Source organism: Chryseobacterium sp. 2P (assembly GCF_059579425.1).
On sequence record NZ_CM184194.1, the window covers coordinates 1,441,783 to 1,499,453 of the forward strand.

Here is a 57,671-nt window from a genome sequence, read left to right on the forward strand (position 1 = left end):
TCCAAAAGCGTGGTATGAGGCAATTTCAGGCTCTATAAGTGGAATCTGGGATGATTTAACAAACTGGAAAGGATTCTCAGAAGATCCCGTAGGAATGATTCTTCAAAAAGCCGCCGGAATAGCCAATAAAGTACTGGTCATAGCTGGCGTAATTACAGGAATACTAGGAATATTAACAGTAGCTGCTGCCGTAGGATCTTTCTTCACTCTTGGTGGTTTGGCGCCGTTAGCTGCCTGGTTGGGAGGAGCTACCATAACAATGGGAACTATAACATTCTGGGTTGGAGCGATTGCATTAGGATTGAATATATTAAACGGAATTAAAAACATTTATGACGTACATACGGCAAAAACGGCTGATGTTTTATTCAAAAATTCTGGCGAATTAAAAAGTGATATTACTAATTCAGGTATGGCTATTTTGGCAATGATAGGTGGAAAAGCCTCGAAAAAAGGAGGAGCTTCCATAAAAGATCTGGCAAAAAGAAACCCGAAAACTTTTGGTAAGCGAATGTTTATTAACTTAAAAAATGGTCTTAAAGCACAAATTGTTTCTATACCTAGAAGAATAACATCTGTTTTCAAAAAAGAAACATGGATTAAATCCTTCCAAAGTTTCAAAGCAGCTTATAAGAAGGCGAAAGATTGGGTGGTTGAACCTTTTAAGAAAAAGAATACAACTACACTGCAAAACCGTAATTTAAATCAGCTTCCTTTCGAAGAACAGACCGTTCCGGATAGAATGCATGAGCAGCCTATTAGCAATGAAAGAGGTAATAGTAAATCCAACATTAAGGAAGAGGATGTAAAGCCAATTCAAACGCAGGAAAATGTATATGAAGAAAGCATATTCAGACAGGATGACAGACCATATTCTCCCGTGGGTAAAACAGAGGATAGAATAAAATCTCATATTAATGAGGAAGGTAATTTAGCTCCTGCAAATAAAAATGGAAGCGCTACAGTCTCTGATCATGTAAGAGGAAGCGAACCTAATAAAAGCAAAAGTCCTTATACCTCTTTTTCTGAAGAGGGACCAGGTATAGGTAAAACTTATGGAGATCATGTGATTGAAGTTGATATTAAAAGGTTGGAAGCAGACATTGCTGCAGGTAAAATAAATGAAGTAGAAGTTTTAAGACCGGAAAAGGTACAAGCAGAATTACAAGCCAAAGTAGATGAGGCGATGAATAGATTTGAAAAATATCCATCATCAGATAATCAAAAAAGGGTGAATAATGCTGTAAGAGATCTTAATAATAGTGTAAGAGACAAAGAGATTTTAATTAAAGGGGAAATTCCTTCTGAGTATTTTAACGTGAAATCTACTAAAAATAATATATTTGAGAAAACTTTACCTGAAAATGAAAATATTAGAAAAAGTACAAGTAAATTTGTTGATGAGACTAGTGAGCAGGGTTTAGTTAAAGATGAAAAGATTACTATTAATACCTCTAATTCTAAAAATCGAGATTATTCGCTAAAACCAATAAGTTCTTTAACAAAAAGACAGCTATCTATTTTGGAGAAATTACCTAACTCTGGAGATTACGTATTTTTACCAAAGAAAAGTGTTTCGATGAAAGATTTGTTAAAGATTACAAATGTAACAGGTGATGAGTTCAATATGTTTACTAAAGGTTCAGAAAGATTAATTATTAGAGGAGAGGGAAATATTATAAATGTTCCTAATCAGCAATTTTTAGATGAATTAACTCAAGGAAAATATGGAAAGTTTTCCGGTCACACTCATCCACCAGGAAGTAGTATTACTCCTGGTTCAAAAGATAGACCTTTTTTAGATATGATGAAGCAAAAGAGAAGTGCGATTTGGGGAAATATTGTTGATGAGCCTTATATTTTTGGTAGCTTACCAATACAGGATGAAATATTTAGACAAGAAATTGCCAAAGAAAAATGGCTTAAATACTATGAAAACAATTAAATATTATGGATAATAACGAAATAGACAAAATGATCAGCGATGCTAAAAATTTTCAAATTGAAAAGTTTAAAGTATTTGTCGAAGACAATAATTTTAAAGAAATATATAAATATTGTTTTTCTGTTTTTTCTGTTAATACTAAAAAAAGAAAATTTACTTACACTGTTACTGTTAATTTTGATATTGAATTAAATGAAAATTTTTACTGGGAAGAAACAACAAATGGTAAAAAACTAATTAAAGTCAATGAAAAAACGGGAGCTAAAGAAATTGTAATTAGTTATTCTTATAAGGGAGAGCTAATTTATAAATCATATTCAGATTTTTCAAAAAATGATTGTGTACTCTCAGATTATGAGATTGATACAGATGATTTAAAATATATTTTAAAAAATAAATCATTGGTTATAAATGAAAATTGGATTTCAGAATTTAAGTTTAAAGAGAATAACATTTAAAGAAGTAACCGTTCCCATGCTAATTTGTTTTAAATAATTAATAATAAAATGAACAACCAAATAAACGAAATCCTTTACCACTACAACGAAGAAGGATATGAAGGATACGATTTAAGCGAAGTACAGCTTCTTAGAAACAAAGATATAGACAGAATTGAAAAATTAAAATCGCTTCTTGATAATGACAATCAATATATTGCTTACCAAGCCATGCTTATTTTATTGGCGTGGGCAATTCCGGAAGGGTTTCAACAGCTTGACAGGTTTATTTCCGAAAAATGGGATGAAAAAGAAAGTTTTGAATCCCATAGAATACACAGCGAAGATAATGTATATGATGTAATTACAGACGCTCTATATATTTCGACAATGAACGGAAAGACCGAAGAAGAACTTTATCCATATATAAAACATTTTTTGAGTATTTATGGAAATAAGCTTTTTGAATCTAATCTAAAAGATTTTCTTCTAAAGAAAAATTGCAGACCGCTTTTAAAAGAAATAGAACAGGCAATTCAAGACGCTTTACAAAGCAAAAGATATTATCAGGCAAGTCAACTTTTTCCTGTGCTTGTTAATTATGACAAAAATTCTTTTAATCAATATGTAGATATTTTTAATTCTCTAATAAACGAAGATGACAGAATTTCATACAATATAGATGAAGCTCAAGCAATTAAAACAAAAAAATCAATCTAATTTTATAAAAAATTAGAAATATTATTTAAAAGCCAATATAAACTCCCCGCTGCCGCACGAATCCTTTCGTGTGGCATTTTTATTATCCAATAATTTCTTAAAAGTTTTTACCTTTATAAAACATAATTGATAAGTCGTAATTAAGTTCTACAATCCTGAAGGATTATATTTTATAAGTTTTGCTGTTCTAGGTTGGCTAGATGTTTTTATTAGAAATGAATACAAAGAAATTTTTTTAGAAAGTTTAAGATTTTGCCAAAAGAATAAAGGAGTGGAAATTCATGAATATATCATGTCAAGTCATGTACATTTAGTTTTCAGGAGTATAAATGGGCAGAAACCAGAACTTTTGATTGGTGATTTAAAAAGATTTACAAGTAAATCAATTGTGACAGAAATCAAGGAAAATCCTAAAGAAAGCAGAAAAGAATTTTTATTAAATTTCTTTCTTAAAGAAGGTTTAAAATCATCAAATGTAACCCCATATCAATTTTGGAGAAATGATAATAAGCCTATTGAATGTTGGAGTAACAAAGTGAGATGGCAGAAAATTAATTATATACATCAAAATCCGGTAGAAGCAGGTTTAGTTTTCCGTGCGGAGGATTATAGATACAGCAGTGCAATAGATTATTCTGATGAAAAAGGACTTTTAGATCATATTGTTATTTTTAGAATGTTTGATTTATAAATAATTTTAAACCACACGATGAAATCGTGCGGTAGCGAGTTGGTAAAGAAGTTGTTGTTAATGATGTTACAGAGTTTGCGGAGCAAGGTTCTATCAACTATTTAGAGAAAACCCTTGAAGATATGGCTGGATCTAAAAATTTTAAAAAACAAGAAATTGCAGAAGATTTGCAACAAGCATTATTGAGAGGGAAAGTTAAATATATGGTGGTACAACAAAGGTTTACAAAAGCGGATGATATAGGAGAATTTACAATTAAAGAATTTGATATAACAAGATAGTAAACATGGAAAAAATTAATTTGCATAAGGTTGATTTACCTGACGTAATAAAAGAAAATTATGATTGGTTAGATAAAAAATTATACAAATCTATCAATAAGTCAAAAGAAGCATTTCGGTTCTTATTTTATGTCTACAAAGATTCTTCAGAACTCTTACAAATGTCAGTTTTGGAGAAACCAGAATTATCCCAACAGAAATATTGGTTTACCTATGGACTCAACTGTATTAGCGAATTTTGTCGTTTGGCTCACTTTCCGAATGAAGTAAAAGAAGCTCAAATAGACGAGAGTGGTGTTTTCTCTATTAAAGTAGAAGAAACAAACCAACACATTAATATTTTGAAAGCGCTTTCTATGGCAACAATAGCGAGAGATAAAGAAAAGCAAAAAATTATTGCCGATAGCCCTCTTTACTTGTGGGAAATGAAAGACGAAAATCTTAATAATGGTAATTTTGTAACCTGTTTTTTATTATTAATGAAAGAGTATTACTCAAATAAAACATTTAATGAAGAGCTTTTTGAAAAATCACAACAATATGTAATATTAAATAAATCTGAAATAGGACCAGATATCAAACAAAAATTTTGGATCTATTATATGAATGAATTTTTAATAGCTTTAAAATCTTTAGTTGCTGATAATGAAGCAGAGTTCAATCAGAATTTAATTAAAACGATAAAAGCACACCAAGAAGTCTGGAGTCAAAAGAAAGCATTAAATCGTGGCGGAACTCCTTTATGCAGATCAAATGAAGGATTTTTATCATGGGAATGTACAGCTTTAGCAGCGATGGCATATGATAAAGGCTGGAAGCTGGAAGTTGAATCAGATTATATACCAGGCTTTATGGTTGATGGCAGTATAAATAAGTAAACATAATTTTTCTGTAATAAGCATCTCGTTATCGGGATGCTTTTTTTGTTAAATTATATGTCATTTGAAGTTTTTAATTAAATTCGGCTTTAAGAAGATTGTGAGTAATAAACAAGTTGAAATGTAAGGAGACTCTCCGACTGATTAGAGCTGCGAATAAGAAAATGTTTGATAAATCAACAACAGATAAAAAAGTACAGATCGGATTTGAAGACTATACATGGCATCACCATCATGACCGGAAAAAAATGATACTGGTAGCAACTGACCTTCATGAAGCAGCAAGACATTATGGAGGAGATTCGCTTACACGGGCAAAACTTGGATTAGAAGAATAAAAAATAACAATTATGAATTCAAAAGAGAACTATCCCAAATTACAAGAGTTTCAAATTGAGCAATGGGAAATGAAAAATAATATTAAAATACCTTCGAGCTACAGAAAGTATTTATTAGAAAATAATGCGGGATATTTTATTTCTGAACCTAACGTTTTTGATGTTCCTAAAATGGGAGGTTTTGCTCTAGCAAATTTTTTAGGATTATCAGATGATATTTACGGATTAGAACATGCCTTAAAAGTTTATAAAGATAGGTTTCCAGATAAGTATTTCCCAATAGCTTATGATGTTGTAGGCAACTTAACCCCTGAAGAGGAATCTTATGGTGAGTTAATTGATATTTTTGATGGTGATGATGAGGGAATTAGAAAGTTATTAGATTCGGGCTGGGATATTGATACGCCATGTGAATTTAATCAGACTTTAATTCAAAGAGCAGCTTTGGCAAATAGAGTCTGGCTAGTTGAAGAATTAATAAAAAGAGGAGCTAAACTAGACGGAGCGATTCAACAATCTATGACTTTGAATAGTTTTGAGTCTCTTGAATTATTATTGGCAGGAGGAGCAAATCTTGAAAAATTAGATAAACAGGGTTACACTCCTTTGCAAAAAGCAGTAATGGGTAATAAACCGAAAGCTGTTCAACTTCTTTTAAAATACGGTGCAAATAAAGATGTAATAGATGAATTTGGAGACACCCCGCTAGAAACGGCGTTATTTAAAAAAGGAAAAGGAGTTGATATGGACGAAATAATAGCAATGCTACAAAATCCTTAATTTTCATATCATGAAAACATATCTATTGAAGAATAAAAAATTATTTCCCAAATGAAAAATAAAATAATAGAAGAATTTAAGGGATCTGTATCACTAGACAGTATTCGAACACAGTTTATTCAGGTTGAGTTGGATGAAGATTTATTTAATTGTGTAACATTCCGCGTATTAAAAAATAATGAAGAAAGGAATTATAGTTTTAAATATGTATTAGAATATAATCAGCAAAAAACAAATATTCCTAATGGGCTATATCTAAATGCAGCTAATGACTGGTATAATGAATACAAAAAAAACAATACAGAAGGAAGACAGATAACAACGATACCGGATGGAACGAGAACTAGACATCAACTTGATGCAAAACACTTTGTGTTTGTTATTGATGGTTATTGTTTCAATATATTAGCTGAGAAATATATAATAAGTGAAAAACGTTTTTTTGAAACCTACAGAGAAGATAGTGAAAAAATAAAAAGAATAGTATCATGACATTGACGCCATTATTTATACAACATACCCAAAAAATGCACCGAGGCAAGAATATTGAATATTATGCAAATTCTAAAACAGCTTTTTTTGATGCTACATTATATACCCGTCAAAAAGAAGATGGTAAATGGGAATCTGTTCAGGGAGGTTTCTTATTTAATAATGTAGAAGAAGTTGGTCAAAAATCTATTAATGAGATAACAGCAAAAGAGTTAGGTGTTGATTTTAATGATTACAGCAACTTGTATTACATACATGCAATTTCCTCAACATTAAACAATGATCTTGTTACTTATTTAATAGATCTGGGAGATAATGTTTTTATCATAAAAGCTAAAGAGGTAATTCTTATCGATGAGGATATATATGTTTTATGATTTCAGGCACTATCCTTCTCTCCGGCTAATTAAAATTTAGCTCCTGCCTTTATAGCAATATAGAAAACCGATTCGTAACAAATTTGAATCGGTTTTCTATTTGTACATTTTTTATTTAATTTCCGTTATCGAACTTCTTTTTTTGGTTAAACTGAAAATTATTCAAAGTAAAGTTTAAAAGTAATTTCGCTAAATTTTTCACACGATTCATCATTTTTAAATCCTTCCTGTCTTCGTTTACTGCAACTACAGAATCCCCCACTCCAAAAAAGGCTTATTCTCCTTAAAAATTCTGAATTTTGAATCTGGAATTTCAGCCGGATCAAAAGAAAAAAGCACAGCACTTCCGATTTCTCATCATAACGCTGTGTACACCTTACAGGCAGTAAAATCTTAAAAAAATACGTTACCGGGTCTGATTTTTCAGTTTCCATCAGGTACGGTAAAGCGCAGCTTACATTGTTGTGCTTTACGTGCCTTTTAAACAAAATATAATTAAAAAACACCAAGTCAATGAAAGCAGCAAAACCTGTAGAAAAAGACAACAAAAACCATCATAGCCAGAGCAAAAAGCAGAAGGCTAAAAAGCCGGTGGTGGTACCTCTGCCCGTGGCGGAAGTTGCTCCTTTACAAACACAAAAGCCTGAAGAATCTGCAACTCTCGCAGGATTCGCAACCCCGAATATCAATAAGACAAATGCAAACGGAATTATCGCTCCGGTTCACGGTTCACAGACCATTTACGATCAGGGTTCCGGGATCATGTTTAAGAAGCATCAGGAAAGTATGGCAGAAACCGGGGATATCAATCATCCGGATACCCAAAAAGCGGAAAAAAATTATACTTCCACGCTGAATATCAGTCAGGTTAAAGATTATCATGATCTGAAATCCGGAACTTCTCTGCCGAAGACGTTGGAGGAACAGGCAGCAGCTCATCAGCAAAATAAAAAATCTCTGGAAACAAATGCCGAAACTAAATCTCCGGGGAAAAAGCAGATATCAGATAAAGGTGATATTGTTTCGACAGACCAGCTTCAACCTGTTAACCCAGATAAAGCACCTGTTGAAGAGGTAGATCCGGCTCCTTCTGCAAATGCCCACAGTAATCCAGGATTTACAGAGCTTAGCGGAAAAATAAGCAGTACTGCTAAATTACAGAAGCAGCATGAACCATCCCATAAAGCTACAAATGATGCACAGGCTGCAGCGCCATCTCCTGCCAACGAACGTCAGAGTATGGCACAGGCAAGCCAGATAAATGTAATGGGTGCGAAGGAAGCCGGAATGTTCAAGAAAGAAGATTTCAAAGCTTTGCTGAGTGCAAAAATACATAGTATACAACTTCCTAAAAATGAAGAGCAGGCTGATGAGTTTGAGAAACATAACAATATAAATGAAGTCAATCAAAAAGCAGTGGGCGATGTTAAAAGAGAAAAGAATGCAGCAGCAAATGATATTGCTTCTGCAACTGCAGCAAAACCGGATATTGCAGCACAGCCTCATCGTCCGGTTGCAAAAATGCCGACACAAAATGTAGGTAAGGCTCCTTCTACGCCGAATGTCGCTAAGGCAATGCCTGTGAAAAGAACTGCAGCCAACGTAGAACAACCTATAAAGCAACAAACGGCAAGTATCGACAGTGAAATGAAAGCGAATGGAGTAACCGATAAGATGTTGGCAAACTCCAATGAACCATCATTTACGGATGCTTTAGATCAAAAGAATAATGCGAAAGCCCAAAGTGTTGAAGCAACTCATCAGTTCAGAGACAATGAAGCTAAGGAGTTGTCAAAAACCCGTAGTGATGCACAGGCACAGGCGGTAAATCATATAAGCGGTATGCATGGCGCAAGAAAAGGCGGGTTAGGCAATGTACACGGCGATCAACAGCAAACTTCAGCGAAAGACAGCCAGAAACGAAAAGAAATTGCCGATCATATTAACGGCATTTACGTCAGCTCCAAAGCAGATGTAGATGTTATATTAAACAATCTGGATACAACGGTAGCGAAGAAATTTGATGAGGGCAGCAGAGAAGCTAAAAAAGCATTTGAAGCCCATGTCGATAAAGAGATGAAGGCTTATAAAAAGAAACGTTATGGTGATGCGTATGCAGACTACGGTGCTTTAGCTGCGGCTGGAAAATGGATATGGGACAAACTTACCGGCTTACCTGAAGAAGTTAATAAATTCTTTGACAGTGGTAAGGATTTATACATTAAAGTGATGGATAAATTCATCGACCAAATCGCATCTCATGTTACCACCCAGCTAAATGCAGCCAAAACCAGAATTGCCAAAGGCAAAAAAGATGTACAGACTTATGTCGACAGTTTATCGCCAAGCTTAAGGAAAATCGGGAAAGAAGCTATTGCAGAGATCCAAAGCAAATTCAATGCACTGGAAGAAAGCGTAAACAGTAAAAAAGATGCATTAATTGATGTATTGGCTAAAAAATACGCCGATAATATCGCAAGTATCGATACCCGGATTGCAGATCTTAAAGCGCAAAACAGCGGATTGATCAACAAAGCTCTTGATGTGCTTAAAACCAGCGTATTTGCTATTATTATTGAAATTAAAAATACACTGACCAATTTATTATCCGGTGTAATTAGTGCCATTCAGGCGATTATTATGGATCCGATAGGATTCTTTAAAAACCTTATTGCGGGTGTTTCCCAAGGATTTACCAATTTCGGAACCAATATCTGGACTCACCTTAAGACCGGTTTCTTCGGATGGTTAACCGGAGCGATGAAAGGTATTTCTTTCACCATGCCTGAAGATATATTCTCTTTGAAAGGTATTTTCTCCATTACCACGCAGGTGCTAGGTTTAACGTGGGACGGTATCAGAAGCATTGGCGCAAGAGTAATAGGCGAACCTGTCATGAAAGTTCTGGAAACCGCTTCTGAAAAAGGTCTTGAAATAATTCCGATTGTCCGCAAAGACGGTGCTGCCGGATTATGGGAATACCTGAAAGACCAGTTTGCCGATCTTAAAGCTACCGTAATGGATGCTATGATGGACATTATCCAGACACAGGTGATCCAGGCGGGAATTAAGTGGGTGATGGGATTGATGACTCCGGTAGGAGCCTTTATAAAAGCCGCAATGGCGATTATCGATATGGTTAAATTCTTCATCCAGCGAGCTGCGCAAATCATGGAACTGGTAAAAGCATTTACAGACAGCATTAAAGCCATTGCGAGCGGAAACGTAAGTGCCGTCGCAAAATCGATAGAAAATGCATTGGGAAGAGCGGTTCCTGTACTCATTGGTTTCTTAGCTTCCTTATTAGGAATTGGCGGATTGGCAGATAAAATACTGGGCGTTATCCGAAAAATACGTCAGCGTATTGAGAATGCGATTGTGAAGTTCTGGAATTTTATCAAAGGGAAGGCTAAAGGATTGCTTGGGAAATTTATGGGTAAAAGTAAAAAAGATAATATTCATGAGCCTGAAAAGCAGAAGAAAATTGATGCCGGATTTATGTATTTGAAAGAAGAAGAGAAAAAAGCAGATGAAAACCACAATAACAAGCTTACCCTTGAACAAGCCAATAAAGCAGCAAAAAAAACTAAGGCAAAATATCCTGTTTTCAGTTCTTTGAAAGCTGAAAGTAAAGATGATAAAATTATTTACCGATATACAGCGAGTCCAGAGAATGTACATGAAACAGGAACTGAATTAGAAAATACCGAAAAAATCGATGGACATTTGTTAAATAGCAATAGTGCCGATAAAAAAACTGATTTAACGATAACTGAGGAAAGACAAGGTAAACAGCGTATTGGTTACAAAGCTATATTGCCAAATAGTAAGAATAATGATGCTGATGGAATTATTGTTGGAGATACAGAGAATGCTTATGTTAAAAAACGAAAAGAGAAAAATGATTTTGATAAAAAGTATAAAGAATTATTACCTTTAACACCTGAAGCAAGAAGGAAAAAGATAAGTGCAGGAGGTGATGAGCATGATAAGTTTAAACCTATTATTAGAGAAACTATAATAAATGGAGATAAAACCACTATAGTATATGGTTATGAAGGAGGTTCTGAAACCTTCACCGTTACCTATGATAATAAAACTAACGAGACCGAAAAAGTTATTGCAGACAATGTATCTTTTCATAACTTTGGAAGGGGTAAAACACAAGGTGAAACGGTTGAAGGCTTGAACAGAGCGCACATTGTAAGTAATGAAGTAAGAGGAACAGGATATGTTGAAGGACACAATTTAATGCTCACCAGTGATACCTTTAATCAGGTAACGATGAGGAAACAGGAAATTGCTATTGGGGAATATGTAGTACGTATAGGTAATGCAAACAAAGATAGTGGTGGTTTAAAATCTTTCAATATGACTGTCGATGTTACACGTTTTGAAAATGACGAAAACTCTTCCGGATCACTTGTAAGAAGAGAGCTTTTAAGACGAAAAAATCAATTAGAAAGGAAAATAGATGATATACCTGATGAGAAAAAAGCAACATCAGAAAAATATAAGGAATACAATACTTTAGATGCTTTATTAAAATTAAATGATGCACAATTATTAGAAGCAATTGGAGCTGGTGCAAAGAAAAAAGGAGTACGTAGAGTGAAAAATGTTGTATATACAATAACTAAAATTATATTAGGAAATAATTCAGAAATACCTGATCAGAAAAAATTCTTTACAGGACCGGATTATTTTTTAGGAACTAAATAAATTAAAAAATCATGAATTACACTTTAGAAGACGTTAAAAATTTTATTTTAGAATTTACGGAATTGGAATATCAATTTGGATTAGGTCAATTTGATAGTTCAATAACAGATGAAGAATGGGAAAATTTGGTAGCAAAACTTGAAAATTGCTATAGTAGTGAATTTGGTTATTATGAGGCTATTACTGTGTACAGAGATGAATCCTTGATGACTCAGGAGATTTATGATAATAACAAAAATGATTTAAAAAAGAGAAGATTGTTCTTAATTAGAAAATACGAAAATCCTAAATTTGGAAAAGGAATATATGATACGGATTCTGATGTAGTTTTTTCTTGTTTTTTAGGTTCAAATACTCAAAAGGTACTAGAAATTTATTATACAAACACAAGTGTTGGTATCGTTAACGGTGAGCTAAAGGTTATTTCAGAGAGAACCCTAAATCATGATAAGGGCTTGGACGAAATCGAATGGATTTATAACAAAAGATCTAATGTATATACAGAAGACATCACGATAAAAAAAGATGGTATTTTAGTAGAGACATTACGAGTTTTTGAGCCAGAGCATCCTACTTGGATAGCAGATTACAACGAAGGATAATTAAAAAAAACAAAACTTCTATTCTTTAGAAGTTTTTGTTTTTTAACGACTTAAAACTAAAAAAAATCATGAATTATACATTAAAAGATGTTGAAAAATTTATTTTAGAATTTATAGAATTGGAATATCAATTTGGGATAGGTTTTTATGATATTTCAATAACAGATGAAGAATGGGAAGCTTTAGTGATAAAACTTAAAAATTGTTATAGTATAAGTTTTGGTTATTATTCAATTATTAATACCATTAGAGATGAGTCGAGAATGACCCTAAAAAGATTTAATAATAATAAAAATAATCTTAAAAAAAGAAGATTATTTTTAATTAGAAAATATGAAAATCCTAAATTCGGTGAAGGAATATATAAAACAGATTCTAATTTTATTTTTTCTTGTTTTTTAGGTTCTGATGTTGAAATGGGAGCAGAAGTGTATCCCACTAATGTAAGTGTAGGAATTGTCAATGGTGACTTAAAAATTATATCCTCAAGAGAACTTGACTTTGAAAAAAGAAGAAATGAAGAAGTTATCGAATGGGTTTACAACAAAAGATCTAATGTATATACGGAAGACATCACCATAAAAAAAGATGGTATTTTAGTAGAGACATTACGAGTTTTTGAACCAGAGCATCCTACTTGGATAGCAGATTACAACGAAGGATAATTTTGATAATTTAAAAAAACAACACTTCTATTCTTTAGAAGTGTTGTTTTTTAATACTTAAAACTAGAAAAAAATATGAATTATACATTAGACGATGTTAAAAAGTTTATTTTAGAATTTACTGAGTTGGAATATCAATATGGGTTAGGAGTATATGATAACTCAATAGATACTGATAGATGGAATTTTTTAGTTGAAAAATTTGAAAGTTATTATGGTAATCGTTATGGCTATTTTTCAACAATTAGCAAGTATAGAAATGAGTCTTTAATGAATGAAGAAGAATTATTTATTAAAAAAAGAAATTTACGAAAAAGAAAATTATTTCTAATACGTAAGTATAAAGAACCTTCATTTGGAAAAGGAATACTTAATACGGATTCTGATATAGTTTTTTCTTGTTTTTTAGGTGCAAATTTAGATATGGGAGTTGATGTATATCCAAACAATATAAGCGTTGGAATCGTTAATGACGAACTAAAAATAATAACAGAAAGAAAACTAAATTCTGAAAGAAGACGAAATGAAGAAGTTATTGAATGGATTTATAATGAAAGATCTAATGTATATATAGAAGACATTATAATAAAAAATGATGGTACATTAGTAGAAACATTAAGAATTGTCGAACCAGAGCATCCTACTTGGATAGCTGATTATAACAAAGGATAAACATAAACATTATTAATTTGATAAGTTAACAAGCGAAATTTCCAACCAGAAATTTCGCTTGTTTATTTAAAGTAAACGATTTTCAGCGGAAACGTAAGTGCTCATGCTGCCGCACGAATCCTTTCTTGTGGCATTTTTATAATCCAATAATTTCTTAAAAAGTTTTTATCTTTATAAAAACATAATTCATGAGTCGTCATTACAAATTCTACAATCCTGAAGGATTATATTTCATAAGTTTAGCGAGATTTTTAAAAGATTATAATTATTAAACCACACGATGCAATTCTGCGGTAGCGAAGGGATAGAAGATGATAAAAATAACATTTTAAAACTCATTTTATGAAAATATTAGAAAAATTAGAAGGGCTAATTGTTGAAATATGTAATAATGGTAAAATAACAATAAATAAAAACAATATAGAAGAAGTAAAAAAAAGTGTTGATTTTTTTAGTGAAAGAATGCTTACTCGTGCAAAAGAACGAATGCAAATTATTATACCTGAAGAAGATTATAAATTTCATATTGTTCGTTCCTTAACTTTGGATTGGGATGCTACTACCAACGAATCTGACGAAGAATATCTTTGGGGAGGGTTCCAATTGCTAAGCTTAATAGAGTCTTTAGGAATGCATTCCCATTTTTGGAATAATTACAACAACGACAGTCGTTTTTGGAAAAACAATCCACAACCCGAAGCTGAAGCCATCTGGGAGGAATTTTTACCTAAACTTAATTATTTTCAGAAGTCTGGGCATGGAGATGATGGTACTTATGGTTGTATATTGCGGGAAGAAGGCGTTTATCCTTGTCCGATCTATTTTTTCGATTCAGGGATCTGGTTTAAAATGGATATGAGTCTTGAAGAATATTATGATACAATGATTGCGTGTAAAGCCGTATATTATTGGCAATATTTTTATATTGATACACAGGAAATTGTAAAAAAATTAGGAAACTACAAACCTGTTTATATAGAATATGGTGCAAAATATTTACAAGGACCCCATCCATTTAGTGATAAATTTAAAGATGAAACATTAACGTATTCTGTAGAGGGTGTTTTGCATCAAATGAAAAATATTATTAAACGTTTTCCTAAGTTATTTCCTGATGTTGATTTAACTTATTTTAAAGAAAGATGTGATGCTTTAGAAAAAGCTTTGAATTTATAATATTTAACAATAAATCTGTTATAAAGTGAAACTTCAATTAAAAGTTTCTCCCCACTGCCGCACGAATCCTTTCGTGCGGCATTTTTATCATCCAATAATTTCTTAAAAAGTTTTTATCTTTATAAAAACATAATTGATGAGTCGTCATTACAAATTCTACAATCCTGAAGAATTATATTTCATAAGTTTGGCGGAATTTTTAAAAGATTATAATTATTAAACCACACGATGCAATTCTGCGGTAGCGAAGGGATAGAAGATGATAAAAATAACATTTTAAAACTCATTTTATGAAAATATTAGAAAAATTAGAAGGGCTAATTATCGAAATATGTAATAATGGTAAAATAACAATAGATAAAAATAATATAGAAGAAGTAAAAAAGAGTGCTGATTTTTTCAGTCAACGTTTGCTTTCTCGTGCAGAAGAACGAATTAATTTGAAAATTCCTGACGAGGATTTTCAATATGATTCAATAGGCTCTTTAACTTTAGATTGGGATGCTACTACCAATGAATCTGACGAAGAATATCTTTGGGGAGGATTCCAATTGCTAAGCTTAATAGAGTCTTTAGGAATGCATTCTCATTTCTGGGATAATTACAACAGCGACAGCCGTTTTTGGAAAAACAATCCTCAACCCGAAGCCGAAGCCATCTGGAAAGATTTTTTACCTAAACTTAACTATTTTCATAAGTCAGGACATGGGGATGATGGTACTTATGGATGTATATTGCGGGAAGAAGGTGTTTATCCCTGTCCCATTTATTTTTTTGATTCAGGTATTTGGTTTAAAATGAATATGAGTCTTGAAGAATATTATCATACAATGATTGCTTGCAAAGCCGTATATTATTGGCAATATTTTTATATTGACACACAGGAAATTGTAAAAAAATTAGGAAACTACAAACCTGTTTATATAGAATATGGTGCAAAATATTTACAAGGACCCCATCCATTTAGTGATAAATTTAAAGATGGAACATTTACGTATTCTGCAGAGGGTGTTTTACATCAAATGAAAAATATTATTAAACGTTTTCCTAAGTTATTCCCTGATGTAGATTTAACTTATTTTAAAGAAAGATGTGATGCTTTAGAAAAAGCTTTGAACACATTAAATTTAATTCAAAAAGCAAAAGCAAAATTTCTTAGAAGTTTTATTTAAAAATTTCGAAAAGAATATATTTATTATACATTTTTGTATTTAGAAAGCGGAACCTCTGTAAAGAAGTTCCGCTTTTTAAATTCCGAAATAGACCTTGTGAGCCGAAATGTAGACACTGAAGCCAAATCGATAGAAAATGCACTGGGAAGAGCTATTCCTGTACTGATTGGTTTCTTAGCTTCATTATTAGGAATTGGCGGATTGGCAGATAAAATACTGGGCGTTATCAGAAAAATACGTCAGCGTATTGAGAATGCAATTGTGAAGTTCTGGAATTTTATTAAAGGGAAGGCAGGTAATTTATTAGGCAAGTTAGGAATTAGAAAACTTGGTTTGAGTAAAAAAGAAAATATTAATAAAATGCCTGATGGAAAAGAAAAATTATTTGCTAAACTTAGAAATGATGAACAAAAAATCAACGTTGACGGAGGACATAAATTGAAATTTGAAAATGAAGGAGAGTTAGCTGTTTATAGTACCAGAATAGGCTTAAGTGAATTATTAAGACAGAAGCAAGAAGAAATTCATTCAAACAAAACATCGAGGGATTACTCTAAAAAACAAGCTGCACTTAATAAACTAAGCACTGATAAAAAGAATTTTGGACAAGCACTTTCAAAGTATAAAGGTAAGCAGGCTGTAAAATATACTGCAAATGTAAAAGAAGAATATAATACTATGAAAAGAATACTGACATCTATGGCCGCATCACTTGAGGTTATAGGTGTAAATATAGAAACTATTTCATTAGTTCCTACCCAAGTTAATATGATTTAGTGAATGAACGACGGAGAGAAGTATCTAAAAGATATGATCAAAATCTTGAAATTCCTCAACCTTACACCGTAAATATTAATACTGCAAGTGCTGGACGTTTACAGCAGGTTGCCAAGGCTAATGATGTGGCAGGATTATCAGGATTCTTTAAAAATTTAGTAAAAGAAAAAGAAGATAATGGTAATTTTAGAAATATAAATGACGTTGAAAGACGTATGAGTGGTGTAGCTAAAGAAATCCATATTGATAAATTAGAGATTTTAATAGATGCAAATAAATTAATATTTTAAAAATATTACTTTAATTTTAAAAGTTTTTATAATGTTATGATAGATATTGAAAAAAAATTTAAGAATAGGAAAAACAGTTTGTCCAAAGAAATTTATGATTCAGATTATTTAGTCTCATCAGGTGCAGTATATATGCCAAGTGAGGCTATACCCCGGAAAGACTTAGAAATAAAATTAAAAGAAGTAAATCTTACTTTTCCCGAAAGTTTAATAGATTTTTATAGTCAAGCAGCTAAACTTAATGTTACATGGAGGATAATTGATGACAGTTTTCAAAATGGTAGAGAAAAAGAAGCTTTATTCAAAGAAGATCCATGGATAAAAAAAGAATATTTAGATAACGGATACAGTTGGGAAGCTGTAAAAATATTGTTAAGTGGTAATCTCAATATAACCCAATTTAAAAATGTTATTGATTTAGAAAATGTAAAAGCGACAGGAATGTATCAAGCAGCAGAAAGTTTAGGTTTAAAAGGAGGAGATTTACGACCTATTGATACTAATGAATTTGCTGTTGCATGTATGAAAGTTGAAAATGGTAAGTTGATAGATAATATGTTTCTCTATACAGGTTTTGGTGGTTTCCCAGAAGCTTTATACGATATGAAAGTTACATTTGAACAATATCTGGAAGTAGCCTATAAAGCCAAATGTTTTAATTATTGGAATTTAACTTATTGTTTAAAAAAAGAATCACCAAGCTATGAACTAATGAAACGTTTTTTTCCTATGATCTTTCCTCATTTGGAATCTGATTTGTCAGAATTTGGGATAATATATTAGTATTTAAGAGAATTAAAAAAGCGAAATTTCATTTGAAGTTTCGCTTTTTTTATGACAAAATGTTTAAAGTTTTGCATGCATGATGAAATCAAAAATTGGAAATAATTATTTTTGTTAGCCATCTAATTTTCTTTTGAATATTCTAAGAAATTTATAAGGCGATAAATAAGTTATAGAAAATGCTTTTAAAAGTAGAAATATTATTAAAACAAACATGTGAGAGCCATGTCGTTAAAGAAATAGAATAATAATAATTATGGAAATAAACAAAGTACATTCTGATCTGAAAGAAATATATAAAGCTAAAGATGTAGAAGAAAAATTTAACTTCAAATTTGAGTATCAAAATGAAAAAGAAATATTAATAGAATGTTTAAAACAAGGATTTTGGTCCATAATGCCATTTGGATTTGAAGGAGATAATATTTTAGCCTTTCAATTAACTCCTTACAAAAAAATATATATAGAGACACCTATAATATCATTTAATAATACTTATCAAGAATGTTTTATGCTTGCTCCTAATATACAAGCATTAATACCTATGGCTAATTTGGTCTTTATGGATGAAGTATTTTTTATAAAACAATTTCAGGAAAGAATAGAAGAAACCATAACATTATCCCAATCATTTTTTGATTATTTTGGAGGTGGAGATTTGGAATTTTTTAAAGAATTTTTATTGTCCCAGTCCAATCAGGAACGTTTTGAAAATCCTGACGAGTATAAAGAAGATTTTTATAAAGAATTCTGGAGTCATTATTATGATACAGCAGAAAACACAAAAGCTTTTGAATTATTCGATAAACTTATTCAGAGATTAACATATTTGCCAGAATACGAGGATGTTGATCAAGACTATGGTCTTTGGAATAACTACATAGGTAATGTACTCGCTAAAAGAGCTTACTCGAGAATTAAAATAGAAGATAAATATAAATGGAAACATTATTGGAGGTGTGCACAGTTACCTCATGGTTTTGATTGTGATAATAAAAGTTTTGAAAAATATACCATTCGCCTTGGAAATTCGAGCTCTCTATTGGATTCTTTATCTCCCTCATTTGATTCAAGATGGGAAGAGCAATATGCGATTTTTCCAGAAGAAGTAAAAAAACATCCTCTTTTTGAAGCTACTGAGGCTATAAGAAAAGTAGGAGGTTATTCAGGTGATCTTCATATTAAAGCTGCGGTAATTTTAGAAAAAGAATATAATGATCCCATAGGCTGCTGGAATGCTTTAATCAGTGCAAGTTATTGGGCAGGAAGACAAGGAAATCTGGATTTGGTGGAAATGTGTTGGGGTTTAGCAATTGATCTTTCCAGAACCCATGGCTGGACTGAGATTCATAATATTTTATCTGAACAGATGGAATTTTACTATCATTACAAAGATAAGATCTAAAAGTTTATCTCTTAAAACGAAGTTTCTATTTTTTAGAAGCTTCGTTTTTTTTTGCTTAATATTTAGATGCTGAAAAAGGTCTTGAAATAATTCCGATTGTCCGCAAAGACGGTGCTGCTGGATTATGGGAATACCTGAAAGACCAGTTTGCCGATCTTAAAGCGACCGTAATGGATGCTATGATGGACATTATCCAGACGCAGGTGATTCAGGCGGGAATTAAATGGGTGATGGGATTGATGACTCCGGTAGGAGCCTTTATTAAAGCCGCAATGGCGATTATCGATATGGTTAAATTCTTCATCCAGCGAGCTGCCCAGATTATGGAACTGGTAAAAGCATTTACAGACAGCATTAAAGCCATTGCGAGCGGAAACGTAAGTGCCGTCGCAAAATCCATAGAAAATGCATTGGGAAGAGCAGTTCCTGTACTCATTGGTTTCTTAGCTTCCTTATTAGGAATTGGCGGATTGGCAGATAAAATACTGGGCGTTATCCGAAAAATACGTCAGCGTATTGAGAATGCTATTGTGAAGTTCTGGAATTTTATTAAAGGGAAAGCTAAAGGATTGCTTGGTAAGATTGGTTTTGGCGAGAAGAAATCTAAGAAGAAAAAAATGACAAAGATAAAATAGGCAATAATCCTATTATAAATTAAGAGGCAATAAACGAGATTCAGCAGTAAATTTCAATGAGGCTTCTTTAGAAGATCTTAAATCTGTTTTTAGTGAAAAATAGCAACTGCAATATTTAATTTGAGAGATAGAAAAGGAGTGTTAGAAATTGAGGTTTTAATTAAAATAAACCATCTTCCAAAGAAAAATTAAATAAATTAGTAGCAAAAGAAAAAATCGAATTTTAAATATGGATAAATACGATTATCAAAGATTAGTAAAGCCATTAATTGAGGCTGAGGACCTAAAATTAATAAAATTTATTGGAGGAAATGGACCAAGAAGTACTAAATCAAAAGGTAAAGATTTTTTTAATGAATATAAAGACTATTTAATCAATAAAATGCATGAATTTTATAGTTTTACCAATGGTTATTCATATGAATGGGAAGGTAATATTCCTGCAAATATTGGAGGACAAAAAACAAGTGAACGCGGAATAATAAACATACTTCCTTTAGATGAATTATTTCAAAAGCATAGTGTTATTGAACTTGAAGTGGGTCGCGGATATTACATACAAGGTGAAGATTCTTTTTCCAAAACAGGCCAGTTTATTCCTGTAGATTATATTGAAGATATTTGTGCTGGTGTATTTAGTAAAGAGAATGAAGATGAAATGGTTTATTTTCATGATTTCGGAATTGATTTCTATCCATTAAAAATAAATTTTGAAGGTTATGTAGAACTTGTTTTTGCTGCAAGAGGTTATATGATGTGGCAATATGTACTTGTTTATCTGGAATATGGAAAATATGATGTTGCAATGCTTGGAAAATCCAGATACGATGATTTTGCAGAAAATATGCCGATAATCTTTCCAGATTTTAATATGGAAGAGTTTATAAAATTATATGAATCTTTAAAAATTAAATAATATTTGAAAGCGATATTTCTGTTCTTAGAAGTTCGTTTTTTTACTCATCGCTGCCCCTCCGCTGCGGCACGAATCATTTCTTGTAGCATTTTATCATCCAATAATTTCTTAAAAGTTTTTATCTTTATAAAAAACATAATTGATGAGTCGTAATTACAAGTTTCACAATCCTGAAGGATTATATTTCATAAGTTTAGCGAAATTTTTAAAAGCTTATAATTATTAAACCACACGATGCAATCGTACGGTAGGGAGGGGAATAATTAAAGAAGCTGTTTTAAGGATAAAAGGAAGGATAACAGTAAACAATATTAAAGCGGAATTGTCTAAAACAGAAGATCCAAATATATTATCTAGATTGAATTTTACTGTTGAAAAATTAAAAAACATGAGTAATGTAACATTAACTACTGAAATAGAATAATATGAATTATACATTTTTTTTCGATGATGACATCTTTGATTCGTTAATAAAAGCAAAGGAACAAAAGAAAATTAAATATTTTGATATACGGACCAAGCCTTCGCTAAAAGTTGTATTGGAAGATTTAAATAGATTAGATATTATCCATAAAGGAATAAAAAGATTTTATGAAAAAAGAGGTGACGGCTTTGAATTAGAATGGTGGGCAAATGAAAAAAAAGGAATAGGAGGAAAAATACAATTTGCTCAAACGAAGCATCTCTTTTCTGAAGATAATAATTTGTATGACGAGGAAGATGAAGAAGATCTTAAATATTTTCGACCGCTTGATTATCCAACACCTGAAAGTTATGTAGGTTTTATCATAACGCCAGACACAATAGACGAATCATTGTATTATATGAGTATCAGCGATTATGAGCTAAACGATTTAGACTTGGATTATGAAGGTTATACTCAAATGGCGGTTGAAGCGCGTGTATTTAATCATTGGCAACTAGTTTTATTATATTATATGGATGGAGAAGGCATTGGTTTGGTAGAAACAGAGACCTTTAAAACTGAAATGCCAAAAATATTTCCTGATTGGACTTGGGAAAATTTCATTGCCAAGTTTGAAAGTCTGCGCCTTTCTAATAAAAACAAATAAAAATTTTCAAAAAAAAATTAAAGCGGAACTTCTGATGGGAGTTTCGCTTTTTTATTAAAGAACTATCTTTAAGCTCTCAAACTGAGAAATTTCAAAATAACCATGACAGATTTTATAAAAAAACTAGAAAAAGAGTTTGATATTCAAATTATTCGTTCCAAAGAACACATCTGGGAAAATTATTATGATGTAGATGAAGATGGGAATATTAAAACATTATATTTAAATAAGGTTGATTTAAAGGATATTGATGTATTATTACCAATAGCAGACAGTCTTGTTAAATTAGCCCTTCCATATTGTAATGTGGAAATGTTACGTCCATTAAATGCTTTTTCACGGTTAGAAACATTAGATTTAACCAGCAATAAATTACCGGAAAAATCCTTTAGGTATTTAGGGGATTTAAAAAGTCTGAGAAATCTGGATTTGGGAGCAACTGGACTTAAAGATACTTCTTTGTTGGGCGATTTAATTAATTTGGAAATATTATATATCAGTTGCAATCCGTATCTCGAAGTAAATGGTTTGGAACATTTAAAGTTCCTACAGCGGTTAGATGTCACTCTGACTAAAATTGATCATATAAAAAAAATAAATGTTAATGAAAATATCCGTTCTTTAAATATTGGAGAAACGAAAATTGATAAAATAACCGATTTGGAGCGCTTTCCCTATTTGGAAGAATTGAGAGTAAATGGAAGTCGGGTAGACAAAATTGAGGGTTTGGATACCTTACGCAATCTCAAACAACTTCTTATTTCGAGTACTCATGTAGAAGAAATTGAAGGTTTGGAAAGCTTGAAAAATTTAGAAGTATTAGACTTAAGCCGTAATGAGATTTCAAAAATCAAAGGATTGGATAATCTGAAAAATTTAAAAAGATTAAATTTAAGTGAAAATAATATCAGCAAAGTGGAGAATTTAGATCGTCTTATTAATCTGGAGTTTTTAACTTTGGAAGTTAATAAAATTAAAGAGTTTGATGCTTCCTTTTTATCTAATTTGGTTTCCGAATGCTTCATTTCTCTATGTTTTACAGGAGATTATATCAAAGAGATTAAAGATGTTCCAAAGAATGTAACAATTAAGTTTGAAGCTGATCATTTTGTACCGAGAACATTATATAGATCAAAGGATTTGTTTCGATAATAAAAAGAAACTGTCTCAAAAATGAGGCAGTTTCTTTTTTACCCCTGAGTTTCTCACTTTTTTTAAATTTTTGATAGCTTAATAAAAGATTTCATGCTCGTTTTCCTTTCGGATACTTCTTCATTTATTCAATATAAGCGTCTTATTTTTCTTTTGAAAAAGCAGTGAAATTTTCCACCGGTAAATAAAAGCTTCTTAAGCTATACAGAATTTATGACTTACTGCAACTACAGAATGCAGGAGGCTAAAAACTTTAATAAGAAGAAAAAAATAAGGAATTTTGAACCCTCAAGTACAGATACTATTGGATCCAAATCAGCTGTGCTAAAAACTTAGAAAAGTTAAAAAATTAAGTATGGAAAAAAATGAATCAACAACAAAAGAAATTCTAAAATTCTATTTTGAAACCGGAAAGAAACCTACCGAAGCTCAGTTCTCAGAATTTTTAGATTCTTACTGGCATAAAAAGGAAAGCATTCCTAAAGAAAAAATCGAAGGGTTAGAAAATCTGTCGTTAGACTTTGATCTTCTTTGGTCACCCACCAGCAAAAAACTGTCTTTGGCAGATGCTCAGGGAAACGTATTGTCGGAAATTTCTTTGCAGTCTCTGGACAATGAGGGGACAGACTTAAGGTATAATACTGCTACAGCGTCGTTGGAACTTTATAATGCAGACAATGAGCTTTTAGACAGCATTCCGGTATCTGATTTTGTAAATAATGTAGGTACGCAACTGGCTTTAAATTCCAATATTTTACAGTTAAAAGACAGCAAAGGAAACGTACTGTCGAATGTGATGTTTGCTGTTTCTAACATTGGAGGATTGCAGACGGTATTGGATACGAAAGCAGAAAAAAACGTAGCTGTTAATACTGTTTCTCCGTTACAGGGAGGTGGTAATTTGTCGTCAGACAGAACATTAAGCATATCTCAGTCTAATACGAATACTTCGGGTTATCTTAGTAATACAGACTGGAATACATTTAATAATAAATTCGATAAACCTACCATGGGAGCCAATTATCTCGGAAGATGGAACGGCTCAACATTTATTAACGGTGTGTTGCAGGATAACGGAACCAGTGCAGGAATCGGGAGTAACAATTATAACAATATTATCTGGTCTGTCGACTCTTCTTCTAAAGCAGCGCTTATCGCTCCAAGAATGACTCAGGCGCAAAGGCTTGCTATTTCTTTAGGAACCATTCAGGCGGGAGCTATTGTTTATCAGACTGATGGCACAGTAGGATATTATCTCTGGAACGGAAGTTCATGGGGAACTTTGGGAAGTAATATTGCTACTGCAGATCTTACCAATACCCAGGCAAGAACATTTACGCAGAATGCGGATTTTACATGGAATACTTTAGGAAATGCTTATTTTTTGAAAGGACTGAAGGATGTAGGCAGTGATTACAAAGACCATCCTAAAGTTTTAAGAATAGACTCAAATACAAAACAGGTTGTAGAAGGTGATGCTCTGGTTGTAACCATACCGGATACTTTACCTAACCCTGTTACACCAACATCACAAACTTTAAATATAGTTCACACTTATACAAACAGTCCTACCGCATTAGATACCAATGTAAAGGATTTAAATGATTTTATTATGAATATAGGGAATTTAAAATTTACACATTTAACGGTAGACGATTGGAATTTAATTAATGCTAATCCAAATACAGCTGCTGTTATGTCAGCTTCTAATGGAATTGCTTTAAAAACGAATAATCTGGCGGCATTTGCTCAAGGAGAAATTATGGCTTGTGCTTATCCCAATTTGGTTTTACCCGCTAATAAAAACTGGGTGTTTATAATTGGTGGTACGGTGGGAGAATATTATTCAAGCAAAAATATAGGGGTTATAGGAATTTGTGAAAGCTCTGCCAAAACAAACGTAGGGGTTTTAAATAGCTATTTATCATCTCTTTCAGCTGGTTGGGGATACTACAGTATAAATCACATTACTATAAGTGCTGATACTACTCCAATTGCTCAAAGAATTGATTTAGGAAATAGCACCTGTATTTTTACCAAGGTAGGAAATATATTAAATACTACTGTGAGGTCAGGAGGTTCGGTAAAAACTTTTAATATAGATGTAACAGGCATCAATGCTTTTAAACCTTTATGTTCATTGATAAGAAGTTATTGGAATGATAATACAGGTAATTGTATCAGCGATTTTGGAAAATACTGGATCGAATCTTAAGAATAAAGAAGTAAATTTTATAAACTAAAAAAGACATTTTAAAAAATCCAAACAAAAAATAAAAAATATGGAAGAAAATAAAATAACACCACGGGAGGTGTTGAAATCTTATTTTGAAAAAGGGGATTATCCCACGCAAGATCAATTTGCGGAATTAATAGATTCTTTAAAACATAAAGATGACATTCTCACTAATAAAGAAACAGTAGAATTTGCAAACAGCTTAGCTTCTATGGACAACGGATATGTTATCTATTATATAGATTTGAATAATGGCGGAAAAGAACTGAAATTTCCACTGGTTATAAGTCAGGATGGATTTGAGGATCAGGTCATAGAAATTGGGAATACTTACGGCAATGAAAAAAGACAGTACTTTTTAGACAATGGACCCTATATTATTAAAGCAAAAAAGTTTCCAAAAGAAGGATTAAATAATTACGAATATTATCGATTATATTATCAAATAGAATCTAATTACGGAATTTATAGATTTTTTGGAAATAACCTGCCAACAATTCCCGAAGGATTTGAATTCGGAACGCTTACAGATAAAAGATTTTTAGTTCAAATATATAAAGATAACTTAGGTCAGCAATTAAACATTGTAAACACTAATATTAAATTTATAAATAATACTGATCTATCTATTCAGTATAGACCAGAATCTGGTTATTGGGGACATAGATTTATTGATAAAGATTTTGTTACCGATCATTACAATCTTTGGGACAATTTATATTTTTATTACAAAGCAGATCTCACTACAGTAACTCAAAATATAGTGTGTCAGGCTTATGACGAAGATACGGGACAGCTTTTAATGACCGGTTATCTGTATGCAGGGCAAAATAATGTAAATACATGGGGCGGCGGTTCTGCAAATATGGTAAGAAACATCAGAATCGAATGTAATTATCTAAACAATCAAGTTATTCAAAATAATCAACCTACAAGTACAATTATAGACTAATGAAACTAAAAATATTTGAACAAAATCAGCATCTTAAGGATCTTACACCTTTTGAGCTAATGGCAAAAGATATCACTATTTTAAATGGAATTGTGAAAGGCGAGCCAATCTATGAAAAAGGAAGAAAAACCAGTACAGGTTACTTTTTAGACAAAGAACAGACGAATCTTGCAATTCAGAAAAGTTTTTCTGATGAACTGGATGAAAATGGATTTTTAAAAGGATTGAACATCGTTATTAAATGGTTCGATATCTATGGAAATCCTGTACTTGTTAAGCCTGTGTATGTCTCCCTGTCACTTTCAGAAAGTGCAGAGATGATTATTAAAAGACGCAAACGTATTATTGATTATCTCAAGGAATCGGGTGTAAGATTAGGTGTAAAACATCATATCGATTCCCTTTTCAGTCATTATACAAATTATCAGCAGTCCGGAGTTACAAAAAATCTTTTAAATAGCTTTATTGAAAACGGATCAGATGAATTGAAGCAGGCCGTTGCCAATGAAAATAATCAGGAAATAGCAGATATTTTAAATCATGTATTGCCTAACGGAACCACTATCAAAGACTCATTATTGGATCAGATAGCATAATTAACCGTAATCTATATCAGGTAATAGTATTTTTTAATTCCAAACAAACAATTTTATCATTACAAAATTGAATTTGGCTAAACTATAGCGCTTTAACAACTCTAAAAATTGCCAAATAGCTATAACTTCATGCAGCTCGGGTAAAGTCTTCTTTACGCTTTCAATCAATCACTTTTTTTTAAAACGTAATCATTGCTGTATAGTAGATGAGTTTCTTTTATACTCAAATTAAAAAATATTCATCTCCGAATAATTAAGGAATATCTTTTCCGACTTAACCAAATTTTAATCACCTGTTATAAACAATCACTCGGTAAAGCTTTTCTAAAGTTTTACCGATGATACAATTTCTTGAACTCTAAACACAAAATAAAAATCTTTTCCATGTTAATACCAACACCATTAAACACCATATTAAGTTACTTCCAGACCGGAGATATTCCTACTCAGGAAGAATTTCAGGCATCCTGGTCATCATTTTGGCATAAAAACGATGCGATTCCGACGAGTAAAATTGAAGGACTGCATAAGCAGCTGCAAAATAAAGCAGACAAAGCAGCTTTTGATGCACATACATTAAATCAGGATTCCCATATCAATTATTTAGCCACCAAAGATGCTTCAAATTTAGACAGCAGCCATCTTCAGGCGTGGAAAACAGCATTAGGAGTAGGAAAACAACCTGAAAATACCGCTACTATTGATGACGCAAATAATACGGGAACAGTTTACACAAAAGATCAGAGCGATGCGAAATATATGCTTTTAAACGATTTTGTAGACAGCAATCAAAAGATCCTCGCCGAAAAGATCGAAGCGTTGGGCATTACCAATCTCGTTGAAGCTGCTGAAAAAGACATCTCTTTATTTGCAGAACATTCTGAATCATACGAATTTCAGGATAACGATTTTATTGCAATTCCGGATTCGGCAGGAAGCTTTTCTCTTTATCTTTTTAAAGGCGGTATAAAAACCAATAAATATAATTATCTGCCTACAGGAATCTCGAATGTCACCATCGGAATGGTGGAAGGACTTCAGGGTGAACTGAATAAAAAAATAGAAAAGCCTCTTTCGGATGGGAAGTTTTATATTAAAAGATCATCAGGAATTACAACAACAGAAACGCTGGCAGATGAAACGCTTGCTTCTGTTGTGAGCAGAGATGCATACTCCCCGAAACCGATTACTTTTCTGGATGGTTCCGAACGTACTTATGCCAATATTGGAGTGAATCCGGCAACTTATTCCTTTTTCTGGGGCAATATTAATCCTAATCATACTGGATTTTACAATCATACATTCGGATACAACTGCCTGTCAAAAGTAACCACAGGAAATAATAATGTTGCTTTTGGTGCTGCAGCGGGGCAAGAGCTTACAACAGGATCGTTTAATACGTTTGTTGGAGTTGTTGCAGGGCAGAACGCCGTTTCCGGAAACTATAATGTAATGATAGGAGAAGAAACCGGGTTTAAAGTAACGTCCGGATTTAAGAACACCTTAGTGGGAACAGCGTCCGGATATAATATGACCACCGGAAATCTGAATACACTTGTCGGTTACAAAGCATCTAACACAGCAGGTTTGGGCGATCGTAATATCATCATCGGAGCATCTTCAGGACAGGGAGTTACAGGTCAGAATAATATACTGATCGGCGTTGGAGCAGGTCATAACGACGGTGCATTATCCAATAAGCTTATTATCCACTCCAATAATACTTTAACAGGATATAATAACACTTCCGAAGGCGTTTTTGGAAGTTTTCAGCAGAGTACTCTTGCCATGGCTTTAATTACCGGAGATTTTCTTCAGAGATGGGTAAAGTTTAACGGATCATTTTCCATCAATCCGTCATACATTCCGGCAGGAGACGCATCTTACAATAAAGTATTTGTGGGGAATTCTTCAGGGCAGTTTGGTTGGATCAATAAAACAGATCCTGTTCCGTTATCGGGGACTTTACCCGGAAAACCTGTAACGGGAGAAATAGAATTTTCAACCGAAGGGGGAGGAGCCATTAAAAGTGGGGCTGCCAGTATTTCCGTTGCCGACGGATTTACAACCATATTCTCGGGTGATCTTATGGGGGACAGAACTCAGATATTATCAAGTCCTATGCAGATTTCGTTGTCTCAGGGATTAGATAAATACATCAATCTTACCCAATGGCTGGACAGAATAGATGTGGGTGCTCCAACTGATGGCCCCGGTATCGTAGGGCAAAATTATTATGGAGATAATTATACAGAAAATTCTTTTGTTCAGAAAAGATGGGTAGACGAAAAGATAAAAAGCATTACAGGAAGCAGCTATAAAATTTACAGAGCATTATTAAACAATGCCGGCGGAACTTTTGATCCAAAATTCATCGTACTGGAAAATACACTCGGAGATATTGAATGGGCGCGTACCGATTACGGACAGTTTACAGGAAAAATGGGCGATGCATTTCCGGAAAATAAAGTATGGATTAATGCCAGAATAAATAAACCGTATAAAAAAGACCGTGCAGAATGTTACTGCTACAGAGCATCGGCAGATCATATAATTCTGAGTGTTTTTAATACTTCAGACCAATCTCCGATAGATTTTGAAGAACAGTACGGTGTTATTGAGATCTATGTTTACGACTAAGGATAACCGGAACTTAAATTTTAAATTAATAAAGAAAAAGAATAGAATTAATGGATTCAATACAATTACAAAACTTATTTACCCATTTAGAAAGCGTTATTACATGGCGCGTTAGTCATTCTGATGAAGATTTTAATCTGGCACCCCAGTTTAATCCGAACGATTACAAAGGCTCTCATCTGGGAAATTACATTTCAGAAAAAAAACTGACTCATCAGGAAGTTATTATTTTATTAATGGCTTTACTGCCGAGATTGGATCCATCTTTACTGAAGAGAGTTTATCTTGAATATCCATCCAGTCCGTTCTTTGATTTCTGTTCGGTTAACGACAACGGAAGACTTTTTAATCCTGCTGTTCAGGCATTGCAGTACATTCTTGGCGGAGAAAGTATTTCTGAACGATTAAAAGCACTGGATTATTTCGGGCAGAATTCAGTATTGGTAAAAGAAGAACTTCTTGTTTTTTCAGGTTCTGCACAGGAAAGCACATCGGTTAATAGTCTGTTCAGTGTTCATCAGGATGCTTTTGATGCTTTAATGTTTGGGACAGAACAGCTTCCTAAAATGAGCAGCGATTTTCCTGCGGAACAGCTTCACACAGGCAGAACATGGGCAGATTTAATCCTTCCTCAAACTACTCTGGAAGAGCTTAAAGGTATTGAAGACTGGTACAACAGCAGCCGGATTTTAATGGAAGACTGGGGAATGCAGAAAAAACTTAAACCGGGCTTCCGCGTACTGTTTTATGGAGATCCCGGAACCGGAAAAACGCTTGCTGCAAGTCTCTTGGGAAAATATACCCAGCGTCCTGTGTTCAGAGTAGATGTATCTATGCTGGTTTCAAAATATATCGGCGAAACAGAAAAACATCTGGCAAAATTATTCGATAAGGCAGAAAATAAAAACTGGATATTATTTTTTGATGAAGCGGATGCTATTTTCGGGAAAAGAACCAATGTTCGCGATGCGCATGATAAGTATGCCAATCAGGAAGTCTCCTACCTCCTGCAGCGGATAGAAACTTTTTCGGGACTAATTATTCTGGCGTCCAATTTCAAAAACAATATGGATAAAGCCTTTACGAGACGTTTCCACAGCTGTATAAAATTCAATAATCCTAAGTACGAAGAACGTCTGCGCATCTGGGAACAGAATTTACCGCAGCAGCTGGATTTGGGAGATATTAATCTGGATCAGATTTCCAGAAGATACGAACTTACAGGATCCAATATTATGAACATCATTCAGGATGTATGCTTAAAGGCTATTGCATCGGAAGAACCGGGATATAAAGTTAATTCGGAGATGCTGTTGGAAAGTATCAGGAAAGAATATTTAAAAGAGGATAAAGTATTCTCATAAAACTCCAATTTCAAACACCAAGATCATGAAAATAAAAACTTTACTGCTCATCACGCTAATGAGTATTGCTTTTGGCTGCAGAAGTAAAAATAAAGTAGTCACTCATTATGAAGAAAACAGAAAGGAATCAGAAAAAGTAAAAACAGATTCCCTGAGTTCACAAAACCGGCAGTCTGCTCAGAACACTTCCTCGCAAACGCTTTCTGATGATAGAAAAGACGAAGAATCGGGAGAAATATTTATCAAAGGAAAATCCGATGAAGCCAATCCTTTTGTTTACCACAACATTGTAGGGAAAGATACGCTTCAGAGTATTTCAATTGTGGGAAATGCAGAATATATTATCAATAATCATTATGTGAAATCAGACAACAAAAAATCAGAGATAAAAAAAGAGCAGGCGGTAAGTCTTATCCGGAACACAGATCAGAAAATCATTTCTAAAGAAGTAAAAAAAGAATCTGATCTCAAAATTTCTGCACAGACAAAAAAGATAAAAGTAAACGGATTTCAGGCAGGCGCATGGATTGTTATCACCATCATTGCAGGAATTATAATTCTCGCATTTTTCACCTATAAATATTTTAAAAAATGACAACATCACAAAAAGGTATAAACTTCATTTTATCATTCGAAGGCTTCAGCGCAAAACCTTATCTGGATTCTGCCGGAATTCCGACAATCGGCTACGGAAATACCTATTATCCCGGAGGCAAAAAAGTGACCATGAAAGATCTGCCGATTACAAAGGAAAAAGGGGCAGAATTGTTTGCATCGGTTTTACCCACCTATGAAAAAATAGTGTCAGCAAAAATTAAAATTCAGCTTACCCAAAACCAGTTCGATGCGCTTGTTTCGCACACGTACAACACAGGAGGATCGGATACCTTGTTCTCACTTATTAATAAAAAAGCAGATGCAGAATCCATCAGAAGCTGGTTTACTACAAAATATACCACAGCAGGCGGAAAAGTTCTGGCAGGTTTGGTGAGAAGAAGAAAAGCGGAAGCGGATTTGTTTTTTGAGAAATAAGTAGCATTCTCAGACAGAGGAGGTCGAGAAAAAACATAAAAAAAAGGCTGTTTTCACGAGTTGTGATACAGCCTCTTTGTTTTTTATCTAATTTCAGATAACTTTCGGAGTGAAAATATAGAAATGAATGTGAAAATTCGGAAATTTAATTAATACTTTATCATATTTTTAGTATGCTTTTGGTTAATGTTATTAACGGATTCTCCAATTTTAATCTCGTCATTTCAGAAAATTAAAATTTCTAGCATAGCATTTGTATAGTAGATTTTATCTGATCGTTTAGATAGAAATCGTAAAATTTTATTTATAGAGTGTAGAGATTTGTCAGTTGCGTTGATGTTCTGTTACTATCATTTTTAAATTTCTGATGACATTGGATGACGTGAAAAATAGTATGATTCAGTACCATATCGCAACCACCACATGACAAAATTAAATACCGAAATCAACTCAGCAGAGGTCGCCTTGTGTATTTTGATAAAGAAAAACCGGCAGCAGGGATTTGAAAAACTCTACAAAAGCTACAGCAGTATATTGTATGGGCTTGCTTTAAAATCGGTTTCTTCTAAAGAACTTGCAGAAGAGATTGTTCAGCGTACCTTCGTTAATGTCTGTAAACAGATCGATTCTTTTGCAGATCAGAAATACACCTTCCATATTTGGATGATCCGGAATCTTATTGCTACCATCAAAGATTTTCTTTCCGAAAAACAGATTGATTACAATTTTACCTTGCATCAATTTCCTGAATTCAGCTTCGAACTGAAACAACAGGTTCCTTCTTCTCAGACAGAAATCAGCGGTTTCTGATAAATTTTTTTTAATATCTAATTTAAATCAATAATTGTGGTATCTGTTCTGTTGCTATCTTAAACTTTTGGCAGACAAATTGTTACATATTAGAAATCAAACATAAAATATCCTGCAAATTAAACCACAAACATATTAATATTATGAAAAATTCAATTCTAAGTATTCTTACTATCGCAGCGATGGTAGCCTGTAAAAAAAATGAAACGACCAATGTAGACACTTCTGCGGATAGCACTGCAATGACGGCACCCGCAGATTCGGGAATGATGAAAAATGATTCCGCAAATGCAGTAGCCACACAGCCGGATTCTGCCTCCAAAACCTCTCTTAGCGAGCAGGATAAATCGTTTGCCGATGCTGCAGCAAAAGGAGGAATGATGGAAGTGATGATGGGAAAACTTGCGGCAACAAATGCAGAAAATGCCACAGTGAAATCATTGGGTGAAATGATGGTAAAAGACCACAGCAAAGCCAATGATGAGCTTAAAAAATGGGCATCCACAGCAGGATATACACTGCCGACAAGTTTAGATGCAGATCAACAGAAAATGTATGATGATCTGAAGGCTAAAAAAGGAAAAGATTTCGACAAAGCCTACACCGATCTTATGGTGAGCGATCATAAAGAAGATATTGCAGCGTTTAAAAAAGAAGCTGCCTCCGGTTCGGAAGCATCTCTGAAATCTTTTGCCAGCAGTACACTTCCTACTTTAGAACACCATTTAATGGAATCTGAAAAAGCAAAATCAGCAGTTAAATAGGAAATACCTTCTTAAATAAATTACAAAACTATTCTCAGCATTTATTTCTGGGAATAGTTTTTTTATAACCTTTTTTAAACCAATTTCAGAATTATCTCTTTACATTCATCAGGAATTTAATTTTTTCCGAAATCTGCAATTTCTTTCTGGGTTTTTTCTGCATCTTTCCTGTCTTTATAATGAATGAAAACAATATTTGCTCCTTCCTAGGCGAATAGCAGTGCTGTTGCTTTTCCGATTCCGCTGTCTGCTCCGGTTATAAAAACGTTTTTTCCTTTTAGCTGTAAACTTTCCATATATAATATTTGTGGTGTGATGGTGTTAATTTTCTTTCTATTTCATTGTCAGCTGTTTTTCCATTTCAACTTTCAGGCATTCCAGAATAAATTCACTGTAACACATTTGGGCATTCATCGCTTCTTTTCTGGAATTAAGATTCATTTTGTGGGAAAAGACTGTTTTATTTTTATAGACAAAACTGAAATAAGCAAAAAGCCTGTGTTCTGATTCTTCCACTGGAGTTGCATAACCTGTAATGGCAATTCCCCAATCGGTATGAAATAAGTCCGTGACATTTAAAGCCATGGTATCTGCAATATTCTGCGAAACACAATCGTTCTCTTCTGCTTCTTTTCGGTCAACTTTTAAAAATCTTACTTTTTCTTCCAGCGTATATGCCGTAATTCCGCCCTTGAAAAAAGTTGAGGCATCTTTGATCTGCGAAAATGAAAACTGTAAAAACCCAGCCGTTACACTCTCTGCGACAGAAATGGTTTCTTTGGTTGTCTGAAAATAATTTCCTGTAAATTCTAATAGATCGTTCCGGAGATTCATCATCATAAATTATTTAATAGATTTAGAATACTGATTAAGCTTAACCAGCAACAAAATATTTAGCTGCATCATCCTCGGTCTCAGGCAGGATCGTCCTCTTTTCTCTTGGGAAGTTTTCCGAATTTTTCATAAAGTTTATGAAGTTCGTCCAGTTCATCTTCTGTAAGATCTTCGATATCTACAATTCTGTTATTAGCCTTCTCATGCGCTTTAATCAGTTCATTAAGTTTAATCTGGATGGCTTTTGAATCTTTATTCTGAGCTTTCTGGATAAGAAAAACCATTAAGAAGGTAACAATTGTGGTTCCTGTATTAATAACCATTTGCCATACCTCCGAAAATTTAAAAAATGGACCCGTTGCAGCCCAGATAATTACTAAAACACTTGCTCCGATAAAGGCTTCGGGACTTCCGGCAAAACATGCAGACCGATCTGCAAACCGGTCGAAAAAATTCTTTTTCATAAAATAACACTTCGTTTACAATTCTTTTCTGTTGATTCAGTAAACCGAATTTCGTTATTCCTGAATAATAAATGTATGATTATAATCAATTGATAAATAAAATACATGATTGTGATTCTGCTCATAATCAGCTGCAGTATTGTATACTAAATTTGTAACAGATCATCACAAAGAAAGAAATATGAAGCCGAAGCAGATTCCGGGAGTTCCGATACAAAAGAAGGGAGGATTCCACGATACCGAAAGTACGAAACAGTTTAAGATTTTAGAAATCAACTCAAAATTTGCTGTTCTCAAAGAACGTTTTTTTTCTATTAACCGATGGAAAGAATACTGTGGTAATGCTTCAGCAGATTTTAAACATTTTGATGCTTCCGGGGAATTGGCAGACCGTTTTCCCAAAAAAGGAGATTTTATAAGAATTGCCATTCCCGGTCCCGGAACGGTGGAAGCTAAAGGATACGACTGGGTAGAGATCATTAACATCTCGCATCGGGATACAGACAAAAGCGAATCTTATCTGATGATGTGCAGACCGTCTAAAGAGCCCAATAAGCTGAAAGGCTATGTTGCGCATTTTTATACGCCTGCAGCCACTTCCAGTATGTTGATCTCCAAAGAAGGAAATATATTGAAAGCCGCAGTATACGGGAGAAACGAAAGACCGAATTTCAATGCATCTTTTTGGGATCAAATAAGAAATTTTTTCATCGCTCTGGGCGGAATTTTCGGATTCGGAAAAATGCAGTGGAAGATTCTCGCCGATGGTTTGCTGGATTTTGAATAAAAAGTTATTTATACACTTGTTTTTTCACACCATTTACTTTTCTATTTAACTCCTCAGATTTTTGAGGAGTTTTTGGTTTAAAGTATTTTGAAAATAATTTTTTATCAGTACAATCTGTTTCCGAGATTTTTGAACCACAATTCTGTAGTTTCTTCTGCTGGAATATTCAGTTTTGTTCTCAGATTGTGCTTTCTGTTTCGAACAGTACTAATGGTTCTATAAGTATAACCCGCGATGTCTTTTGTATTAAAGCCAAGATAAATGAACGCACATAATGTAAGTTCTGATACTCTTAATTTGGGATCTATTTTCAGGAGTTCATTGATTACTTCAGGATATACTTCCTGAAAGCGGGTGAAAAATTCAGGACTGTTACTTTTAGCAAGCTGAATAATATCTTCAAAAGATTCATTTACTTTTTGCTGTAGCTGTACATTTTCTTCTTCTTTTGTGTTCAGTAACGCAATGTTTTCTTTTTTTCGGGCATTGTGCCTTTTTAAAGTATAACTGTAAATAGCTAGAAATAAAATAATGGTTAAAGCTATAAGGATATATAATTTAGTATAAGTTTTCTGGGTACTGATTTCTTTTTCCTGAATAATTTTTTTAATAGGGAAATCCTGTATTTTTTGTTTTTCGGTGGAAAGACTGTCGGTAATTACAGTATATTTTTCTAAACTTAGAGCAGCTTTAGCGGGCTGATTCATCAGCTTATAAGCATCTGCCAAAAGTTTGTGGGTATCTTTTATGTCTTGAGGTTTCTTTAGCTTTCTGGAAATCTCAAGCGACTTTTCAAGATAAGAAACTGCACTTTTATAATCTCCTTTTTCTAAGTAATACCGTCCCCAATTCCTGTCTAAAATTGATATTTCGAATGGTGTAAGCTTCTTCAGAGTATTGTATTTATTTCCCAAATCAAGATAAAACTTTGCAGAATCTGTATTTTTTTTTAATGAAATGAAATATTTTGCGAGCCTTGAAGCAGTGTATGTCGTAGGATTTATTTCATGAGCTTTACGAAGATCTGAATACATTTTGGCATAATCTTTCTGTTCTTCGTAAACAACAGACCGTAATCCGTAGCAATACCCCAGATTTATTTTATTATTGTTTTTTTTTGCGACTTCAATTGCTTTCTGATAATAATCCAAAGCAAGATTATAAAAACCTAAATTTTTATAATTCCTTCCATATTCGGCATTTATCTTTGTAAGAATATCATCATCCTTAAATACTTCATTTTTTTTTGCAGCAATATCCAGATAAGCGAGACTTTCTTTTGTATTGTAAAGATTGCTGGATACATTGGCTGCAATAAAGTACGTCTTTAAAGCTTTCTCTTCGTCTTTCAGCTGTTCATATCCGGAAATTAATTCTTTGCATAAAACTAAAGATTCTTTCAGTTTTCCTTCTGAACGCATCACCAGAAGACGGTTGAAAAGAGAATCAAGCTGTTTTTTAGGTTTCTGACCCAAAATAAAATTTGAAAAAAACAGAATAATGAAGAAAAACAATCCTTTATTTAATTTCATAAACTAATAAAATCAATCATTTAATAAAATTACTTAAAAATTAACAGTATTTAATTACAATTTAAAAAAAGACAGATAATTAAATCTGCCATTTTGATATTCCTTTGAAAAGATTTGATTTTATCGAATGAAAAATATTTTTTATTACTTTTATAATCAATCGAATTTTAAGTTTTACCTAACAGTATTTTCAAAATAAGAGTAAATTTTTTAATATAACCTTACTTGATTTGTAGGAAATAGTATTTTAAAAAGCAAAACTCTTTTCGTTACCGAAAAAAGTTTTGCAATTAATAAATAATCATTTGTGCTTCACCTCCTTTTTACAAGAGCAAATAAAGACAATAAGTTGTTTGAATTCAAAAAACGCTGTGTCTATTTTATATCTATTTGTGCCAATGTTTTGAAAATCAGTTTGTAATTGTAATTTTTTTTAATATTTAAATCAAATTCTTTTTTTCGTAAAGCTTTTTCCATTTATAAATAGTGTTTCTGCTTATTTTAAATTGAGTGCAGGTTTCTACATTATTCAGGTTATACTTTTTCTGGTATTCTATAATTTTTTTTATGTCAGATTTCTTGTAGGATTTGTGCCTTTGATTTTCATCTTCTGCCTGAACTTCTTTACCGAAAATAATTGTGTTGAGGTTGATGATATCAAAACTGGACAATAATTTTTTTCTGAGAATTCTTTCACATTCTTTACGTTTTTCGGGATATTTTTTCTCCAGAATATCTGAAAATATGAGTTTATAATTAGGCTGAAATTCTTTCATAATTTTGTTTTTTATTTAGAATTGAATAAAACTTATTTATTCATTGTTTCATATTTATTAATCCATTTATATAAAGTTGTTTTGGGAATTCCGTATCTTTCGATTACCTGAATTTTACTCAGTTCTCCTGAGTTGATCCGGTTCAATATAAAATCTATGATTTCTTTAGTATAAATATTTTTCCGAAAAGATGGGAGACTCGACTTCAATTTTCTTTTTTTTACCAAATGCGATCCGGAAGTAGGAGGAGAATACAGGATAAGATGTTGGCTGTATATCCTAAAAAAATCATATTCCAGCAACTTGCACCATTTTAGAATAATTTTAGACTCCAAACTTTCTGAATTAAGCATACTTTCAATTTCAGATTCTGATAAACTAAAAAAATTACAGACGCGCACAATATCAATCTGGCTATCGGTTATTTTTTGACGAATGAGTGTGCCGATATGGATATCTTTAAAATTCAAATTTTATTAATTTTTAATTTAACAATCAAATAAAAGCGATAATCTTACATAAAGAAGAAAACATAACCTATTACTAATTTTTGCAGTTTTTTATAATCAGTAATTTAAAATGTTATTCTTTTTTATAAGAAGTCCGATTTGAGAATGGCTAAAACGGACTTTATCTAAGTATAAAATTTATATTTCTCACGGCTTCCAAAACGTCCATTTTTGTCCGTTAAAAATAATCAGCCGATGTTTCGTTACATCTGTTGGATGTTTAAGAAATGCCATCATCCCCGGAGACGGATTTTTAATATTGGTAAAATTGGATACTATTGGTAAAACCAGAGCTTTGCTGGGAGAGTCCAGTACCAGAACACCATCCGTAGATGTGCCTGAATTTCCAATAATTGCCCTTGCTCCGCTGAAGTCATTTAAAGGCAATGCTTGTGGTGTTTTTACCGTATTTTCTATGGCAGCGGAGTAGCCGGAACGAATGCTTAAATCTGTCCATCCCGTATTTTCATTTTTTATTTTTACTTTATATTCTGCATTTGAAGAAACATCAAAAATAAAAGTTCCTCCTTTAGAATTATTGGTTCCTGAAGGTACGGTTTCTGTATAAGGAAGAATAATGCCTTTGTCGTTGTCTGTCCCGAATTCCAGCAAAACGGAAGTACTGCTTACATTTCCTACGGAATTTGCAGATCCTATTCTTACCTGCGAAAAAGCTTCTACGAATATCAGAACGAATAATATAATTGTGGTCTTTTTCATTGTTTAAAATTTAAATTAATAAAAACGATAATAAAGCAACCGGATAAATATGATCTAAACGGTTGCCAAAAATGATTGAATTAAGGACAGCCTTGCGAGCTGAAGCATTTCCAGCCTTCGCCTGCGCCGGCTCCTGTGTAAATTTTCATACATCCTGCCCCTGCATTTTCGTCAGTATCGAAAACCATCATTCCCACAACCGGAATAGCAATCGTAGTCTCCGGACTGGAGTTTCTTGTAATGACAAAACCTTTTGTTTTGGCTTCTAGTGCGGTATACGCTGAATTTCTGATCATCGGCCAGCTTGCATTGCTTCCTCCGGCTCTGCCCAAAACTGTAATTCCCTGCTTTACAGGATAAGTTTGTCCCGCTACTAAAGTCGGATCTTCATAGCAAATACATCCTTTTACCATTGCATTCTGAGAACTTCCTATGCTTTGTCCCGTTGCATTGCTATATCCTGTAGGCAATGATGAAAATTGCGGAAGACCAATATTAATTCCTGTTGTGCTTACACATGTTGCAGAAGCACAGAGATTTTGGTTTATGGTTGTGCTGCCTCCGCTGAGTGATCCTCCTGCTGTAACCAGTTCAGAATTGGCAATATCAGCTCCTCCTTCGCCTGCATCAGAACAGCCGTCTGCATCGGAGTCCAAATCTAAATAATCCGGAATACCATCGCCATCAGTATCACTGCATGAGTTTATTACTACAGATCCCATTCCAAGATCTCTTACCTGGGAACCGTCACTGTTAGCTACAAAAGTAAATACCAAATCCCCTGAAACGGGAGTACTGTTTGGTAAAGTAATAATAAGATTACTATTCGCAGATTTTGTAGAGTTTGATGTTACTAACGGAAGGGAAGCTATATTTACAGATGCTCCGTTATCAGCTGTAACTACAGGTGATGTTGTATTATTAACAGTAGCGGATGAAATTATTGCGTAAACTGTTCCTGCATACGAAACGGTGAAGGTAAAACCTCCTGTATTATTACCTTGTGTGGTTCTAAACCAATATAGATTGTTTAGATTGATAAAAGTAGTACCGAAAACACTGGATAGGTTTCTTGATAAAGTAGTTGTTGTTCCTGCATCTCTTCTAAATTCAAGACCATTGGTGTTAAGATTGACTCTTCCCGTGCCTGAACCCCAAGTACCACCATATGTACCATCAACAGTCCAGTCAGGTACTGTATCTGTATTACCACCTGTAGTTGGAAAAGTACTATTAAGAATGGTGCTTCCGCTGCATTCTGCCGTATCCAAAATTCCATCGTTATCATCGTCTACATCGGTACTGTCTGGAATTCCGTCTCCATCCGAATCTGGATCTACTGTTGCTGTTGAAGAATTGTTTGCGGAAACAGGATCAGCTTGTGTAGATGTTCCGCTAATTGTAGCCGTGTTAGCGTAGCTTCCTCCTGCTTTTACAGTTGCTGTAATGGTAAGTGTTGCATTGGCTCCGTTTGTTAGGTTTCCAATAGTCCAGTTCGGAGATGTCCATGTTCCTGCAGAAGTTGTGGCACTTACGAAAGTATAACCGGAAGGTAAAATATCATTTACTACAACATTACTTGCGGAATCCGGACCTACATTACTTGCGGTAATGGTAAAGATTACATTGCTTCCTACTCCTGCTATTGGACTATTTACCGTTTTTGTTACGGCTAAATCTGCAATTATTGCTGCAGCTCCAAATTCTGAAGTATTTCCATTAGCATCGATAGCTATTGCTACTAATTTATCACCTGATGAAAATGTAGCTCCTGAAACAAACGTTAACGTCTGATTATTAAAAGCATTTGCAACTCCTGTAATGCTTCCTAAATATTGAACTCCCTCACCGTGACTGGTTACTCTGGTACAGACTCCACCTGTAATTGCTCCATTTTGGTCGCCATCATCAGCAACTTTATAAAACTGAATGGTTTTATTTCCTGCAATGGTAGCTCCTGCTGTAGATTCATTTCCATTACATATGCTTATATATCCTGAAACATCCAGAGTTGTAGCGGATGTAATGCTATAAGCAGTAATTACAGGATAATCCAGTAATAAATTAGGCTGATTGGCTGTTGTTACACCATCATTGGGTGATACGCCATAATCATTCGCAGTTCCGTTCCAACTTGCCAGATCTATAGGTAACCCCGTATTATTATAAAAAACATTTCTCGAAATCCTGTTGTTGTTGGATGCATTGGCAGCGACACTACTGCTATTGGTAATCATCACACCGCCACGTATCGTTGCTCCGGATTTATATCCATTATTGGCAATAATATTAGCTTCAATATCATCCCTTGTGTTATCATCATTAGATCCTATAATATTATTGTTAGCCCCATTTCCATTTGAGTTTATATACACTCCTGCATTTCCGTTTCCTAAAGCGGTTGTTCCGTTTGCTCCTACACCTATATAATTTCCTGCAACAATATTATTACTTACCGCAAAGTTATTGGATGCTAAATAAACTCCGGCTCCGTTAAGATTTCCGGAAATTATATTTCGTTCGGACGCATCTTCAACACCATCACTGTCGGTTCCTATCCTACAATTTGTAACACTGTTTAAGCTTACTCCGGCTCCGGTACTAAAAGTTAGTGCTGTACCGAATGTTCCGTTTGGTAATGCTGTGTTTCCTGTGGCATCAACCCCTATATAATTACCTGCGACGACAATATTATTTGTTCTTGTAGCTAAAGTTGCACCTGCAAGAGTAGCAGCAGCAACAGCTCTGCCGCCATTACCAGAAATTACATTTCTTACAAACGGGGCATCAACAGCAGTATGAATTCTGTCATCGAAACCTATAACAATATTATTAGGTGCAAATAACCCGGCTCTTTGCTGAATATTAATTGCTGGATAAATGCCATCTCTAGTGGCATTCGGCTTTGCCGTTGTACCTGTATAATCGGTTCCTATATAGTTGCCTGCAATGTTGATTCCGCTTGCACTTTCCATTTGAATCCCATAAATAGTGCTTCCGGAAATAATATTTCTTTCCGCTGCATCAGATATACCATTAGCATCAGTTCCTATTGTTACATTGGTTCCTACTGTACCAATAAATGAAATTGGGCATCCTTCTGCAACAGGTACATTTTGTCCGATTGGTGAAACCGTTGTGCCATCTGGTAAAAGTCCGAAATAGTTACCTGCTACTTTGCTGTTATTTAGTGTTAAACCCACATCTCCATAAAAAAATATTCCGTTAACACTACCGCCGGCAACAGCATCACGATAAGTATTGGCAATAACATTGCCTTCATTAGCGTCATTTGTACCACCATTTGATCCTCCATCACCGTTAGTTCCGATAATTAGATTGGAAATAGTTGCGGCTACAGAAGTCGAGCCAATGAATAAAACAGATGATTCTAATCTTGTGTCAGCTGGAGTAGCACCAACACTGCCGTTCCCAAGCAATCCGAAATAGTTACCCCAAATATGCAATCCGTTGATATTCGCCGGTACGAAAATACAAACTCCTTTAGTATTATACATCGCCAAACCGCTGATGGAAGATCCATCTGATCCTCCAACAAATGCAAACATATGTGTCGTAATATCATTTCCATTGATCTGAATTCTGATACTGCGACTGCTTGATGGCCCTAAAGGGCCTTGCGCTGCAGAGGCTGCCGTATATCCCTGAATACTTACTTGTCCTGTAATGTCAGGTAAAGATGATGTTAAAGTAATTGTATGAGTCCCGGTTCCTAGCCCGCTAAACGTAATAATATCAGCTCCGGGATTTGCATTAGCTTGTGTAATGCAGTATCTTAAGGTTCTTACTGTTGAAGAACCAGTTCCGTCTCCATTGTTATTTACATCATAAGTCGAGGCTTTTAAACTGTGAATAGAGAATAGTATCAAAAATAGAGCAAAGCTGAATTTTTGATATTTTCTATAAAAAATTGTAAAGAATTTCATTATTTTAAAAATTTTATTTATTGGTTTTCATTACCAAAATATTTCAACAATTTGTTTTTTTATTTATATTGACAGAGTAGGAGGTGGTCTTACTGAAAAACTGCAATAGTTAGTTTGAGAATAAAAATGAAAGATTTGTGAGTTTAAAATTTTAACTTCTCTGTAATAATAACTCTGGTTTACAAAATATTTTATTACAGCTATATCTATTATTTTAAAAATCGACGTAAAAGTAACAGCAGAATTTTGCCTTTCAGTTGTTTTAAAGCTATTGTTATTATTTAGTGAACTTTTAAAAATTTTGTCGAAAGATTTTTGCTCTGTTATTTGTTTATTGGCTAAGTTTTTATTCACCAAAACAGTTTTTCCAGAAACAGCTTTATTTTTATTATCTTTTCTATGATATTTTTTCTTCTTTGTTTTTTCAGGTGAATTTTTAGCAGGTACTGCATGGGAAATCGGAACCCCTTGTATGAGAGAATCTAATAATGATTCTTTTTCTGCATAAATATGTGCTCCTTCTGATATAAAAATCTGAGAGAAATGGAACTGCATAAAAAGCAATACAAAAACAGTAAAAACTTTTTTCATTTTAAAAAGTTTTTTGCAGATTGAAAAATAAAACGGAACAATAGTGATGATTGCATTTTCTGCTTCAAAGGAACTTAAATAAACCTATTCAAAAGAAAAAAGTATATATCTATTGTGTATCTATTTAATTATAAGTATTTGTAAAACAGTGTTTTATTTTTTTTATTTAACATAATGGTTATTTTCCTTCGACTGTAATTCTTTTTTTGAAAAATTAATAAGGAACTTTTATAGACTTATTTAAGAGATAAAAATACAGATATACAAAGTCTTAAATAAGTAAGTACTTTTCAGAATTCCATCTACAAAAAAGCGCTCTGAAATTTCAGAACGCCCTTCATAAATTTATTTTATCAAATGTTGTTTTAAGAAATATGGGAAGCGAACATCTCTTTATTAAGATGTGCGATGTGTGCTTTCAAAAAAGCATGAAGCTTAGGATTTTCCACAATATAATCGGAGAATGTAGGGACAATCATAGACTTATTGGAAACAATATTCTGCATGATTTCATATTCTTCTCCAAATGAAATGTCCAGCCCGAATTCCTTCTTTACACAGGAATGCAGATAATCATTGATATATTTTTTACAGTCACCGGATGAGGTTTCTTTTACATCAGAATTAGTTTTCATATCCATAGTTAATAATTTTTAAAGATAATGAAAAAATATTTAAGTGTATAAATATTTATTATTTTAAATTAAATAGTATATTTGTATACTAATTTTTACGAAATGGAATATTCTTTGATTAAAGACATAATAGGATTATTAGAAGAATTTGAAGCTGAAAATTCGGGAAATATATATTCTAAAGATGTTGAAGGATTCAAAACCTGGATACATGATAAAGAATCTTCTAAAAATCAGGATAAGCAAAATGATCCCTACTGGGAAGGAAAAGAAAATGGAAGAAGCCCTGAAAGTGCTATTAATACACTTTTGGTACATCTTAACAGATATGCAAAAACTTATTCTAAATCTGCAATCGCGGATTCTGAATTTTCTACGCAGGAAGAATTTATTTACCTTATCAATCTGAGATCTTTCGGAAGAATGACCAAAACAGAGCTGATTAAAAAAAATATTCAGGAAAAACCTGCGGGAATGCTCATTATTGCCAGATTATTAAAACAGGGATGGATCGAACAGACCGAATCTGATGATGATAAAAGAAGTAAATACATCAGCATTTCAGAAAAAGGGCTGCTTGCTCTTGACAAACAGATGGAAAAGATCCGAAACGCAACTAATATTGTTGCCGGAAACCTAAATTATACAGAAAAAATGGAACTTATACGTATTCTTAATAAACTTGACCGTTTTCACCATCCGATATTTTCCAGAAATATCGACAGCAAAGATCTTATCAATACGGTTTATCAGGAATACGCATTTAAAAACTAAAACAAAACTATGAGCAGAAAAGTAGCAATTATCGGTTCAGGATTTTCCGGCTTGTCGGCAGCTTCCTATTTATCCAAAGACGGATATGAAGTGCATGTTTTCGAGAAAAACAGCGAAGTGGGAGGCAGAGCAAGACAGTTTACAACGGATAATGGTTACGTATTCGATATGGGACCAAGCTGGTATTGGATGCCCGATATTATCGAAGCTTTTTTTAATGACTTCGGAAGGAAATCTACGGATTTTTATGATCTTATTCCTCTGAATCCTCAGTTTGAAATGGTTTTTTCAGACGGAGTGATGGGAATTCCTGAGAATTATGAAGAGATGAAAAACCTTTTCGAAAGCATAGAAAAAGGCGCAGGAAAACAGCTTGACGAATTCATGAACGACGCCCAGTACAAATATGAAGTCGGAATGAAAGATTTCGTAAACAAACCCTGCCATTCATGGTTTGAATTTGTTTCTCCGAAAATTGCGAAAAGTGCTTTAAAATTAGATTTACTGACGAATTTTCAGCGTTTTGTAAGAAAATACTTCAAAAATCCTAAACTTATTATGCTCATGGAATTTCCTGTAATTTTTTTAGGAGCAGCGCCGAAAGATATCCCCGCTCTTTACAGTTTAATGAACTACGGCGGTTATAAATTAGGAACTTGGTATCCGATGGGAGGATTCGCAAAAGTTACGCAGGCAATGATGCAGATCGCTTCTGAGGGCGGAGTCCATTTTCATTTCGATTCCAACGTTGAGAAAATTATTCTTGAAAATAACAAAGCGGTCGGTCTGAAAATCAATGGTGAAGAATTAAGATTCGACACGGTAATTGCTTCATCAGATTATCAGCATACCGAAACTTTACTTCCGGAATCTCATAGAAATTATGACGAAAAATATTGGGAAAAAAGAGTTTTTGCACCTTCCTGTCTTATCTATTATTTAGGATTTAGCGAAAAAATTCCCAATCTTACGCATCACACTTTATTTTTTGAAAATGATCTTGAGCTTCATACAAACGAAATTTATGAAGATAAAAAGTGGCCTACCAAACCATTGTTCTACGCTTGCTGCCCTTCAAAAACAGATAAAGATACCGCGCCGGAAAACGGAGAAAACGTATTTCTTTTGATGCCTGTAGCGCCGGGAATAGAAGATTCTGAAGATATGAGGGAGAAGTATTTCCTTGAAATGATCTCAAGACTGGAAAAACATACAGGAACTTCAGATCTTATTTCTAAATTAGAGTATAAAAGAAGCTATTGCGTAGAAGATTTCAAAAAAGATTATAATGCATACAAAGGCAATGCTTACGGTCTTGCCAATACCTTATCACAAACTGCAGTTTTAAAACCATCTGTAAAAAACAGGAAAGTAAAAAACCTTCTGTATACAGGTCAGCTAACGGTTCCGGGACCGGGAGTTCCGCCATCCATTATATCAGGTAAAATAGTCGCCAGAGAAGCAAATAAATTGAATTAACTATGAAAAAACTTTTTGATGACCTGTCTTATAAAATCAGCAGGGAGACAACCAGACAGTACAGCACCAGCTTTTCTTTAGGAATTATGGCGCTTTCTCCGAAAATACGAAACCCGATCTACGCCATTTACGGTTATGTTCGCCTTGCCGACGAAATCGTAGACAGCTTTCACGATCATGATAAGCAGAAACTTCTTTCAAAATACAAAGAAGAAACATTCTGTGCTTTGGAAGATAAAATTTCTCTGAATCCGGTGCTTCATTCTTTTCAGGAAACCGTACATCAGTATAAAATTGATTACGCCCTTATTCATCAGTTTCTGAAAAGTATGGAAATGGATCTTCAGAAAATAGATTATAATTCAGATTTATACAAAGAATATATTCTGGGTTCTGCGGAAGTGGTAGGATTAATGTGTCTTCATATTTTTACGGAAGGAAATATTAATGAATTTGAAAGACTGAAGCCTTATGCCATGACGTTAGGATCAGCTTTTCAGAAAGTGAATTTTCTTCGTGACATGAAAGATGATTATCAGATCTTGGGACGCTCTTACTTCCCGAATGTTGATATTTCATACTTCGATAATGCGGTAAAAGCCCAAATTGAAAAAGAAATTGAAGAAGAGTTCAAAATTGCGCTAGAAGGAATCAGAAAACTTCCTCCATCCTCAAGATTCGGAGTTTATCTGGCATACAGATATTACATTTCGCTTTTCAGAAAGATTAAAAAAACGTCCGCTGCCAAAATTGTCAATCAGAGAATAAGAATATCCAACGGAAGAAAGCTTTCTTTAATGATGAGCAGTTACGTACAATATAAAACTTCTTTTTTGTAGATACATTTACTTACACCCTTGAATAATGAGACACAGACTATACAAAGAACAACAGCTGAATTGTGATATCGAAACCGCATGGAAATTCTTTTCTTCGGCAAATAATCTTTCCAAAATTACCCCGAAAGAAATGAACTTCGTAGTATTAACCAAAATGGAAAACGATGAAATCTACGAAGGAATGAACATCGATTATTACGTTTCACCACTGTTCGGAATAAAAATGAAATGGAGAACGAAAATTATTCAGGTAGATCATCAGAAAAGTTTCACCGATTTTCAGGAACAGGGACCTTATAAGCTGTGGCATCATCATCACGAGTTTATTCCGAATGAAAATGGTATTTTTATGAAAGATACGGTAGATTACGAACTGCCTTTGGGATTTTTGGGAGAAATTGCACACACTGTTCTGGTAAAGAAAAAAGTGGAAGATATTTTCACGTACAGATATCAGATTTTGGAAGAAATGTTTAATAAAAATACTGCGGAATAATGAATTTTCTAATTGTAGCAGCCACATTCTTCATTATGGAAGGAATGACGTGGATCATTCACAAATATGTAATGCATGGTTTTTTGTGGTCACTTCACAAAGACCATCATGATCACAGCAACGACGGACCATTGGAAAAAAACGATTATTTCTTCGTTATTTTCGCTGTTCCCACGATTATTCTGATGTATTACGGAACCATGCAGAATTTTAACCACTGGTTTTACATCGGAGTTGGAATTGCTTTGTACGGAATGGCGTACTTCTTCGTTCATGATATTTTTATTCATCAGCGTTTTAAACTTCTTCGAAATACGCAGAATCCATACCTTTTGGCGATCAGAAGAGCACACAAACAGCATCATAAACACACAGGAAAAGAAAGAGGGGAGTGTTTCGGATTCCTTTGGGTTCCGGTAAAATATTTCCGAATGTATTTTAAAAAACAAACCACCTGAAAATGCTTCAATATACGTATCTGTTAATCAATTTTTTTACGGTTATCGTCTGTTTTATTTTTTCTTTCCACCATAAGATAAAATTCAACAGGCATTTTAAGGCATTTATCCTTGCTTCCTCTATTGTAGCCCTGTTTTTTATCGTTTGGGACATCTGGTTTACCAAATTAGGAGTGTGGTGGTTTAATGATAAATATCTTCTGGGACTCAGAATTATAAACCTCCCTATTGAAGAAATCTTATTCTTCATCTGCATTCCGTTTTCGTGTATTTTTACCTATTTCTGTCTGGATAAATTTTTCAGGCTCGACTGGAAACCCGAAATGGAGAAAATATTTGTTATTTTTTCCATCGTCACTTTGGTTATTCTGGCATTGTACTGCAAAAACAGAATTTATCCTTTTATGACGTTTTTAACGACGGCAATCAGTCTTTTTATACTGTATTTCATCTTAAACGCAAGATGGATCGGCAAAGCTTCTTTTATTTATCTGATTCTGATGCCCGGATTTTTGGGAGTTAACGGAATTCTTACCGGAACAGGACTCGATTCTCCGATTGTAAACTACAATCCTGAACATTTTCTGGGAATCAGAATTTTGACGATTCCAATTGAAGATACAGTTTACGGTTATGAAATGATTCTATGGAATATTTTCCTGTTTCAGAAGTTTAAAAAGAAAGAACAGGCGATAGAAGAAACTGCATAATCTTATCATCATCAAAATAATTTTCCCGTTAAATCTATTTTTTCTGGTCACAGTTCTTCGGAATCTGTGGCTTTTTTTATGTCAAACTTTTTCCAGATTAATTTAGAAAAATAGTTATGTAACAAAAGTAGCAGTAAAGCCATTTTTAAATCCTGAAATTTGTTCAGAAATATTTTAAAAATGAACTTATTAACCATATTATTTGGCAAAAAAGATAATTCCATACTGGAAAATGCATTGAAAAACAATCCTTTTCTGGTTGACGTGAGAACTCCTTCCGAATTCGCTTCAGGAAGTGCAGAAGGTGCACAGAATATTCCACTGAGCGAAATTAAAAATCAGATTTCAAAGTTTAAAAACAAAAACCAGATCATTGTATTCTGCAGAAGCGGAAACAGAAGCGCCATGGTAAAAGGAACACTGGAAAAAAATGGTATTTCCAATGTTGTGAATGGCGGAAGTTTAGAAAATGTGGTAAAAACAATGCAGAAAATCAAAAATATAGGTTGATTTTCAACCGGAAGAAACTCTACAGTAAAATAAAAAATCAAAAAATGTTTCAAAATCTATTTAAAAACTGGAACTTTGTAAGACTTCTGCGGTTGGCAATGGGAATATTCCTCACCATTGAAGCCGTAAGATCAGGAATCTGGTTTCTGATCATTACAGGAGTGATTTTTACAGTGATGCCCTTGCTGAATATCGGATGCTGTACAGGAGGAAGCTGTTCGGTTTCCGCCAAAAATCATAAGCAGATTAATGATGAAATTAAATATGAAGAAATCAAATAAAACCATTAATAAACAAAATAGAATATGAACAAATTTCAGGAAATCATCAGTCAGGACAAACCCGTTTTGGTAGACTTTTTCGCAGAATGGTGCGGTCCGTGCAAAATGCAGGCTCCCATTCTTCAGGATCTTAAAAAAGCAATCGGAGATTCGGCAAATATCATCAAAATAGATGTCGATAAAAATCAGGCAGTTGCCGCACAATTCGGAATAAGAAGCGTTCCTACTTTAATGATCTTCAAAAACGGAGAAGTGAAGTGGAAACAGTCCGGAGTCTTTCAGGCAGATGAATTGGAAAGATTAATAAAACAAAACATTTAAAATGTACAGAAACATCATCGTTGCATTCTTCTTAGTAATCATTACAGGATGCGGAAAAGCACAAAGTATAACAGATAACGTACTTCCCGCAACAGAATTTTCTCAGAAACTCGATAAAACCAGAGATGCTCAGTTAGTGGACGTAAGAACATCCGGAGAATTTAAAAATGGACATCTGAAAAATGCAATGAATATCGACTGGAACGGAGGAGATTTCATAGAAAAAGCAGCCGCTTTAGATAAAAATAAACCTGTCTTCGTCTACTGTATGAGTGGACCGAGAAGTACCGCCGCCGCCGCAAAACTAAGAGAATTAGGCTATAAAAACGTCTACGAAATGCAGGGCGGAATGATGAAATGGCGAAATGCAAATCTTCCCGAGATCAAAACTTCAACCGCAAAAGGAATCACTCTTGCACAATACAATGATTTGTTGAAAAGCAAAACGCCCGTTTTGTTAGACTTTTATGCAGAATGGTGCGCTCCGTGTAAAAAAATGGAACCTTTCCTCAAAAAAATGGCTGCCGAAATGCCGGACAAAGTAAAGATTGTAAGAATCAATGTTGATGAAAACACAGAACTCTGTAAAGAACTCAGTGTTTCTGCGCTTCCGGTGCTCAAACTCTACAAAAACGATAAAATTGTTTGGGATAATCTGGGATTAGTGACCGAAGATGAGGTAAGAAAACAGATTGCCCAATAAATCATGAATAAATTTCCTCTGTGGATCAGAAAAAACTGGAGTACAGTGATTATGATTGCTGTACTCATCCTTTTATGGGTAAATCCCGATGCAAAAGCGTGGGTGATGAGACAGATGATTTCTACCGGATTATTCAATTCAAAAATAGAAGAAAAAACAGAAGAATCTTCACTTATACCGCCAAATTTCAGCGTAAGAACTGAAGACGGAAAGATAATCGATACTTCTCAACTAAAGGGAAAAGTAGTCTTCATCAATTTCTGGGCTTCGTGGTGTCCTCCATGCCGCGCAGAATTTCCTTCGGTTCAGAAACTATATGACCGATACAGATCAAACGAAAATATGGTATTTCTTACGGTAAATCTTGATGATGAAATGATTTTGGGTAAAAAGTATCTTCAGAAAGAAAAATTCAGCATTCCTTTTCTGGTTCCAAGCAGCAGTATTCCTAAAGAATTATACAGCGGCTCTATTCCAACAACCATTGTTCTGGACAAAACAGGGAAAATAAGAATGCATCATTCCGGAATGGCAGATTACAGCAAAGACTCTTTCTATCAGGAAATTGAACAGCTTTTAAAAGAATAATCCTTAAAAATATAATACCGGTTAACTATTTCGGAATTAGCCGCAAAAGCCGCAAAAGACAATCATAAATCTATTAATAAAATAATCAAAGCTTTCAAAAGAATAAAAATCGAAGATTTTTTTAAACTGTTATATTCTTTTCTTATTACGCTTATTAACTTTTATAAAAAATCAAAATCTTAATGATTGTCCGTAATTTGCCATAATTAAAAAAGCTTTGAGTTCTTTGCTGAGTGAATAGTTTATGCTGAGCTTGTCGAAGCACCTTTGCGAACTTAAAAACAGTTAGTATTTAACAAAACCTTTGCGAGCCTTTGCGTCAAAATTAGCATGATCATTAATAACGAATAATCTCATAATTTAAAACCATTCTTAACGAAACATTTTATAATTTTGCAGAAGTGAAAAAACTGATCTCGATACTATTGCTTAGTTTATACTTGGTTTCTACAACCGAGCTGTATCAGTTTTTGAAAATTCCGGTTCTTATTGAACATTATCTGGAACACAAAGAGCAGAATCCGAAACTCACCATTGGTTCGTTCTTCAAAATACATTATGATAATCCTGTAAAAGATTCAGATTACACCAAAGATCAGCAGTTACCGTTTGTTTCGCACGCAGCGCATCTTATCATCGTATGTACACCTGCGACACCCTTTACGTTTCAGTTGTCCGACAAAGAATCCAATCCGATTATTAAATCCAAACAGACTTTTTACAAAAGCATCTTTTACAATAAAGATATTCTCAATTCCATCTGGCAGCCGCCGAAATTTTGTTGATTTTTTTTGAATTCTTCTCAAAATATCACTTTGGGAGATTTCTGATACTTATTGGTAAATTTTTATACAGGTTTTTTTTATTTGGGCAGCTTGATCCGCCCTCCGTTCCCGCTTTTTGTAATTTTGCCAAAGCTTTTCCAACCGAAAAATTACAAAAGAGCTCCACTCAGGTCGGGCTGCAAACCAGTATAAATTCCAGTGCTTAAAACAGGCATTAATTGGTATCAGACCATTATTATTTATTCATAAGCATTTGCTAGAATAGTAAATTCAAATAGAGGTATTTATCTGTAAACCAGTTATCTATCATCTATTATCAATTATCTATCATCTGCTAATAAGCTCAACAAAACATTATGCTTACAAAAATCATTGAGTTTTCTGTAAAGAACAAACTCATCATTGCGCTGTTGATTTTGGGATTGATAGGCGTGGGTTCCTATCAGGTCACCAAACTTCCGATAGACGCCGTTCCCGATATCACCAACAATCAGGTTCAGGTCATCACCATTGCTCCTTCATTTGGAGCAACAGACATCGAAAGACTTGTGACATTTCCTATAGAACAGGCGAACAATAATATTTCAGGATTAAAAGAAATCCGCAGTTTTTCCCGTTTCGGGTTATCGCTCGTTACCATCGTTTTCGAGGATGATGTAGATATTTACTGGGCAAGACAGCAGGTAGCAGAAAGGCTGCAACAGGTTCAGAGCCAGATTCCGCAGGGAATAGGAACCCCGGAATTAGGTCCTATTTCCACAGGTTTAGGTGAAATTTTCCAGTACGTGATCCGCCCCGAAAAAGGCTACGAGAAAAAATACGACATCACAGAACTCCGCACCATTCAGGACTGGATTGTGAGAAGACAGCTTCTCGGTGTAAAAGGTGTTGCTGAAGTCAGCAGTTTCGGAGGAAAACTGAAACAATACGAAATTGCCGTCAATCCCGACAGATTAAATGCTTACGGAATCACCATCAACGATGTTTTCGATGCATTAAACACCAATAACCAGAACACAGGAGGAGCTTATATCGAAAAAGGTCCCACTGTTTTATACATCCGAAGCGAAGGTCTGATCGGAAACATTGAAGACATCAAAAATATAGCAATTGCTTCCAAAACCAATGAAATCCCGCTGTTTATAAGAGATGTTGCAGAGGTAAAAACCAGTTTTGCAACACGATACGGTGCAATGACGTTCAACGATCAGGGAGAAGTTTCCGGAGCAGTGGTGATGATGCTGAAAGGCGAAAACAGCAATCAGGTTATTAAAAACGTAAAAGAAAAAATCGCACAGATCCAGAAAACCCTTCCGAAAGGAGTCGTAATAGAACCGTTCCTCGATCGTACCAAAATGGTAAACAACGCCATCGGAACCGTAGAAAAAAACCTTACGGAAGGCGCATTGATTGTTGTTTTTGTACTGGTTCTGTTCCTCGGAAATGTACGCGCGGGACTGCTTGTGGCGTCCGTAATTCCGCTCGCAATGCTTTTTGCCATCTGTATGATGAATCTTTTCGGAGTCAGCGGAAACCTGATGAGTCTCGGTGCACTGGATTTTGGTCTGATAATCGACGGTGCGGTGATTATTGTAGAATCCGTCCTGCATCAGTTCAGCCATAATTCAAAATTCAAAAAAATATTCTCCGTTGGAAAAGAAGAAATGGACACCATTGTTACTGATTCTGCCGGAAAAATGATGAACAGTGCTGTCTTCGGTCAGATTATCATCCTGATTGTTTATCTTCCGATTCTTACCTTACAGGGAATTGAGGGGAAAATGTTCAAACCGATGGCACAAACTGTCGCTTTCGCTTTATTAGGTGCATTTTTATTGTCGTTAACCTACATTCCGATGATGAGTTCTTTGCTTTTGAGAAAAAGAAGCTCAAAACCGAGTTTATCCGACCGGATGATGAAAAAAGTAGAGAAAATCTATCTGAAAACATTACTTAAAATTTTAAGAGTTCCGAAAATGGTATTCTCCATCGTGGCTGTACTTTTCGTATTGGCAATTTTCATTCTCAGCAGAATGGGAGGAGAATTTATTCCTTCCCTTGAAGAAGGAGATTTTGCGGTGGAAACCAGAGTTTTGCCGGGAAGTAATCTGAATACAACCATTGAAAGTACACAGAAGGCAGCTCACATACTGAAATCAAGATTTCCTGAAGTACAAAAAGTCGTGACAAAAATCGGAAGCGGGGAAGTTCCTACAGATCCGATGCCGATGGATGCCGCCGATTTAATGGTGATTCTGAAAGACAAAAAAGAATGGACTTCTGCCTCTACATTCCCTGAACTGGCAGATAAAATGAGCAAAGAACTGCAGGATGTTCCCGGAGTAACCGTAAGTTTTCAGTTTCCGGTGCAGATGCGTTTCAATGAACTGATGACGGGAGCAAGACAGGATGTCGTGGTGAAAATTTTCGGAGATGATCTGGACGTTCTTTCCCAAAATGCCCAAAAACTTGGGAAAATTATTGAAACTGTAGACGGAGCTCAGAATCTTTACATTGAGCCGATTGCAGGAATGCCGCAGGTAACCATAGAATATAACCGACCGGTAATTGCACAATATCATTTATCGATTTCCGACATCAACCGGATTGTGAATGCTGCATTCGCAGGGCAGAGTACAGGTCTCGTTTTCGAAGGCGAAAAACGTTTCGATATGGTCGTTCGTCTTGATTCTAAAGTCCGTAAAAATGTGGATGATATTAAAAACCTGTTGGTTCCGACTCCTTTCGGAAACCAGATTCCGCTTTCCCAGCTTGCAAAAGTTGAAGTAAAAAACGGACCCAACCAAATCCAGAGAGAAAATGCACAACGCAGAATTGTCGTTGGATTCAACATCAAAGGAAGAGATGTTCAGAGCATCGTGGAAGAACTTCAGACTAAAGTAAACAAAGAGATAAAACTTCCGACAGGTTATTATATGACTTACGGAGGTTCTTTTGAAAACCTGAACAATGCAAAACAGCGTCTGATGATTGCCGTTCCGGTTGCTTTAGCGCTTATTTTTGTGATGTTATTTTTAGCATTCGGCTCGGTGAAAGAAAGTCTGCTGATTTACACCGCAATTCCACTTTCAATTATTGGCGGCGTATTTCTTCTGGCTTTGAGAGGAATGCCTTTCAGCATCAGTGCAGGCGTTGGATTCATCGCCCTTTTCGGAGTGGCGGTTCTCAACGGGATCGTTCTCATCTCAGAATTCAACAGATTATACAAAAGCGGAATCCGGAATATCGTAAGAATTGTAATTGATGGCGGAGAATCCAGACTTCGTCCGGTTTTGATGACGGCTTTCGTAGCATCTTTAGGATTTATTCCGATGGCGCTCAGCAACGGAGCCGGAGCAGAAGTTCAGCGTCCGTTGGCAACCGTGGTGATCGGAGGTCTGCTCGTTGCAACCTTTCTTACCCTTTTTGTACTGCCGCTTCTTTATGTAACCATTGAAAAAGGATTTAAAATGAAATCGCCATTATTTGGAAAACGCAAACGCCTTTGAAGAAAACGCGATTACATATGACCTTTAAAAAACAATAAATATCTACATATGAAAAATAATCACAAAAATATAACGGCTGTATTCATTTTGCTATTCAGCTTTGCAGGATTCGGACTGAAGGCGCAAACGCCAATCAATCTTCAGACTGCGATCAATACCGCACTGGAAAATAACAGAAATCTTAAAAACGAAAAGCTGAAATCTGAATATTCCAAAGCTTTGATAAAATCGGCTAATGACATTCCGCAGACTGGTGTAACGTTCGATTACGGACAGATCAACAGTGCGTACAACGATATGAAATTTGGCGTTTCCCAGAATATTGCTTTTCCGACGGTCTATAAAAAACAGAAAAATGTATACACCGAAGAATGGAAAAAATCTTTGCTGAATGTTTCCCTGAAAGAATATGAACTTAAAAAAGCAGTCAGCCTTACTTTTTACAACATTCTGTACTGGAAAGAAAAAGAAAAACTGCTGAATGAAATCCTGAAACTGTACACCGACTTTTCAGATAAAGCTAACCTCAGACTGAAAGCAGGGGAGAGCAATATTCTGGAAAAAACAACCGCTTCCAGTCAGAAATCAGCGATAGAAATTCAGTTAAAACAATTGCAGCAGGAATTAGCAGTTTTAAAGATTCAGTTTCAGTGGCTTTTGAATACGGAAACCGATTTCATTCCCGAAGATTCAAAATCTTTTGCCAATTCTTTAAACGAAAAACTGGCGGATCATCCTTTGCTTAAAATCTGGGAACAACAGAAAAATATTTCCGCAGAACAGATCGCGCTGGAAAAAGCGAAAATGCTTCCCGGTCTGCAATTGGCGTATAATCTGAACAGTTTTAAAGGATTAGGACCGGATGATAAACTCTACAATGCAACACCTCAGTTTCATTCGGTGCAGGTCGGTGTTTCGCTTCCGATATTTTCAGGAGGTCAGAAAGCGAGAATTGAAGCTGCAAAAGTTGCGCAGTCTGTTGCAGAAAGTGAACTGAAAAACGCTGAATTCAACCTTCAGAATCAGCTTAAAAAAGCCAGAGAAATCTATCAGTCCAATCTGGAAATTGTTTCAAAATATGAAAGTTCCGACCTGAAAAATGCAGATGTCATTACCGAAACGGCGAAAAGACAGTTTATCGGCGGAGAAATCAATTACCTCGAATTTGTGATCCTCGTGAATCAGGCAGTACAGCTTAAAAACAATTACACCGATGCAGTCTGGAAACTTAATCAAAGTGCCATTGAACTGGAATACCTTACTTTAAATCCGTAAAAAAATGAAATCAATTTCAATATATACCTTATTAATCAGCTTTTTTGTATTCATTCAATGTAAAAAAGAAGAAGCTCCCAAACAGGAAAAAAGTCTCCCGAAAGACGAAAATGTAGTGACTTTAACCGATGCACAGTTAAGAAATGCACCGATAGAAACAACCACACTTTCGTTACAGAATATCGCTTCCACCCTGAAATTAAACGGAATGATCGATGTTCCGCCTCAAAATCTGGTTTCAGTAAGCATTCCGCTTGGCGGCTATCTGAAATCCAGCAATCTTCTTCCGGGAATGCCGGTTTCCAGAGGTCAGGTGATTGCTGTGATTGAAAATCCGCAATTCATTCAGCTTCAGCAGGATTATCTGATGGCAAGATCCAAAGCACATTTTGCAGAACTGGATTATAATCGTCAGAAAACCCTGAACCAAAGTCAGGCAAGCAGCGACAAAGCCATGCAGCTCGCTCAGTCTGAAATGAACAGCCAGAGAATTTTAATGAATTCATTGGCACAGCAGCTCAGACTCATCAATATCAATCCGGAATCTTTAAAATCGGGAAGCATTACGAAAAGTGTTCCGGTGTACAGTTCAATCAATGGTTTTGTAAGCAAAGTGAATGTGAATATCGGGAAATATGTAAATCCTTCGGATGTGCTTTTTGAGCTCATCAATCCCGATGACATCCACCTGAATCTTAAAGTGTACGAAAAAGATCTGGAAAACCTGAAAAAAGGACAGCGTTTCGCAGCATATACCAATGCAGATCCAAGTAAA

Annotated in this window: 58 protein-coding genes (2 of these 58 only partly in view); 49 read left to right on the plus strand and 9 right to left on the minus strand. The window is 34.3% G+C overall.

The features are described 5' to 3' along the window. The 33 genes from AC52CF_RS06555 to AC52CF_RS06715 form a co-directional block, all read left to right on the plus strand. Nucleotides 1–1,945, plus strand: partial view of a phage tail family protein gene (locus AC52CF_RS06555; RefSeq protein WP_496517956.1) — the end only. Its footprint begins 2,033 nt before the window's first position; the window shows 1,945 of its 3,978 coding nt (coding positions 2,034–3,978); its start codon lies off the left edge, out of view; the stop codon is at nt 1,943–1,945. 5 nt (nt 1,946–1,950) lie between these two features. After that, nucleotides 1,951–2,403, plus strand: coding sequence for a hypothetical protein (locus AC52CF_RS06560; RefSeq protein ID WP_214590331.1), 453 nt, complete (start codon nt 1,951–1,953; stop codon nt 2,401–2,403). A 48-nt stretch (nt 2,404–2,451) separates the two neighbouring features. Further along, a complete protein-coding gene (locus AC52CF_RS06565; RefSeq protein WP_214590330.1) occupies nt 2,452–3,102 on the plus strand; it encodes a hypothetical protein in 651 nt (216 codons plus the stop codon). Nucleotides 3,103–3,331: 229 nt separating this feature from the next. Continuing rightward, nucleotides 3,332–3,793 carry a transposase gene (locus AC52CF_RS06570; protein WP_496518210.1) on the plus strand — a complete coding sequence of 154 codons (462 nt, stop codon included), beginning with the start codon at nt 3,332–3,334 and terminating at the stop codon, nt 3,791–3,793. 122 nt (nt 3,794–3,915) lie between these two features. Continuing rightward, nucleotides 3,916–4,074 carry a hypothetical protein gene (locus AC52CF_RS06575; protein WP_165796614.1) on the plus strand — a complete coding sequence of 53 codons (159 nt, stop codon included), beginning with the start codon at nt 3,916–3,918 and terminating at the stop codon, nt 4,072–4,074. 5 nt (nt 4,075–4,079) lie between these two features. Next, the gene (locus AC52CF_RS06580; protein WP_214590329.1) at nt 4,080–4,952 is read left to right on the plus strand and encodes an immunity 49 family protein; all 873 of its coding nucleotides are present in this window, start codon (nt 4,080–4,082) and stop codon (nt 4,950–4,952) included. 164 nt (nt 4,953–5,116) lie between these two features. Then, nucleotides 5,117–5,290: an HNH endonuclease gene (locus AC52CF_RS06585; protein ID WP_214590328.1), complete on the plus strand. Its 174-nt coding sequence runs from the start codon at nt 5,117–5,119 to the stop codon at nt 5,288–5,290. A 12-nt stretch (nt 5,291–5,302) separates the two neighbouring features. Beyond that, nucleotides 5,303–6,070, plus strand: coding sequence for an ankyrin repeat domain-containing protein (locus tag AC52CF_RS06590; protein WP_214590327.1), 768 nt, complete (start codon nt 5,303–5,305; stop codon nt 6,068–6,070). A 51-nt stretch (nt 6,071–6,121) separates the two neighbouring features. After that, nucleotides 6,122–6,562 (plus strand): hypothetical protein, encoded by a 441-nt coding sequence (locus AC52CF_RS06595; protein WP_290260909.1) that lies wholly within the window; start codon nt 6,122–6,124, stop codon nt 6,560–6,562. After that, on the plus strand, nt 6,559–6,939 hold the full coding sequence (locus AC52CF_RS06600; RefSeq protein WP_290260906.1) for a hypothetical protein: 381 nt from the start codon (nt 6,559–6,561) through the stop codon (nt 6,937–6,939). The genes AC52CF_RS06595 and AC52CF_RS06600 overlap by 4 nt, the downstream gene beginning before the upstream one ends. A gap of 513 nt (nt 6,940–7,452) precedes the next feature. After that, complete coding sequence (locus tag AC52CF_RS06605) at nt 7,453–11,661, plus strand: phage tail protein (protein WP_496517957.1); 4,209 nt, start codon at nt 7,453–7,455, stop codon at nt 11,659–11,661. An 11-nt stretch (nt 11,662–11,672) separates the two neighbouring features. Next, the gene (locus AC52CF_RS06610; protein WP_375182052.1) at nt 11,673–12,263 is read left to right on the plus strand and encodes a hypothetical protein; all 591 of its coding nucleotides are present in this window, start codon (nt 11,673–11,675) and stop codon (nt 12,261–12,263) included. Between the two features lie 68 nt (nt 12,264–12,331). Then, on the plus strand, nt 12,332–12,928 hold the full coding sequence (locus AC52CF_RS06615; RefSeq protein WP_496517958.1) for a hypothetical protein: 597 nt from the start codon (nt 12,332–12,334) through the stop codon (nt 12,926–12,928). Between the two features lie 75 nt (nt 12,929–13,003). Next, nucleotides 13,004–13,600 carry a hypothetical protein gene (locus tag AC52CF_RS06620; RefSeq protein ID WP_375182054.1) on the plus strand — a complete coding sequence of 199 codons (597 nt, stop codon included), beginning with the start codon at nt 13,004–13,006 and terminating at the stop codon, nt 13,598–13,600. A gap of 342 nt (nt 13,601–13,942) precedes the next feature. Next, complete coding sequence (locus AC52CF_RS06625) at nt 13,943–14,776, plus strand: hypothetical protein (protein WP_375182055.1); 834 nt, start codon at nt 13,943–13,945, stop codon at nt 14,774–14,776. Between the two features lie 290 nt (nt 14,777–15,066). Then, on the plus strand, nt 15,067–15,948 hold the full coding sequence (locus AC52CF_RS06630; RefSeq protein ID WP_214590321.1) for a hypothetical protein: 882 nt from the start codon (nt 15,067–15,069) through the stop codon (nt 15,946–15,948). A gap of 96 nt (nt 15,949–16,044) precedes the next feature. Then, nucleotides 16,045–16,725, plus strand: coding sequence for a hypothetical protein (locus AC52CF_RS06635; protein WP_214590320.1), 681 nt, complete (start codon nt 16,045–16,047; stop codon nt 16,723–16,725). Next, nucleotides 16,725–17,015, plus strand: coding sequence for a hypothetical protein (locus AC52CF_RS06640; protein WP_496517959.1), 291 nt, complete (start codon nt 16,725–16,727; stop codon nt 17,013–17,015). The genes AC52CF_RS06635 and AC52CF_RS06640 overlap by 1 nt, the downstream gene beginning before the upstream one ends. 36 nt (nt 17,016–17,051) lie before the next feature. Beyond that, complete coding sequence (locus AC52CF_RS06645) at nt 17,052–17,798, plus strand: hypothetical protein (protein ID WP_214590318.1); 747 nt, start codon at nt 17,052–17,054, stop codon at nt 17,796–17,798. A 256-nt stretch (nt 17,799–18,054) separates the two neighbouring features. Then, complete coding sequence (locus tag AC52CF_RS06650) at nt 18,055–19,203, plus strand: hypothetical protein (protein ID WP_214590317.1); 1,149 nt, start codon at nt 18,055–18,057, stop codon at nt 19,201–19,203. 170 nt (nt 19,204–19,373) lie between these two features. Then, nucleotides 19,374–19,838 (plus strand): hypothetical protein, encoded by a 465-nt coding sequence (locus AC52CF_RS06655; protein ID WP_496517960.1) that lies wholly within the window; start codon nt 19,374–19,376, stop codon nt 19,836–19,838. A 229-nt stretch (nt 19,839–20,067) separates the two neighbouring features. Further along, nucleotides 20,068–20,754, plus strand: coding sequence for a hypothetical protein (locus AC52CF_RS06660; RefSeq protein ID WP_214590315.1), 687 nt, complete (start codon nt 20,068–20,070; stop codon nt 20,752–20,754). Nucleotides 20,755–21,179: 425 nt separating this feature from the next. After that, nucleotides 21,180–21,827 (plus strand): hypothetical protein, encoded by a 648-nt coding sequence (locus AC52CF_RS06665; RefSeq protein WP_496517961.1) that lies wholly within the window; start codon nt 21,180–21,182, stop codon nt 21,825–21,827. A gap of 102 nt (nt 21,828–21,929) precedes the next feature. After that, nucleotides 21,930–22,979 carry a leucine-rich repeat domain-containing protein gene (locus AC52CF_RS06670; protein ID WP_375181535.1) on the plus strand — a complete coding sequence of 350 codons (1,050 nt, stop codon included), beginning with the start codon at nt 21,930–21,932 and terminating at the stop codon, nt 22,977–22,979. 355 nt (nt 22,980–23,334) lie between these two features. Then, nucleotides 23,335–25,194 (plus strand): phage tail-like protein, encoded by a 1,860-nt coding sequence (locus AC52CF_RS06675; protein WP_375181536.1) that lies wholly within the window; start codon nt 23,335–23,337, stop codon nt 25,192–25,194. Nucleotides 25,195–25,261: 67 nt separating this feature from the next. Continuing rightward, the gene (locus AC52CF_RS06680) at nt 25,262–26,167 is read left to right on the plus strand and encodes a hypothetical protein (protein WP_214590310.1); all 906 of its coding nucleotides are present in this window, start codon (nt 25,262–25,264) and stop codon (nt 26,165–26,167) included. Continuing rightward, nucleotides 26,167–26,763: a hypothetical protein gene (locus tag AC52CF_RS06685; RefSeq protein WP_214590309.1), complete on the plus strand. Its 597-nt coding sequence runs from the start codon at nt 26,167–26,169 to the stop codon at nt 26,761–26,763. Before AC52CF_RS06680 ends, AC52CF_RS06685 begins: the two co-directional genes overlap by 1 nt. 384 nt (nt 26,764–27,147) lie before the next feature. Beyond that, a complete protein-coding gene (locus AC52CF_RS06690; protein WP_496517962.1) occupies nt 27,148–29,403 on the plus strand; it encodes a hypothetical protein in 2,256 nt (751 codons plus the stop codon). Nucleotides 29,404–29,453: 50 nt separating this feature from the next. After that, nucleotides 29,454–30,767, plus strand: coding sequence for an ATP-binding protein (locus AC52CF_RS06695; RefSeq protein ID WP_214590307.1), 1,314 nt, complete (start codon nt 29,454–29,456; stop codon nt 30,765–30,767). A 25-nt stretch (nt 30,768–30,792) separates the two neighbouring features. Further along, entirely contained in the window at nt 30,793–31,362 is a 570-nt protein-coding gene (locus tag AC52CF_RS06700) for a hypothetical protein (RefSeq protein WP_214590306.1), read from the plus strand. After that, entirely contained in the window at nt 31,359–31,799 is a 441-nt protein-coding gene (locus tag AC52CF_RS06705) for a lysozyme (protein ID WP_336732551.1), read from the plus strand. The genes AC52CF_RS06700 and AC52CF_RS06705 overlap by 4 nt, the downstream gene beginning before the upstream one ends. A 423-nt stretch (nt 31,800–32,222) precedes the next feature. Further along, a complete protein-coding gene (locus AC52CF_RS06710; RefSeq protein ID WP_375181538.1) occupies nt 32,223–32,609 on the plus strand; it encodes an RNA polymerase sigma factor in 387 nt (128 codons plus the stop codon). Between the two features lie 143 nt (nt 32,610–32,752). Then, nucleotides 32,753–33,373: a DUF4142 domain-containing protein gene (locus tag AC52CF_RS06715; RefSeq protein WP_375181539.1), complete on the plus strand. Its 621-nt coding sequence runs from the start codon at nt 32,753–32,755 to the stop codon at nt 33,371–33,373. A gap of 333 nt (nt 33,374–33,706) precedes the next feature. Here the strand turns inward: AC52CF_RS06715 and AC52CF_RS06720 are convergent, their stop codons facing one another. Together AC52CF_RS06720 and AC52CF_RS06725 are read right to left on the minus strand one after the other, a co-directional pair. Further along, nucleotides 33,707–34,213, minus strand: coding sequence for a CinA family protein (locus AC52CF_RS06720; protein ID WP_496517963.1), 507 nt, complete (start codon nt 34,211–34,213; stop codon nt 33,707–33,709). 74 nt (nt 34,214–34,287) lie between these two features. Further along, nucleotides 34,288–34,671: a low affinity iron permease family protein gene (locus tag AC52CF_RS06725; protein WP_375181541.1), complete on the minus strand. Its 384-nt coding sequence runs from the start codon at nt 34,669–34,671 to the stop codon at nt 34,288–34,290. Between the two features lie 181 nt (nt 34,672–34,852). On the opposite strand from AC52CF_RS06725, the gene AC52CF_RS06730 reads away from it, so the two are divergent. Further along, nucleotides 34,853–35,458: a hypothetical protein gene (locus AC52CF_RS06730; RefSeq protein WP_375181542.1), complete on the plus strand. Its 606-nt coding sequence runs from the start codon at nt 34,853–34,855 to the stop codon at nt 35,456–35,458. Nucleotides 35,459–35,562: 104 nt separating this feature from the next. Here the strand turns inward: AC52CF_RS06730 and AC52CF_RS06735 are convergent, their stop codons facing one another. The 7 genes from AC52CF_RS06735 to AC52CF_RS06765 form a co-directional block, all read right to left on the minus strand. Next, nucleotides 35,563–36,990 carry a tetratricopeptide repeat protein gene (locus AC52CF_RS06735; protein WP_496517964.1) on the minus strand — a complete coding sequence of 476 codons (1,428 nt, stop codon included), beginning with the start codon at nt 36,988–36,990 and terminating at the stop codon, nt 35,563–35,565. 440 nt (nt 36,991–37,430) lie between these two features. After that, nucleotides 37,431–37,766, minus strand: a complete 336-nt coding sequence (locus AC52CF_RS06740) for a helix-turn-helix domain-containing protein (protein ID WP_375181544.1) — start codon at nt 37,764–37,766, stop codon at nt 37,431–37,433. 32 nt (nt 37,767–37,798) lie between these two features. Continuing rightward, complete coding sequence (locus tag AC52CF_RS06745) at nt 37,799–38,119, minus strand: hypothetical protein (RefSeq protein ID WP_375181545.1); 321 nt, start codon at nt 38,117–38,119, stop codon at nt 37,799–37,801. 303 nt (nt 38,120–38,422) lie between these two features. After that, nucleotides 38,423–38,995, minus strand: coding sequence for a hypothetical protein (locus AC52CF_RS06750; protein ID WP_375181546.1), 573 nt, complete (start codon nt 38,993–38,995; stop codon nt 38,423–38,425). 80 nt (nt 38,996–39,075) lie between these two features. Then, entirely contained in the window at nt 39,076–42,942 is a 3,867-nt protein-coding gene (locus tag AC52CF_RS06755; RefSeq protein ID WP_496517965.1) for a hypothetical protein, read from the minus strand. Nucleotides 42,943–43,005: 63 nt separating this feature from the next. Then, nucleotides 43,006–43,533: a hypothetical protein gene (locus AC52CF_RS06760; RefSeq protein ID WP_214590292.1), complete on the minus strand. Its 528-nt coding sequence runs from the start codon at nt 43,531–43,533 to the stop codon at nt 43,006–43,008. 365 nt (nt 43,534–43,898) lie between these two features. After that, complete coding sequence (locus AC52CF_RS06765) at nt 43,899–44,174, minus strand: hypothetical protein (protein WP_214590291.1); 276 nt, start codon at nt 44,172–44,174, stop codon at nt 43,899–43,901. A 96-nt stretch (nt 44,175–44,270) separates the two neighbouring features. Between AC52CF_RS06765 and AC52CF_RS06770 the strand changes: the two genes are divergently transcribed. The 15 genes from AC52CF_RS06770 to AC52CF_RS06840 all read left to right on the plus strand — a co-directional run. After that, nucleotides 44,271–44,942, plus strand: coding sequence for a MarR family winged helix-turn-helix transcriptional regulator (locus tag AC52CF_RS06770; protein ID WP_214590290.1), 672 nt, complete (start codon nt 44,271–44,273; stop codon nt 44,940–44,942). A gap of 9 nt (nt 44,943–44,951) precedes the next feature. Next, nucleotides 44,952–46,421: a bifunctional phytoene desaturase/3,4-desaturase gene (gene crtID / locus AC52CF_RS06775; protein WP_214590289.1), complete on the plus strand. Its 1,470-nt coding sequence runs from the start codon at nt 44,952–44,954 to the stop codon at nt 46,419–46,421. 2 nt (nt 46,422–46,423) lie between these two features. Then, entirely contained in the window at nt 46,424–47,260 is an 837-nt protein-coding gene (locus tag AC52CF_RS06780) for a phytoene/squalene synthase family protein (RefSeq protein ID WP_214590288.1), read from the plus strand. A gap of 25 nt (nt 47,261–47,285) precedes the next feature. Next, nucleotides 47,286–47,756, plus strand: coding sequence for an SRPBCC family protein (locus AC52CF_RS06785; RefSeq protein WP_214590287.1), 471 nt, complete (start codon nt 47,286–47,288; stop codon nt 47,754–47,756). Further along, a complete protein-coding gene (locus AC52CF_RS06790) occupies nt 47,756–48,214 on the plus strand; it encodes a sterol desaturase family protein (RefSeq protein ID WP_214590286.1) in 459 nt (152 codons plus the stop codon). Before AC52CF_RS06785 ends, AC52CF_RS06790 begins: the two co-directional genes overlap by 1 nt. Nucleotides 48,215–48,216: 2 nt before the next feature. Then, nucleotides 48,217–48,924: a lycopene cyclase domain-containing protein gene (locus AC52CF_RS06795; protein ID WP_496517966.1), complete on the plus strand. Its 708-nt coding sequence runs from the start codon at nt 48,217–48,219 to the stop codon at nt 48,922–48,924. A gap of 180 nt (nt 48,925–49,104) precedes the next feature. Continuing rightward, complete coding sequence (locus tag AC52CF_RS06800) at nt 49,105–49,434, plus strand: rhodanese-like domain-containing protein (protein WP_496517967.1); 330 nt, start codon at nt 49,105–49,107, stop codon at nt 49,432–49,434. Nucleotides 49,435–49,478: 44 nt separating this feature from the next. Next, nucleotides 49,479–49,715, plus strand: coding sequence for a hypothetical protein (locus AC52CF_RS06805; RefSeq protein WP_496517968.1), 237 nt, complete (start codon nt 49,479–49,481; stop codon nt 49,713–49,715). A 24-nt stretch (nt 49,716–49,739) separates the two neighbouring features. Next, nucleotides 49,740–50,036, plus strand: a complete 297-nt coding sequence (gene trxA, locus AC52CF_RS06810; RefSeq protein ID WP_116099601.1) for a thioredoxin — start codon at nt 49,740–49,742, stop codon at nt 50,034–50,036. Between the two features lies 1 nt (nt 50,037). Further along, a complete protein-coding gene (locus AC52CF_RS06815; protein WP_496517969.1) occupies nt 50,038–50,739 on the plus strand; it encodes a thioredoxin domain-containing protein in 702 nt (233 codons plus the stop codon). Between the two features lie 3 nt (nt 50,740–50,742). After that, a complete protein-coding gene (locus AC52CF_RS06820) occupies nt 50,743–51,327 on the plus strand; it encodes a TlpA family protein disulfide reductase (RefSeq protein WP_496517970.1) in 585 nt (194 codons plus the stop codon). Nucleotides 51,328–51,728: 401 nt separating this feature from the next. Continuing rightward, nucleotides 51,729–52,112, plus strand: coding sequence for a hypothetical protein (locus AC52CF_RS06825; RefSeq protein WP_235130177.1), 384 nt, complete (start codon nt 51,729–51,731; stop codon nt 52,110–52,112). Between the two features lie 356 nt (nt 52,113–52,468). Then, complete coding sequence (locus AC52CF_RS06830) at nt 52,469–55,621, plus strand: efflux RND transporter permease subunit (RefSeq protein WP_496517971.1); 3,153 nt, start codon at nt 52,469–52,471, stop codon at nt 55,619–55,621. Between the two features lie 48 nt (nt 55,622–55,669). Further along, nucleotides 55,670–56,896 carry a TolC family protein gene (locus AC52CF_RS06835; protein WP_496517972.1) on the plus strand — a complete coding sequence of 409 codons (1,227 nt, stop codon included), beginning with the start codon at nt 55,670–55,672 and terminating at the stop codon, nt 56,894–56,896. A 4-nt stretch (nt 56,897–56,900) separates the two neighbouring features. After that, nucleotides 56,901–57,671 carry the 5' portion of an efflux RND transporter periplasmic adaptor subunit gene (locus AC52CF_RS06840; RefSeq protein ID WP_496517973.1) on the plus strand. The gene runs 369 nt beyond the window's last position, so 771 of the gene's 1,140 nt are visible here — the first part of the coding sequence; the start codon lies at nt 56,901–56,903; the stop codon falls past the right edge of the window.

What these genes read in the sequence shown, in the direction of transcription:
- AC52CF_RS06615 (WP_496517958.1), top strand. Translation starts at nt 12,332, where the DNA reads ATGAATTATACATTAAAAGATGTTGAAAAATTTATTTTAGAATTTATA.
- AC52CF_RS06820 (WP_496517970.1), top strand. Translation starts at nt 50,743, where the DNA reads ATGAATAAATTTCCTCTGTGGATCAGAAAAAACTGGAGTACAGTGATT.
- AC52CF_RS06735 (WP_496517964.1), bottom strand. Translation starts at nt 36,990, where the DNA reads ATGAAATTAAATAAAGGATTGTTTTTCTTCATTATTCTGTTTTTTTCA.
- AC52CF_RS06790 (WP_214590286.1), top strand. Translation starts at nt 47,756, where the DNA reads ATGAATTTTCTAATTGTAGCAGCCACATTCTTCATTATGGAAGGAATG.
- AC52CF_RS06835 (WP_496517972.1), top strand. Translation starts at nt 55,670, where the DNA reads ATGAAAAATAATCACAAAAATATAACGGCTGTATTCATTTTGCTATTC.
- AC52CF_RS06770 (WP_214590290.1), top strand. Translation starts at nt 44,271, where the DNA reads ATGGAATATTCTTTGATTAAAGACATAATAGGATTATTAGAAGAATTT.
- AC52CF_RS06655 (WP_496517960.1), top strand. Translation starts at nt 19,374, where the DNA reads ATGGATGCTATGATGGACATTATCCAGACGCAGGTGATTCAGGCGGGA.
- AC52CF_RS06610 (WP_375182052.1), top strand. Translation starts at nt 11,673, where the DNA reads ATGAATTACACTTTAGAAGACGTTAAAAATTTTATTTTAGAATTTACG.
- AC52CF_RS06785 (WP_214590287.1), top strand. Translation starts at nt 47,286, where the DNA reads ATGAGACACAGACTATACAAAGAACAACAGCTGAATTGTGATATCGAA.
- trxA (WP_116099601.1), top strand. Translation starts at nt 49,740, where the DNA reads ATGAACAAATTTCAGGAAATCATCAGTCAGGACAAACCCGTTTTGGTA.
- AC52CF_RS06795 (WP_496517966.1), top strand. Translation starts at nt 48,217, where the DNA reads ATGCTTCAATATACGTATCTGTTAATCAATTTTTTTACGGTTATCGTC.
- AC52CF_RS06760 (WP_214590292.1), bottom strand. Translation starts at nt 43,533, where the DNA reads ATGAAAAAAGTTTTTACTGTTTTTGTATTGCTTTTTATGCAGTTCCAT.
- crtID (WP_214590289.1), top strand. Translation starts at nt 44,952, where the DNA reads ATGAGCAGAAAAGTAGCAATTATCGGTTCAGGATTTTCCGGCTTGTCG.
- AC52CF_RS06605 (WP_496517957.1), top strand. Translation starts at nt 7,453, where the DNA reads ATGAAAGCAGCAAAACCTGTAGAAAAAGACAACAAAAACCATCATAGC.
- AC52CF_RS06695 (WP_214590307.1), top strand. Translation starts at nt 29,454, where the DNA reads ATGGATTCAATACAATTACAAAACTTATTTACCCATTTAGAAAGCGTT.
- AC52CF_RS06645 (WP_214590318.1), top strand. Translation starts at nt 17,052, where the DNA reads ATGATAGATATTGAAAAAAAATTTAAGAATAGGAAAAACAGTTTGTCC.
- AC52CF_RS06600 (WP_290260906.1), top strand. Translation starts at nt 6,559, where the DNA reads ATGACATTGACGCCATTATTTATACAACATACCCAAAAAATGCACCGA.
- AC52CF_RS06685 (WP_214590309.1), top strand. Translation starts at nt 26,167, where the DNA reads ATGAAACTAAAAATATTTGAACAAAATCAGCATCTTAAGGATCTTACA.
- AC52CF_RS06725 (WP_375181541.1), bottom strand. Translation starts at nt 34,671, where the DNA reads ATGAAAAAGAATTTTTTCGACCGGTTTGCAGATCGGTCTGCATGTTTT.
- AC52CF_RS06800 (WP_496517967.1), top strand. Translation starts at nt 49,105, where the DNA reads ATGAACTTATTAACCATATTATTTGGCAAAAAAGATAATTCCATACTG.
- AC52CF_RS06675 (WP_375181536.1), top strand. Translation starts at nt 23,335, where the DNA reads ATGGAAAAAAATGAATCAACAACAAAAGAAATTCTAAAATTCTATTTT.
- AC52CF_RS06630 (WP_214590321.1), top strand. Translation starts at nt 15,067, where the DNA reads ATGAAAATATTAGAAAAATTAGAAGGGCTAATTATCGAAATATGTAAT.
- AC52CF_RS06705 (WP_336732551.1), top strand. Translation starts at nt 31,359, where the DNA reads ATGACAACATCACAAAAAGGTATAAACTTCATTTTATCATTCGAAGGC.
- AC52CF_RS06805 (WP_496517968.1), top strand. Translation starts at nt 49,479, where the DNA reads ATGTTTCAAAATCTATTTAAAAACTGGAACTTTGTAAGACTTCTGCGG.
- AC52CF_RS06620 (WP_375182054.1), top strand. Translation starts at nt 13,004, where the DNA reads ATGAATTATACATTAGACGATGTTAAAAAGTTTATTTTAGAATTTACT.
- AC52CF_RS06830 (WP_496517971.1), top strand. Translation starts at nt 52,469, where the DNA reads ATGCTTACAAAAATCATTGAGTTTTCTGTAAAGAACAAACTCATCATT.
- AC52CF_RS06720 (WP_496517963.1), bottom strand. Translation starts at nt 34,213, where the DNA reads ATGATGATGAATCTCCGGAACGATCTATTAGAATTTACAGGAAATTAT.
- AC52CF_RS06625 (WP_375182055.1), top strand. Translation starts at nt 13,943, where the DNA reads ATGAAAATATTAGAAAAATTAGAAGGGCTAATTGTTGAAATATGTAAT.
- AC52CF_RS06715 (WP_375181539.1), top strand. Translation starts at nt 32,753, where the DNA reads ATGAAAAATTCAATTCTAAGTATTCTTACTATCGCAGCGATGGTAGCC.
- AC52CF_RS06660 (WP_214590315.1), top strand. Translation starts at nt 20,068, where the DNA reads ATGGATAAATACGATTATCAAAGATTAGTAAAGCCATTAATTGAGGCT.
- AC52CF_RS06580 (WP_214590329.1), top strand. Translation starts at nt 4,080, where the DNA reads ATGGAAAAAATTAATTTGCATAAGGTTGATTTACCTGACGTAATAAAA.
- AC52CF_RS06665 (WP_496517961.1), top strand. Translation starts at nt 21,180, where the DNA reads ATGAATTATACATTTTTTTTCGATGATGACATCTTTGATTCGTTAATA.
- AC52CF_RS06755 (WP_496517965.1), bottom strand. Translation starts at nt 42,942, where the DNA reads ATGAAATTCTTTACAATTTTTTATAGAAAATATCAAAAATTCAGCTTT.
- AC52CF_RS06650 (WP_214590317.1), top strand. Translation starts at nt 18,055, where the DNA reads ATGGAAATAAACAAAGTACATTCTGATCTGAAAGAAATATATAAAGCT.
- AC52CF_RS06680 (WP_214590310.1), top strand. Translation starts at nt 25,262, where the DNA reads ATGGAAGAAAATAAAATAACACCACGGGAGGTGTTGAAATCTTATTTT.
- AC52CF_RS06710 (WP_375181538.1), top strand. Translation starts at nt 32,223, where the DNA reads ATGACAAAATTAAATACCGAAATCAACTCAGCAGAGGTCGCCTTGTGT.
- AC52CF_RS06575 (WP_165796614.1), top strand. Translation starts at nt 3,916, where the DNA reads ATGGCTGGATCTAAAAATTTTAAAAAACAAGAAATTGCAGAAGATTTG.
- AC52CF_RS06585 (WP_214590328.1), top strand. Translation starts at nt 5,117, where the DNA reads ATGTTTGATAAATCAACAACAGATAAAAAAGTACAGATCGGATTTGAA.
- AC52CF_RS06745 (WP_375181545.1), bottom strand. Translation starts at nt 38,119, where the DNA reads ATGCTTAATTCAGAAAGTTTGGAGTCTAAAATTATTCTAAAATGGTGC.
- AC52CF_RS06700 (WP_214590306.1), top strand. Translation starts at nt 30,793, where the DNA reads ATGAAAATAAAAACTTTACTGCTCATCACGCTAATGAGTATTGCTTTT.
- AC52CF_RS06560 (WP_214590331.1), top strand. Translation starts at nt 1,951, where the DNA reads ATGGATAATAACGAAATAGACAAAATGATCAGCGATGCTAAAAATTTT.
- AC52CF_RS06565 (WP_214590330.1), top strand. Translation starts at nt 2,452, where the DNA reads ATGAACAACCAAATAAACGAAATCCTTTACCACTACAACGAAGAAGGA.
- AC52CF_RS06750 (WP_375181546.1), bottom strand. Translation starts at nt 38,995, where the DNA reads ATGAAAAAGACCACAATTATATTATTCGTTCTGATATTCGTAGAAGCT.
- AC52CF_RS06590 (WP_214590327.1), top strand. Translation starts at nt 5,303, where the DNA reads ATGAATTCAAAAGAGAACTATCCCAAATTACAAGAGTTTCAAATTGAG.
- AC52CF_RS06815 (WP_496517969.1), top strand. Translation starts at nt 50,038, where the DNA reads ATGTACAGAAACATCATCGTTGCATTCTTCTTAGTAATCATTACAGGA.
- AC52CF_RS06780 (WP_214590288.1), top strand. Translation starts at nt 46,424, where the DNA reads ATGAAAAAACTTTTTGATGACCTGTCTTATAAAATCAGCAGGGAGACA.
- AC52CF_RS06670 (WP_375181535.1), top strand. Translation starts at nt 21,930, where the DNA reads ATGACAGATTTTATAAAAAAACTAGAAAAAGAGTTTGATATTCAAATT.
- AC52CF_RS06595 (WP_290260909.1), top strand. Translation starts at nt 6,122, where the DNA reads ATGAAAAATAAAATAATAGAAGAATTTAAGGGATCTGTATCACTAGAC.
- AC52CF_RS06690 (WP_496517962.1), top strand. Translation starts at nt 27,148, where the DNA reads ATGTTAATACCAACACCATTAAACACCATATTAAGTTACTTCCAGACC.
- AC52CF_RS06740 (WP_375181544.1), bottom strand. Translation starts at nt 37,766, where the DNA reads ATGAAAGAATTTCAGCCTAATTATAAACTCATATTTTCAGATATTCTG.
- AC52CF_RS06765 (WP_214590291.1), bottom strand. Translation starts at nt 44,174, where the DNA reads ATGGATATGAAAACTAATTCTGATGTAAAAGAAACCTCATCCGGTGAC.
- AC52CF_RS06730 (WP_375181542.1), top strand. Translation starts at nt 34,853, where the DNA reads ATGAAGCCGAAGCAGATTCCGGGAGTTCCGATACAAAAGAAGGGAGGA.